Here is a 55,043-nt window from a genome sequence, read left to right on the forward strand (position 1 = left end):
AGCACACGAACAACGGCATGCTGTCACCGGTTGACTATGAAATGAAACAGCAGAAAATGAACAAGGCAGGCGTCTAGGAAGTTAGGGGCACCTCACACACCGCGCTGTAGCGCACCGGGCACTTCGCCAAACGCCATGGTCACAGCTTCGGACCCCAGACCTTCGAGGACATTGGCGGTCATGCGGCCAGAGGCGCGGACTTTCAATCCTTCGAGATCAGCGAGGCCAGCGATGGGCGCGTTGCAAAACACAATCTGTGCAGGGTAGGGTGCTGTGCCGATAACATGTGCATTAAATACGGATGCGAAAATGTCATCCATGATTGGCCGTGCAGCATCCAAAGCGGCTTTCGCTTCGTTGGCATCGCTGGCGACCAGCGGCACGTCCAGTCCTTCTAATGCTGCGCTGTCAGATACGGCATAGTCTGCGGCGGTCATGCCAATATGAAATACGCCTTGGGACATCATGCGGAACACGTCGCCGCCAGCAATGCCCATCTGGTCGTGAGTGGTAAGTGCCACCTCAAGTGTACCACCGCTGGCTTCTGGCAGGGCCGTTGTCCAAAATGGCGCTTCGTAGTTTTTGTGAAGCGGAAGGCCGCTCCAGCTACCGACAACGGAAAGGGTGTCTTGCGCGTGGGCTGCAGTGCCGAGCAAAAGCGCGGTGAGCGTGAATGTGATTTTGTTCATCGGAAGACCTCTGTTGGAAGTAGATGCTATTGCAACACCCTTGCAGCAAGGCTCAGGGGTGGGGGTGATTTTGTCAAATTCTATGTTTTGATATAACGCGATAACATATATCTATCACCTTGAACGGGGGATTCCATGAATTTTGACCAAGTTAAGACCTTTCTGACAGTCGCGCGGTTGGGTGCGGTACGCCGTGCCGCATCAGCTTTAAACCTGTCGCAACCAGCTGTTTCAAATAGAATTCTCGCGCTGGAAAAAGACTTGAACGTCACGCTGTTTGATCGCAGCGGTGGCGGCATGCAGCTTAGTCGTGCAGGTATACTGCTGGTCCCACATGCTGAAGTCTTAGAACAGACGATGAATAGAATTCGATCAGAGCTTATCTCGTCAGAGCTGTTCGAATCTGTTTTGCGCCTTGGTGTGATTGAGACAGCTGCAGAAAGCTGGCTTGCCGAATTCCTGACCCGCTTTCACCGCCTCTATCCGCGAGTTTTAGTCGAAGTGTCAGTCGATATCTCGGTAAACCTCCGCGAACAGATTTTGGAACGCTCGTTAGATCTCGCAGTCTTGATGGGACCAATTTCAGACTACACGGTCAGTAACGTGGCGCTACCGTCGGTCGAGATGGGATGGTTCAAGCAAGCGGGTACCGACGACCCTGATCTTGCGAAAACGCCGGTCATCACGTTTCACCGCAAGTCCCGTCCGTTCCAAGAAATCCACGCGCATCTAACGCGGCTCTACGGATCGGGCGTGCGCGTCTTTCCGTCCAGTGCGCTATCTACGGGGTTTGAGCTGGTCGGAGCTGGCATCGGTGCTGGTGCCTTTCCGCGACTGACGTCGCACAGAAGCATGGAAAGCGGGCGGGTCACATTGTTCGACCCAGGCTGGACGCCCAATTCGCTTACATTGTCCGCGTCATATCTGCGTGAATACGAGGGCACATTTATCGAGAAAGCCGTGCAATGTCTCAACGAAGTAGCGTGTACGTCTGACGGGAGCGCGCCCGATTGATCGTCCTTATTGATATCTTTTTGGCTTCGGTTCTGAAATTGCAGTGCACTGGACCTTTTGTGCTTTAGCGCTTCTGCAAATTTTGGCTTACCGGTCATTCCACCCCGACTACTTACGTTGCGGTCGCAGCCTTTTTGAAGTCATTCGTGCAGATTGCAGTATTTAATTTGGCTTGGATGGCCGTTACGCGGACCGAAATATCTAATCACACTTGGTCAAGTAGGTGTTCTCTAAGTCGCGCGAACGACGGCTTTTCGAGAAGCTCTCTTCGATAAACAATGTAATATCCAAAGCCTTCCCTTGCGATCGGTGCGCCAACGCGGACGATAGATCCAGATGCAACCAGATCGCCTTCTAACCCCTTAGTACCAATCCCAATGCCTTCGCCTGCACTCACCAAGTCAAGCATCGTTGGGTAACTGCGGATCGTGGAAAACTCCCCTGGGTCGGGAAGGGACTGACCTGTTAAGCCACACCAAACGGGCCAAGTGATCCAGCCTACATCATGAGGGTCGCCGTGATCAAAGATAAGGTGTGGGTCAAGTGTCGTTAATGGCGCATCGGGATCAAATTCCGGATGCCTATCTAAAAACCCGGGTGATGCTATGATCTGGCAATGCTCACTAAACAGAAGGTCCGCGCAATTTGTGCCAAAACTTCCTTTACCGTAGCGGATCGAAAAGTCGACAGACGGATCATCGAAGGCGCGATAATCATCGGCGGTCATGAAATTTACCGCGGCCTCGGAAGCCCGGCGCAGCGCACTAATCTTTGGCATCAACCACAGATGTGCAACGTCAAACGAGGCACCAACGATCAGCTCATTTTTGCCAATGCGTGTTACATCCCGAATGCCAAGTTCAAGGCGGTCCAAAAGGGGTGTCGCGAGATCTGACAAAAGGGTTCCCTCACGGGTCAATTGGATGACGCTGCCATTTCGCCGAAATAATGGTGAGCCAATCCAGTCCTCCAACCGCGCCACATGACGCGTAACGGCGGGTTGTGCGACAGACAATTCCTGCGCCGCACGGGTGAAATTTCTATGCCGTGCAGCGGCCTCAAAGGCGACGAACGCGTTGAGAGGGGGGAGTTTTCGCCGCACGATCAAGCCTCTTTTAGATAACAATAAGGTATGACAGCATTCCACTTTTATGGATTGCGGTAAAGCCAATTGGCCTGCATCTTGTGGCAAAGATTGCAGGAGTTTAACATTGGAAAAAGTCGCGTTCACCCAGATGAAAGATGGCACCAAAGAGGAATACGAGTTCCTGACAGCCCATGAGATCGATCACACCAAGCATACAGCAAAGCGGCTGATGGATGCATTAGTTGATTTGGACCAAAGTCTGTCGGGCTATAAGGTCACGCGATTGGGTCATTCACTGCAGTCCGCCACACGCGCTTGGCGCGCGGGTGCCGACATCGATTGGGTCGTCTCTGCTCTGTTGCATGACATTGGCGATATATACGCGCCTTATAACCATGATGAATATGCAGCGACGATCCTGCGCCCCTTTGTGCGCGAGCAATGCGCATGGTGCGTCCAGACGCATGGCGATTTCCAAATGCTCTATTATGGCCACCACGTAGGCGGCGACCCCAACAAACGGGATCGTTTCAAGGGCAGCCCATACTTCGACGACTGCGCAGCCTTTTGCGAAAATTGGGATCAGGCAAGCTTTGACCCAGACTATGATGACCTGCCGCTCAAATTTTTTGCGCCTATGGTAGAAGAGGTCTTTGCGCGCACACCTTACGACCCGGATGTCACCAAGGCTGGGGTGCGTGTCCCGTTGGAGAACGCCGCCTTGGCCGCTGAGCGCCAGTAAGTCTGATCTATGATCCGCTGACCGCTAAGAGAGCAGAACTAAGCCGTGGCAAGACCAAATTCGTTCAGCCCTTGAGGGAACGCCCATGCTGACTTTGTCTGGGGTGGGCTCTGCCTCTTAAATCGGAACCTATCGCTAATTAGCGCGTTGCATAGGGAGGAGGAGGCTAACAACCATGAAATTTTCACGCTCAAGCAGGTCGCGCGGCGATGGTTCACCCGATGTGACCGGTTTCTACGATGATGACACAGGTAGCATTCAGTATCTTGTTTCTGATCCGGACACAAAACGTGCAGCCCTCATAGATGTGCTTCTTGGCTTTAGTCCTGAAAGCGCTTCGGTTGACACAGCCTCTGCCGAAGCGATTTTGCGCTATGCGGAAAACGAAGGGCTCGAAATCGATTGGATCCTAGACACCCACCCACATGCCGACCATCTGATGGCTTCATCCTTTCTCAAGAAACGCTTGAATAAGCCGAATGGCATCGGCAATCGGGTCGTCGAAATTGCGGATTTATGGCGTGATTATTACAATTTACCTCATGCGTTTGATGCCCCTGCAGACTTTGATCATTTGTTCCAAGATGGTGACACCTTCAATATCGGTAATCTGCCGGTACGGGTGATGCTGTCCCCCGGACATACCCTTGGATCGATCACCTACATCATTGGGGATGATGCCGCGTTCGTACACGATACGTTTATGCAACCCGATGTCGGGACCTCCAGAGCCGATTTCCCAGGTGGCGCGGCCTCTGATCTCTACAGATCGCTACAAAATATCCTGAAATTGCCTGACAACACGCGTCTATTCGTAGGTCACGACTATGGCACGGAGTATCGTAAGCTGCCAGAGTGGGAGGCGACCGTTGGTGAGCAGCGCAAACATAATGGTCACATCGGCGGCGGCGTGCCCGAGGATGTGTTCATTGAGCAGCGCGAGGCGCGGGACAAGACACTGGCTCTGCCGGACCGGATGTTGCACGTCTTACAAATGAACCTTCGGGCGGGTCGTTTGCCCGACGCAGAAACCGGAGAAAAACGGTTTCTAAAAATTCCATTGAACGCGTTTTAAGGAGAAAATGATGAAAACCGAAAAAGTAGACAATGGTGTTCTTGAACACTGGTCACCAGAAGACGTGAAGGCTGCGTTTGATCGCAACGAAATAGTCTTGATCGACGTACGCACGCCTCAGGAATTCAGCTTGGAACGTATCAACGGAGCGTTGCTTGCCCCAATGCAGTCATTTGAACCAAGCCACATGCCCAGCCAGTCGGAAAAGCAAATCGTTTTCCACTGCGGTTCTGGCGTCAGATCCAGCAAGGTTGCCGTGAAATATCTGAATGCCGGCAATGAGCGCATTGCTCACATGGAAGGTGGCTTCGGTGCGTGGAAAAAATCAGGGTTAGAGTATACTGGCACAGACGTCTCTACTGGCGCGCCAAAATCCATGAAAGACTCTGCCAATTAGGAACGCACAAATAAGGACGTTAGGCAAAAACGATGAACGGTTGATCCCAAGCAGTTCTGGCTTGGCTACTATCGTAGCGCGGCGAGCCTGTTCTGGGATTACGCGCAAGAGACAGAGTTCGGTGCTCGCCTTCATGACATCCGCCACAAATTTGCGATTGAGCGCCTTAAAGAAGGTTGGTCGGTTTATCGCGTCCAGCGCTATATCGGGCACGGATCGGTAAAGACGACCGAACGCTATTACTTCCGATACCTGTCGCAAGAACAGCAGGTGATTGCCAACGCTGACGGCAATATAGGCCTTTGATACAATTCGGAACAGATTGATGAAAGCCCCGCCCGAAACGGCGGGGCTTCGTCGTTTTTGGAGGGTGCAAACGCTTGGCCTCCGTAAATAATCCTGCGTTGGAACGGCATAGTCGGCGCATGTAGTAAGGTGGAAACACGGCATAGTATGCCGAGTCTTCCTTGGGGCGGAGCGAAATACGGAATGCGGCTCCAGATCAAAAGTATCTTGAAATCAACTGTTTATGGCGGAGAGACAGGGATTCGAACCCTGGGAACGCTTGCACGCTCAACGGTTTTCGAGACCGCCCCGTTCGACCACTCCGGCACCTCTCCGCGTCTTAGTGGTGTGCGTCGTTTACTGATGCCGCGCGATGCGTGCAAGTCGGTTTCGGCGTCCTGACGCGCGGTTTTTTCTATTCGGGTTGGAAATCGACCTAAGCACACATATCTTATAGGAAATGACGCAAAAGGACCGATACATGCTGAACCGTTTGACCTTAGCCGCAGCGCTTTCGCTGACACCTGTGTTGGCCCACGCGAATGCGGCCAAAGAGGATATCGCAGCGTTATTTGCCGCCATGGACTTGCCAGAGATGGTGACGATCATGCGCGAAGAAGGGTTAGACTACGGCGAACAGATCGCCGAAGACTTGTTCCCGGATCGCGTTGGCTCTGACTGGCCCGATACCGTGTCGCGCATTTACGACTACGACGTAATGGTTGCAGGGCTTGAGACGCAATTGGGCGCGGCATTGGGCGACAGTGATGTGGCCAGCATGATCGCATTCTTTGAAGGGGACATCGGCCAGACCGTTGTTGGCCTAGAGATCGCGGCGCGTCGGGCGTTGATGGACGAGGGCGTGGAAGAGGCCAGTAAGGAATCCGCAGCCATAGCGCTCGCTGATGATAACCCGCGCATGGCGATGATCGACAAGTTCATTGAAACCAACGATTTAATCGAAACCAATGTCGTCGGTGCGATGAATTCCAACTATGCGTTTTACCTTGGCTTGCTGGACGGCGGGGCATTCGGCCAAGACTTAACCGAGGAACAAATCCTGACGGATGTCTGGAGCCAAGAACCGGAAATCCGCACCAACACTATCGAATGGGTCTATTCCTACCTGCTATTGGCGTATCAACCGCTAAGCGACGAAGAGCTTGAGACCTATATCACGTTTTCCCAAACCGACGCAGGCCAGGATTTGAACACCGCGTTGTTTGTGGCCTTTGACGACTTGTTCGACGAGATCAGTCGCGCGTTGGGTCTGGCATCATCGCTGAACATGGCGGGGCAGGACCTGTGATCCAACGGATTGCTGTGACGGCAGCACTTTGCGTGGCGGGCATGACAGCATCGGCAGAAGAAACGTTGCTGATGGCCTGCACATTCAAGGATGGCGCGACTGGCGTTTCGGTGACGTTTGACGACGGCATTGTGCACTACGCTTACGGGCCGTCCAAGCAGGAACCTGATCTGGCGCTATCCGAGCCTGCGGTTGATATTGACTACACCCCTTGGCCAGGTGTCAGCAGTTCGATTTGGGAGGCGATCGCTTTTACCAACGGTGACTTTCGCTACGAAGTCGGCATGAGTTTTGCCCGCGATCCAGAGAGTATTGAAGTGAACGGCGGCATCTCGATCAGCGAAAACGGGACGGAAATTGCATTTCTGCACTGTGATACGGGGTCGGGGTATTTTGTTTATGACGATCAAATCGAAAAGACGAAGCATGCAGCAGGGCTCTGTGTGGACCACGGGCGCGACCCAAAATGGGCGCCTTGCGAAGGCTGAACACTAATTCAATCCGCGTGTGATGGACGCCAACCACGCGGATGACGCATTTTGGAAATTATCGCCTGAATCCAAATACTTCTGCCTAAAATTTATGCATATCTCTCGGGCGCTAAGTCCTGAATGCTGCATTTGCACATCGCGCCTGCGCACCAACTCTGTGTCGCACCTGCAACCACTGATTGCGCAGATATGAACGCCCCGCAGCCGCCCCAATCCACAAATCCCCGTTTTCACTGAGAAAATGCCTATGCACCAAAAGTGTAGATCGAATGGCATTCCTGCGCTAGCGTTCAGGTATGGCCAGTCAAAATACAACCCAGCGGTACAGTTTGGGAGACTGGCAATCACCAACCGAGAGGGAAGATTTATGAAACTAGTGATCGGACTTGATGGGCAAAGTTCAGGGGAAAAGGCTCTTGAATTTGCGACCCAGCTCGCGGCCAACATGGAGACCTGCGAATTAATCGTGGTCTACGTGATCGAATGGTCGCCGTTCTCATTCCAGACAGCAGAGGAAAACGCGCAACGCCACAAGCGGCGCGAAGAGGAAATCTCGATTGCGACCGATCGGGTGCTGACCCCGGCAATCGACACACTGACCAAGGCGGGCCTGACGGCACGCGCAATCGTGCGCCATGGGGATGTGGCCGACACGATTGACGCGATTGCCCATAAGGAAGGTGCAAGCCAAATCATCATTGCACGTTCCAGTGCAGGTGGTTTTTCCAAGCGTATCTTTGGCAGCTCGACCGCAAACCTTGTGATGAACGCCCGCGTTCCTGTCACTGTTGTCGTATGAGGAATGGTATCATGAGTAACATTTACAGAGTTTTCTTCACAGTCGCAGCCTTCTTTGCGGCCGCAATTCCAGCCGCAGCCCAAGAAGCCGCCCAAGAGGTGGTGCTGACGATGGACGAAAAAGTGAACGCAGCTTTCTCAAGCGCGACAGGCTGGTTCGTGAACGGCATTTTCATGTCGATACCGGGCACAAATTTCCCGTGGATCGTGATGTGGCTGGTGATCGGTGCAACCGTCTTTACCATCTACTTTGCAGCCGTGCAGTTCCGCTTCTTTGGGCATGCGATTGCCTTGGTAAAGGGCGATTATTCCGATCCTGATGACGCAGGCGAGGTCAGCCACTTTCAGGCTCTTGCCACAGCGCTGTCAGGTACTGTCGGACTAGGGAACATCGCTGGTGTGGCTGTGGCCGTTGGTATCGGTGGCCCGGGTGCTACGTTCTGGATGATCCTTGCGGGTCTGCTGGGCATGGCGTCCAAGTTTACCGAATGTACGCTGGGCGTGAAATACCGCAACGAATACCCCGATGGTAGTGTGTCGGGTGGACCGATGTACTACATCGCCAAAGGCTTTAACGAACTCGGCCTACCGGGTGGTAAAATTCTGGCGGTCGTCTTTTCGATCTTCTGTATCCTTGGCGCATTGGGCGGCGGGAACATGTTCCAAGCGAACCAAGCACACGCACAGATCACCCAGATCACCGGCGACTTCCCAGGTTGGATCACGGGCATCATCTTTGCGACTATCGTGTTTGCAGTGATCGTCGGCGGCATCAAATCCATCGCGAAAGTCACCGAGAAAATCGTGCCTTTGATGGGCATTTTATACGTCGGTGCTGCGTTGATCGTTCTGATCGTGAACTACAATCTGATCGGTTGGGCCTTTGGTCAGATCTTTGCTGGTGCTTTCACAGGTCTTGGCGTTGCTGGCGGCATGGTGGGTGCCTTGATCCAAGGCTTCAAACGGGCTGCGTTCTCGAACGAAGCGGGCGTTGGGTCAGCGGCGATTGCGCACTCTGCGGTGAAAACCAAAGAACCGATCACCGAAGGCTTTGTGTCCTTGCTTGAACCCCTAATCGACACCGTTGTTGTGTGTACGATGACAGCCCTTGTGATCGTCATCTCACAGCAATTGATCATTGATCCGAACACAGGCAACTACGTGCTGAACGAAGCGGGCACAGCGATTGCGACAGTCGGTGATACATCCGGCGTGGCGCTGACATCGGCAGCATTCGGGTCAGCAATCAGTTGGTTCCCATATGTCTTGGCGATTGCAGTGATCCTGTTTGCGTTCTCGACAATGATTTCATGGTCATACTACGGCTTGAAAGCATGGACCTACCTGTTCGGCGAAGGCAAAACCAAAGAGCTGATCTTCAAGATCATCTTCTGCATCTTCATCGTCATCGGTGCAGCGGCTAGCCTCGGTCCAGTCATCGACTTCTCTGATGCTGCGATCTTTGCAATGGCGGTGGTCAACATCTTCTGCCTGTACTTCTTGATGAAGATCGTCCGCAGAGAGCTGGTCTCTTACAGTGCGCGCCTGAAATCCGGCGAAATCCAGAAATTCACCCACTAAGCGCTGCACATGATATATCACGACAAAGGCCGTCCCATGTGGGGCGGCCTTTTTGCTGCGCAGAGACGTCGCTTAGTTCGAGCCATACACCATCAACGCTGTCACCAAGGCACCGGGGTTCGCGTCGTATAGACCAATATCACCACGCAATTGGGTCAGACGGGCAGGGCGCTCTGCCAACGGAATACCTGCCGCTTCCATCGCTGTGCTGATCGCCGGACCGCCGCCTGAGTTGATTTCAGGGATGATCTGATCGAACGTCGATTTCACCGCCAGTTCGACCTGTCCACGCCGTTGCGTGTAAATCGCGTTCTCGGTCATCGACGTCAGAGCATTCACCGGCAAAAGCAACGGATTGCCGATGTGATTGGCGTCGCTACTGCAAGCTGCTATAAATATCAGGGAAATAAGTGAAATGCGCATGGTTTTGGCCTCGTTCAGGGCTTGACTTGAAACCCATCTGCGCACATAAGCCGCCATCTCAGCAAGTGACTTGCTGGGACTAATGCGAAAAACTGCCTATCAAGGCACGCAGTCCACAGGTACCTAACACCCGTTCAATCGGGGGCCTCAGAGACGCGAAAGACAAAGGAATACACTATGTTTGCGGTTCTTAAAACCGGTGGCAAACAGTACAAAGTTGCATCAGGCGACGTACTGCGTGTCGAAAAATTGGATGCTGCCGCTGGCGACACAATCCAATTCAACGAGATTCTCATGGTTGGTAACACTGTTGGCGCGCCTCTCGTGGCTGACGCTGGTGTTCAAGCCGAAGTTGTTGACCAAATCAAAGGCCCTAAGACGATTAACTTCGTTAAGCGCCGTCGTAAGCACTCTTCTGCACGTAAGAAGGGTCACCGTCAGCAGCTCACAGTTGTTCGCATCGGCGATATCCTTGAAAAAGGCGCTGAAAAGTCCGGCGTAAAAGCTGCGGTTTCCGGTGCTGGTAAAGTTGTCTGCGAAGGCATCATTGCTGGTAAAGGCGCCCCAACATCCAAAGCTGCCGAAGCTGCTGCAAAGCGCGCTTCGACACCTAAGGCTGCTAAAAAGGCTGACGCTGCACCTGCAAAAGCCGCACCAAAGAAAGCCGCCAAAGCTGAAACCGCACAGGTTGACGCCGAAGCAGCAAACGCTGGTACAAAACCTGCCAACCTGCTCAAAGAAGCACGCGGCGGTAAAGCTGACGATCTGAAGCGTATTTCAGGCGTTGGTCCAGCACTTGAGAAGAAGCTGCACGCAAACGGCATCTTCCATTTTGACCAAGTTGCGGCTTGGAATGCTGAAGAAATCGCCTATGTTGATGATCAATTGTCATTCAAAGGCCGTATCGAACGCGACGAATGGCTGAAGCAAGCCGCAGAATTCGCTAAAGAAGCGTAAGGAGAGACACCAATGGCACATAAAAAAGCAGGCGGTTCATCCCGTAACGGTCGCGACTCAGCTGGTCGCCGCCTTGGCGTGAAAAAGTACGGCGGCGAAGTCGTCATTCCAGGTAACATCATCATGCGCCAGCGTGGCACTAAGATGTGGCCAGGTATGGGTGTCGGCATGGGCAAAGATCACACGATCTTCGCAACCATCGAAGGCAACGTACAATTCCACAAAGGCCTCAAGGGCCGCACCTTTATTTCGGTTCTCCCAGTGGCGGAGGCCGCTGAGTAAACCGAAAGTTCCAAGGTTTAAAATTTGGAAGGGATCGGTAATAACCGGTCCCTTCTTTTTTTGTTCATACAAACGACACGATATATCCTTAGACCATATTTTTCTGATGTGAGGCCCTCGTTTTTTTGAGGGGAAGCACCGGTTTTTCGAGGAGGGAAAGCCATGATGCACAATACAATCGCAACGCCCGACAAGGCGGCGACCAACAAACAGATCACAATTGAGGCTGACCGCTTTGTGCTGCGTCCGTTACGCAGGTCTGATGTCGGGCTGGTTGCCATGTATGCGAGCGACGAACGTATTGCGCGCGGGACGCGGGCAATGCCGCATCCGCTACCACCCGGCACGGTTGAGGCCATGATTGACCGCGCCAGCGATGCTGAACGGACCGAAGATATCTGGATTCTCGATGGCACAGCAGGCGGCAACGCCGAGGCGCTGGGTTTGATCAGTCTCAACCACATCGACCGCGACCAATCCGAGATTTTCTACTGGATCGCACCTGCATTCTGGAACACGGGTCTGGCGACAGAAGCTGTGCGCGCATTGCTTGCCGCAAACCCACATAACGCCAAACAGATTTTCGCAGAAGCGTTCCAAGACAACCCAAGTTCGGCCCGCGTGCTGACAAACAACGGTTTCGACTATCTGGGCGACGCAGAAGCGTATTCAGTGGCCCGCAAAGCAACGGTGCCAACATGGACATATATGCTCAAACTGGTGTGACACCGCTACCCGTGATCCAAACGGCGCGGCTAGAGCTGCGCCCGATGGTCATGGCCGACGCGGATGCGGTGGCAGCACAACTGAACACGCTTGATGTGTCGCGTTGGCTGACCGTTGTACCTTACCCATACACGCGCGACGATGCCGTATGGTTCATTAACGAAATCGCGGCAGGTCGTGCCAAAGCGTGGGCGATCTACAAAGCCGACACGCTGATCGGCACAGTCGGCGGCGGCACATCCCACGGATATTGGCTAGGGCAGGCGTATTGGGGCCACGGCTACGCCACCGAAGCCGCCTTGGCCGCCTGCGCTTATCACTTCGACGCGACGGAAGACGCCGCAATCACCAGCGAATATTTCCTTGGCAACACGGCATCACAAAATGTGTTGCGCAAAATCGGGTTCCTACCGACAGACCTGCGCACCACGCGCTGCAAGGCCACGGGCGAAGACGTACAGGCGCAAGGCGTTATACTCACCCGCGATCGCTGGAAGGCGCTGCACAATGCTTGATCTAACCTACCATGAACCCTCTGCCGACGATCTGCCCGAGATGACAGCACTCGCGTCGAACTGGACCATCGTGCGCCAACTGGGCGGTTGGAAATGGCCGATGGACCCCGAACAGGTCGCGAAATACTGCAAACCCTTTGAAGCCAAAGGCTTTCTTTGGACTATCAAAGACGCAGGCGAATGGGCAGGGCGCATCGGTGTCACCGGCACAACGCTTGGCTACACTTTACCGCCAGCCGTCCACGGTCGCGGCATCGCCACCCAAGCCGTCTACGACGCAACCGCGCATTTCTTTGCAACAACAGACCACGCCGCACTTGATGCAACCACATGGATCGACAATCCCGGCTCGCACCGCGTGCTGCTGAAATCCGGCTTTACCCATTGGTATACAGGCTATGAACAGGCCCAAGCACGGCGTCATCCGATCCTATGTCGGCACTACCGTCTCACACGGACCCAATGGGACGCCTTGAGAGCCAGCGCAAAATAGCGTAAGCGCCTCTCAACACTGTTAGAAAGACCCCAATCCTATGAAGTTCCTCGATTTCGCCAAAGTCTACATCCGCTCGGGCAGCGGCGGCGGCGGCTGTGTTTCATTCCGTCGTGAGAAATTCATCGAATACGGTGGTCCTGATGGGGGCGACGGCGGCAACGGCGGCTCTGTGATCGCGGTAGCTGTGGAAAGCCTGAACACGTTGATCGATTTCCGCTACCAGCAGCACTTTTTCGCGAAGAATGGCCAGCACGGCATGGGCTCGCAACGGACGGGGGCTACGGGCGACGACATTATCTTGCGTGTGCCAGTCGGGACCGAATTGATCGACGAGGACGAAGAAACCGTTCTGTGCGACATGACCGAAGTCGGCCAGCGTTTCGTGATCGCCAAAGGCGGCAACGGCGGTTGGGGCAACCTGCACTTCAAATCATCGACAAACCAAGCCCCACGTCGCGCGAACCAAGGCCAAGACGGCATCGAGCGCACGATCTGGTTGCGCCTGAAATTGATCGCTGACGTTGGTCTTTTGGGCATGCCGAACGCAGGCAAATCCACATTCTTGGCCGCCACATCCAACGCACGGCCAAAGGTCGCGGACTATCCGTTTACCACGCTTGTCCCGAACTTGGGCGTCGTAGGGGTTGATAACGTTGAATTTGTTGTGGCCGACATTCCTGGCTTGATCAAAGGCGCATCCGAGGGACGCGGACTTGGCGACCTGTTCTTGGGTCACGTCGAACGCTGCTCGGTCTTGCTGCACCTTGTGGACGGGACATCGGGCGATCCGGTCGGCGACTACGAAACCATCATTGGCGAACTCGAAGCCTACGGCGGCGATCTGGCCAACAAGCCACGTGTCACCGTGATGAACAAAATCGACGCGCTCGACGACGAAGAACGGGCCTTCATCAAAGAAGAACTCGAAGCATCCGTCGGCGGCCCCGTGATGACAATGTCCGGCGTCAGCACCGAAAACGTGACCGACGTGTTGCGGGCGTTGCGCGACCAAATTGACGCTGACAAACTGCGCCACCGCATCGCGGAGGCGGTCGAAGAAGAAGATGACGAGGACGCGCCGTGGCAGCCTTAATCGACGCAAAACGGCTTGTCGTTAAAATCGGTTCGGCACTACTGGTAGACCGCGACACAGGCGCGTTTCGGGGCGACTGGTTGCAATCGCTTGTGGATGACGTGGCCGAAATTCGGGCGCGTGGCACAGACGTAGTGCTGGTGTCGTCCGGTTCCATCGCACTCGGGCGTGGCGTACTGAACCTGCCCGCAGGGACATTGCCGCTGGAACAGTCACAAGCCGCAGCCGCTGTCGGACAGATCAGATTGGCACGCTACTACGAAGAAGCGCTCGCCAAACACGGGCTGTCCGCCGCGCAGGTGCTTGTGACCCTTGAAGATTCCATGGACCGCCGCCGTTATTTAAACGCGCGTGCAACGATGGAAACGCTACTGTCGCTTGGCGTCACGCCCATCGTGAACGAAAACGACACGATTGCGACCGACGAAATCCGCTACGGCGACAACGACCGTTTAGCGGCGCAAATCGCGGTGACAATCGGCGCGGATCAACTGGTGCTGCTGTCCGATGTGGACGGTTTCTACACCGCCAATCCGCAAATCGACGTCACGGCAAGACGGCTCGACGTGATCGACCAGATCACGCCCGAGATCGAAGCGATGGCAGGCGACGCGGGTTCCGGCCTGTCCAAAGGCGGCATGAAAACCAAAGTCATGGCGGCGCGTGTCGCTGTTGACGCGGGCTGTGCCATGGCGATTACATTAGGTTCACCTTTGAACCCTTTGAAAACGCTCGAAAACGGTGCGCCATCCACATGGTTCACCGCGCAAACTGACCCGCAAGCCGCACGCAAACGCTGGATCGCTACGATGAAACCAGCGGCGCAAGTGGTGATCGATGCGGGCGCCTTGGATGCGTTAAACCGAGGCAAAAGTTTGCTACCTGCAGGCGTCACTGGCGTGCGCGGTAGCTTTGGCCGGGGCGACCCGGTGACGATAGAAAACGAGGCAGGTCAAGCACTTGGCGTGGGACTCTCACGTTACACAAGTGTCGAGGCGCTCCAAATCATGGGGCTTCGGACTGCCGAAATCGAAGACGTGCTTGGGTACAAGGGCCGCACGGCCCTGATCCATCGCGATGATATGGTATTGTGAGGAATATATGACCGAAATCAAAGAAATGATGCACGAAATTGGCGCAAATGCACGTGCCGCGGCTGCGATCCTTGCTGCGACACCGTCTGAGGCCAAGCAAAAAGCACTCGAAGCGGCAGCTGACGCTGTTTGGGCGCAACGGGCGCACATTATCGCCGAAAACGCCAAGGACATGGCGTTTGGCGCGAACAAGGGCCTCAGCCCTGCGATGATGGACCGCCTGATGCTCGACGAAGACCGCGTGCAAGGCATGGTTGACGGGTTGCGGGCAGTCGCAGCGCAGACCGATCCGGTCGGTGAGATCACCGAAGAATGGACGCGGCCAAACGGTCTGAACATCCGTCGCGTACGCACCCCCATCGGTGTGATCGGCGTGATCTACGAAAGCCGCCCAAACGTGACGGCCGACGCGGGTGCCTTGTGCCTGAAATCCGGCAACGCGGTGATCCTACGCGGCGGGTCCGAAAGCTTCCATTCCGCTACCGCGATCAACGATTGCTTGCAAGAAGGCCTGCGCGCCGCCGGCCTACCCGAAGCCGCGATCCAACTGGTGCCAACACGCGACCGCGAAGCGGTGCAGGCGATGTTGCAAGCCGTGGAACATATCGACGTGATCGTGCCACGCGGCGGCAAAGGCCTAGTTGGTCTCGTGCAAAAAGAAGCCCGCGTGCCAGTTTTCGCGCACCTCGAAGGCATCTGCCACGTCTACGTTGACGCATCCGCCGACCTCGAAAAAGCACGCGCCGTGCTGGTGAATTCCAAAACCCGCCGGACTGGGATTTGCGGATCTGCCGAAACCGTCCTGATCGATAAAGCATTTTTCGACGCGCAAGGCTCTGTTCTTGTTGATGATCTTGTCGCAGCAGGTGTGGAAGTCCGCGCCGGCGAAGGCTTGTCTGGGATCAAAGGCACAACACCTGCCAAGCCTGACGATTTCGGCCGCGAATTTCTCGATATGATCATCGCGGCGCGTATCGTGGACGGCGTTAACGGGGCGATTGAACACATCCGTGAATTTGGATCAAACCACACCGATGCGATTGTGTGCGAAGACGACGCAGTCGCAGAAACCTTCTTTACCCACCTCGACAGCGCAATCTTGATGCGCAACGCATCCACTCAATTCGCGGACGGTGCAGAGTTCGGCATGGGTGCCGAAATCGGGATCGCGACAGGTAAATTGCACGCGCGCGGCCCCGTTGGTGCGACACAGCTGACCAGCTTTAAATACCTCGTCACTGGCGACGGCACAGTCCGGACCTAACGGACAGTTACAACAATTTGGCCCTCCGCAACTGCGATATCCAGCGTGCGGCGGGCCTCTTGGACAACCGATGGCAACAATGCAAATTGCACCTGTGCGGGCGTATGTTCAAAACCAAGCCGTAAATTTGTCAAACTTTCCCAAAGCGGTTCGTCGTGAATTAATCGTTCACCATGCGCGGTGAGGGTCCAAACATCATCTTCCACCGCAATCGTCACATCACCGCCGCGTGGAAACGCCGTCTCGAAACACATCAACATCAAAAATGCGATACGCACATCGCGTCGCGCATGACCCGTTTCAGCCTGCCAGTAATACGTAAAACGACCGGTTTTCGCGGTGGCTGAAAGGATCGACAAAACTTCCGATCTCTCAATCATCTGATCCGTGGCAGCCGCGCCGAACGCCACGCGGAAAAACCTGATACGTGCATTCGCGTTTTCGACACTTTCGCTGATTAACGCAATTTCCGGCCCGACGTTGTTGGCAGTCAAACTGATCAACTCAACACCATTGCCGATTGCGCCAATAGGGCTGATAAGGTCGTGGCAAATCCGAGAACCGACAAGTGCAGCAATATCGTTGCGCATAAAAATGAACCTAACGTAAATGAGCGACGATGTCAGAAATGAACGCGATTCTTGAACCCGGCATGATTGTGCGCCTCGTCGATAAGCCTGAATGGGGCGACGGGCAGGTGCAGTCCAATATCGGCGGCAAAATCACGGTTAATTTCCGTGAAGAAGGTAAAGTTGTCATGAACGCCGCGCATGTCATTCTCGAAATCGTCACTTTCTAAATTTATATGCAACCTAAAGTAATCTGATTGCGGATGCTGTCAATGCAACCTTGTTTTGTTTAAACCAAAAATGTTGCTAGAAGGTTAACGCAATGAACTATGCCCGAAACGCCAGCATAATGCAGGTATCGCTATGAATATCGCATCTCAGCAACCACGTTTTTCCGTATCACTCGCGCAGTCGGATGAGGATATCGCAGCGGTTCAGCGGTTGCGTTACGATGTTTTTGCGGCCGAATTGGGGGCCTCTGGCGCTGGAATTGACCACGCAGATGGTCGCGAAAGCGATGTATTTGACGCCTTTGCAGATCACCTTATTTTGCGCGATATTACATTAAGTTACCCCAATCAAATCATTGGAACGTATCGACTTTTGTCGGATGATAATGCCCGTGCCGCTGGCGGATTTTACTCAGCCTCGGAATATGATCTGACCACATTAACCACGAGTGGTTTCAAGCTGCTTGAACTCAGTCGCTCCTGCATTCTACCAGCGTATCGTGGCGGGACGGCATTGCTGCGGTTGTGGCAAGGGTTGGCTGCCTATGTTGAAGATAATAAAATCGACTATCTATTTGGTGTCGCGTCATTTTCTGGTACCGACATCACCAAGCATCAGCAAGCGTTAACCCTGTTGCATGACCAACACCTCGCCCCCAAATCAGTCCGCACCATGGCGCAGGGAGACGGTGCTGTGCCGCTGCAACAAATGCCATTAACCACTATAGATCGCAGGTCAGCAATGATGGCTATGCCGCCGTTAATAAAGGCATATTTGCGAATGGGCGGCGTTGTCGGCGATGGGGCTTTTGTCGATCATGACTTTCAAACGATTGACGTATGTATGATCCTGGAAACCGCCCAATTATCCGCACGGCATCGCGCTTTTCTAGGGTCTAGTTAACGTGACAAAACCTTGGGATTTAGGAAATCACCCAGAACTGCCTAAAATCGGTGTGATTGGATGGTTTCATGTGGTGCGACGTGGGCTGCCGTTGGTCATCTTAATATTTAGCGGGCTGATTGTACTTCTATTGATCCGTCTAATCGAAGCGCCAATCTGGAAAACATGCCGGCCGATCACGCCCCACATCACGCAGTTCGTGTGTAGAAATGCGTTTTATATCTTGGGGATACGGCACGAAGTTCAAGGTGAAATTATGCGCGGGCCCGGTGCCATTGTCGCCAATCACGCATCGTGGCTGGACATTTTCGCGTTGAATGCGCGGAAACGTATTTACTTCGTTTCCAAGTCCGAAGTTGCCAATTGGCCCGGCATTGGTTGGCTTGCGCGGGCGACTGGCACTGTTTTCATCAAACGTGATCGCAAAGATGCCGCCAATCAGATCAACGTCTTCCAAACTAGATTAGAAGCGGGCCATAAGTTATTGTTTTTCCCCGAAGGTACGTCGACGGACGGTCTTCAGGTTCTCGCCTTCAAGCCCACGTTATTTGCCGCATTTTTTGCCGACGGCCTGCGTGAAACGATGCGCATCCAACCTGTGACGGTTAAATATCTGCCCGCAGATGGCGTCGATCCGCGCATTTATGGTTGGTGGGGCGATATGGATTTTGGGCCGCATATGCTTGCGACACTCGCGGCAAGTCATCAAGGTGCGGTCAGTGTGCGCTACCACGCACCTGTTCAGGTACGCGATTTCGCCAATCGAAAAGACCTTAGCTTCGCCGTGGAAGCCGCTGTTCGCGCTGGATTAAGCGACGATCGCTGAACGTAGATCGGCAAAGGCCGCGACTGGATCTTCTGCTGACCAGATCTCGTTTCCAATGCCAAAGAAATCGGTGTGCGGCGAGATTTTGGTGATCAACTCTTTGGTTAACGCACCTTCCGCGACCACTGGCACTTCGATCATCATCGACCACCATTCAAACAATTCGAGTTCCGCTTGTGACCCATCGCCCAGCGACGTTTGTCCGCACGGCCCAAAAGCCACGTAATCAACGCCCAACTCGCCAGCAGTCATGCCATCATGGCGCGAATTTCCGCAAAAACTGCCAACAATCGCGTCGTCGCCCAAATCTTTGCGCACTTTTTTAACGGATCGCGCACCATCAGTCAGGTGAACACCGTCTAGTCCCAAGCGATCAACCAGCTGAATATGCGTATCGATCACCAAAGCTACATCGCGGGTGTGGGTCAATTCGCGCAGCGCATCCGCTGTGCGTGCAATCAGATCTTCGTCTTTAGTTCCAAGGGCTAAGCGGACGCAGCTAATGTCAGCAGCATCAAGGCATGCAGCCAAGATATCAGGATATGTCATCAATTCGATCTCAGCCGGAGTGATCAAATACAGCTGGGGCAAGTCTACGTCGGCCATGGGAAAATTCCGTCTTTTGTCTGATGTTGCATCCCTTTAGCCTGATTTGTACGCCTTGGCTATGTGTGACGCACAGGTCTTAACCTTGTCTTGCCGCGCCGCGCGACGTATCACGCGGGCAATCTGCAAAGGACGCCGCAATGCCGCAAGAGACCTCACAACCCGCGTTTGTTCTGATCCGCCCGCAGATGGGCGAAAATATCGGGGCTGCGGCCCGTGCGATGTGGAATTTCGGGCTAGATCGGATGCGGATTACCGCGCCGCGTGACGGTTGGCCGAACCAAAAGGCCGTAGCAATGGCCAGCGGTGCGGGGCGTCTTTTGGACGAGGCGATCATGTGCGAAACAACGGCCGAAGCGGTCGCAGATTGCACATATGTTTACGCGACAACGGCTCGTCCGCGTGAGTTGACAAAGCCTGTTTTTACACCTGCTCACGCTATGAAAGACGCCGCGCAACGCATTGCAAATGGTGAAAAAATTGCAGTTCTGTTCGGGCCAGAACGGTCCGGTATGGAGAATGATGATATCGCCAAAGCAAATGCGATTATCTCAGTCCCGGTTAACCCTGATTTCGCATCGTTAAACCTTGGGCAATGTGTGTTACTGACCGCCTATGAATGGCGTCAGGCGACGGTTGAAACCACGCCCGCTACGGTTTCGATGGAAGGCGAATGGGCGTCGCAGGCCGAAATGGAAGCCCTCGCAACCCATTACGAAGACCGGATGACCGACGCTGGTTTCTTCTACCCGGAACACAAAGCGCCTAGCATGAAAATTAACCTTCGCAACCTGTGGTCGCGGATGCCACTGACCCGCGCAGACGTGCAAATGCTGCACGGCGTCATGCGACAAATGGTGCGCTGGAAAGAACGCGGGCCAGACGACAGATAGGCTTACAGACATCATTCAGATTGCGTACACAGGCTGTACGGACATATAAATAAGACCGGAGACCGTGATGGCGACCAAACCGCGCAGTATTTTCGAAGACGTGAACACAACCGAAAAACAAGCCGTCACAACAGGCGGAATCGACGCCAAAGGGCAGGGTGCGCGACGCGGAATCAGAGCGTGGCTCTGCGTGTTGTTCGCACTGGTCGTGTTAATGATTGCTGTCGGAGGGTTAACGCGGCTCACGGATTCCGGGCTGTCGATCACGGAGTGGAAACCGGTTTCGGGCGCGCTTCCGCCACTTAATGCTGCCGATTGGCAGGTCGAATTTGATAAATACCGCGCATTTCCAGAGTACCAAGAGCAAAACAAGGGCATGTCCCTGACTGAATTCCAGTTCATCTACTGGTGGGAATGGGGCCATCGCCAATTAGGCCGCTTTGTTGGCGTGGTTTGGGCGCTTGGATTCGTCGGTTTCGCAGTAACACGCAATATCCCCACAGGTTGGACCGGACGGCTTTTGTTCATCGGCGCATTGGGCGGACTGCAGGGCGTAATCGGCTGGTGGATGGTCTCAAGCGGCCTCGAAGACGGCATGCTCGACGTTGCATCCTACCGTTTAGCGACGCATTTGGGCCTCGCATTTGTGATCCTCGGTGTGATCGCATGGTACATCCTACGGTTGTCACGTCGATCATCGGACCTGTTGCAAGCGCGCAGGCTCGGAAATCCCGCATTGGCACGTTGGGCCGCGGTTTTGATCGGTGTGACGAGCATTCAAATCCTGCTTGGCGCATTGGTTGCAGGCATCGACGCGGGCCGTGCATTCCCCCAGTGGCCGTTGATGGCTGACGCCTTCTTACCGCCTGATCCGCTATCCTTAACGCCGATCTGGCGTAACTTTTTCGAGGACGCCGGATTGGTGCAATTCATGCACCGCATGACTGGATACGTGTTGTTCGCTCTTGGCATTTTCGTTTGGTCGCGCGCCCGTAAATCGGCCAATGCGCAGACCCGTTTTGGGTTCAACATGGTATTGGCGATGATGGTTCTGCAGATGCTGCTAGGCATCGTCACAGTGCTGTATTCCGCGCCTTGGCACGTGGCGATTGTTCACCAGTTTGGCGCGGTGGTTTTGTGGGTACTCGTAATGCGTGCGCGGTTCCTCGCAATTTATCCGCTGCCGCAATCTGTACGAGGTGCATCTAAATGACTGCTTATAAAGATTTAATGGCGTTTCAACGCGAGACTGAAGCATTGTCTGGCGTTGCAGGCATGCTCGGCTGGGACCAAGAAACAATGATGCCAGACGGTGCTGCCGATCAACGTGCAGAAGAGCACGGCGCGATGGCCAACATGCTCCATGCGCGACGCATCGACCCACGTATTGGCGACTGGCTGGCAACGGCTGATGCGCCCGATGATGTGGCGGCCGCGAACCTGCGGCAGATCAAACGGTCCTATGAGCGCACCATGAAAGTTCCCGCGACTTTGGCGACAGAGCTCGCCAAAACCACGTCGCTCGCGCATCGCACTTGGGCGAAATCACGGGCAGAAGAAGACGTCGCATCGTTCCTGCCCATCCTGCAGAAAGTCGTCGATTTGCGTCGTGAAGAAGCGGCGGCCGTGGCCGGTGACACCGATCCATATGACGCGTTACTGGACGATTACGAGCCGGGTGCGACCGGTGCCGAACTTGGTGCGATGTTCGACGCGCTTCGGCCACGGCTTGTGTCTCTGCGAGCGGCGATTTTGGACCAACCTGCGCCGGTTGTGTTAACCGGAACTTTTGACGAGGCGGGCCAACTCGCGTTGTCCGAAAAACTGGCCGCTGCGTTTGGCTACGACCTGACGCACGGGCGGATCGATAAGGCGCTGCATCCGTTTTCTAGCGGGTCTGGTCTGGATGTGCGGATCACAACACGGACTGAAGAACGTGATCCATTCAATTGTTTTTACTCGACAATCCACGAAGTTGGTCATGCATGTTACGAGCAGGGCATCGACCGCAAACATCTATTAACCCCGCTAGGTGCTGGTGTCTCGATGGGCGTTCACGAAAGCCAAAGCCGGATTTATGAGAACCAATTGGGCCGATCTGAAGCATTCACAAGCTGGCTATACGGACAAATGCGCGACGTGTTCAGCGACTTTGGTGTGGCTGATGAACGCGCGTTCTACGGTTGTGTTAACCACGTTTCGGACGGATTTATCCGAACCGAAGCCGACGAAGTGCAATACAACCTCCACGTGCTTTTACGCTTCGATTTGGAGCGCGCATTGATTGCGGGTGATCTGGCTGTGGGCGACCTTGAAGCCGCATGGAATGATCGGTTCTTGGCGGACTTCGGTTACGCTGTGGACAAGCCATCGAACGGCGTTTTGCAGGATGTGCACTGGTCCGAAGGTCTGTTTGGGTACTTTCCGACGTATACATTAGGCAATGTTTACGCGGGATGTTTGAATGCGGCGATGCGCAAGGCTGTGCCAACGGTCGATGCGGATTTGGCACAGGGCGATACTAGTGCCGCGACGGCGTGGTTGCGCGAAAATGTGCAACAATTCGGTGGATTGTACCAACCTACGGATTTAATCACCCGCGCAACGGGTGCCGCACCGACGGAAGCACCACTATTGGACTACCTTGAGGAAAAATTTCGCGGCATTTATAATCTCTAAACGCTAGGTTCACGACCAATTTGGCGGGCGCTTTTCAAGGAATGCTTGTATGCCCTCGTTGGTGTCGTCGTCCTGCATGTTCGTAACCATGACGTCACCCGTGAACGCATAGGCGTCTTGGGTCGTCATCTGGGATTGGGCGTAGAACGCGGCTTTGCCGTAACGCACTGCGGCGGGTAGTTTTTCGGCAATTTTGGCGGCAAGTTCACGTGTTGCCGAACCTAAATTTTCTGAGCTAGCGTAAGAATTTATCAGACCAAGTTGATGTGCTTCTTTGGCGTCTATGAACCGACCCGTCGTCAGCATTTCGAACGCCGATTTGGTTGGAATGTTACGGGTCAACGCGACCATTGGTGTCGCACAGAAAAGCCCGATGTTCACGCCGTTCACTCCGAATTTTGTATCCTCCGCAGCGACGGCCATGTCGCATGTCGCGACCAATTGGCAGCCTGCCGCAGTGGCGATCCCGTGGACTTGGGCGATCACGGGTTGGGGCAACGTCTGGATGCGCTGCATCAACGCGGCACAGCGGGTGAACAGGTCTTTGAAATAGGCCGCACCTTGATCCGGTGCGTTGCGGCCCGCTTGCATTTCTTTCAAATCGTGGCCTGCGCATAACGCCTTACCGCTGCCCGAAAGGATCACGACGCGGATTGTATCGTCTTTGGCAATTGTATCGAGTTCCGCATGCAAGGCTGCGATCATTGCGTCCGATAGCGCGTTGAGCCGCGTAGGCGCTGTCATTTCGATGTGGGCGATATGGTCTGCGACGTCGCGTGAGAGCAGTGTCATGGGCTTGCCTTTGCGCTGGTTTCAGAGAAGCTTAGGCGGTGAACGGGAGTGAGGAAAGACATGGTTAATACATTGCAGATGGATATTCCGGCGTTGAACGCATTTTTGGAACGCGATTTCGCGCAGGTGGCGGGCATGTTTGGCTTAGATTCGTTAACAGAGGACATTTTGACAGTCCGGTTACGGGTACAAGAAGAACACTTGCGACCGGGTAACACGGTGTCGGGTCCATCGATGTTCGCGCTCGCAGATGTGGCAATGTATTTAGCGGTTTTGGCACGGATCGGGCCTGTTGGATTGGCCGTAACGACCAATTGTAGCATCGATTTTATGCGCAAACCTGTGGCCGGTGTCGACCTGATTGCCGAGGCACGTGTCTTGAAAATGGGTCGCGTTCTCGCTGTGGGTGATGTGCTGATGTTCAGCGAAGGGCAGGCGGCGCCTGTTGCGCGTGCGTCGTTAACCTATTCAATCCCGCCAAAATAAAAAAAGGGGCCGGAAAATATCCGGCCCAGTCAGGAAGATCGTTAAAATAGGGCGTTAGCGTTGGTAAAAACGCTTGTTTGCTTCGCGTGCAGCCTCGTGTTTGGTGACACCGATGTCGGCCAATTCACACGGATCAAGGCGGGAAAGTGCGCGTCGGGTGCGTTTGTTCATGTCCCATTTGGTCGCCATCACCGCGACGGCCACAGCAACGCGGGCGAGCGTAGGAAGCTGGGCCTGACCGTTGAGTAGAGCAAGTTGCGCGGGCTGGATGGCATGGATTGACATGATGCGTCCCTTTCAAATTGTATTGACACATTGTATTATTGTTCGTATGTAATGGATATATTGTACCGATGTATAAGGTCGAGAGAATGATTGTATCCGATACAAGATGGCAGCCAGAGATATCTGGCGCTGGCCGTGCGAAGTATAAGGCGCTGGCCCAAGCGATCCGCGAAGGCATTGTATCGGGACAATTAACCGCCGGCGAACAACTACCGCCTGTACGCGAATTGGCCTACCGCATCGGTGTCACTCCGGGGACCGTTGCCCGCGCTTATGCGGTACTCACGGACGAAGGGCGTCTGACCGCTGGGGTCGGGCGCGGCACCTTTGTGACGGAACGCAAAGCCACCACGCAGTCGATTTGGGATACACCTGCGATGCTAGATCCGACGGCGGATTTACCAGACCGCGTGCATCTATTAAGCCCGAAAATGCCCGAAGCCGGGCAGGGTGCATTAATCCGCGATGCGCTTCAGGCGTTGTCGACGGACATGGTGCCAGAACACCTGCTGAACTACCCAAGCCGTGTGACGGACATTGCTGCGCGTCGTGCGTTTAAGGCGTCGATTGCCGACACCCCGATTGGCCCGTTTGATGAAGATGATGTGATTACGTCGCACGGCGGCCAAAGCGCAATTGTCATGATTTTACAAACAGTTCTGCACGGACCTTCACCTGTTATTGCGGTTGATGAACTCAGCTATGGCGGCTTTCGGTCGGCGGCGGTGATGTCGCGTGCGCAAGTGGTTGGTGTGCCGTGGGATGACGACGGACCGGACCCTGCTGTGCTCGAAGATTTGATCAAAACACAAGGCGTTCAGGTGTTTTGCACCTCTGCCGAAGTGTGCAATCCGACGGTGCGCACGACCTCGACGCCGCGCCGCAAACAGATCGCAGCGCTTGCCCAGCGATACGGCATCCACATCATCGACGACGACTGCTACCGCCTGATGCGGACCAAACATCTGGGACCAAGCTACCGCGCACTTGCGCCTGAATTGGGGTGGTATGTGACGTCGCCATCAAAGTCGCTGTCGGCTGCACTTCGGATCGGCTTTGCGGTGGCGCCTGTGGATTGGTCATCGAACCTTGCGCGGACCTCGACGTTCCATTCCTTTGGGGTCACACGGCTTGTAACCGATTTGTATGCATACATTATGGCGCGTGATGAATTGCCTGACGTGATTGACCGGATTAACGCGCGTATTGCCCAAGACGTGCGGGCCGCTGTGAGCATTTTGGACGGCCATACGGTAACATGGTCCGAACAAGTGCCGTTTCTTTGGCTAGAACTGCCGATCGGCTGGCGTGCTGGTGAATTTAAACAACGCGCCGAAAGCGCTGGCGTGTTAATCAAGTCTGCGGAAGATTTCGCGCTGCGTGATGGCCGCTCGAACCATGCTGTGCGGATTGCGATCAACGGTCAGGTGTCACATGACCATTTTGCGGCGGGGATTCAGACGTTGCGCGACATGCTCGACAATCCACCGGATGCGATTTCGGTGTAAATAAGTGGGGTATATTAATACCTTATTTTTAACCCGCTGAAATGTAACGTTTTTTAACGCATGTTTCCTCTTGTTTGCACGCGCAACCCCTTTATAAGCCAGACATCCGAATGACGGGCCTTAATAGCCCCCAAACCTTTTTGGTGAGATATGAAAACCTTTTCTGCGACTCCGGCAGATGTAGACAAGAAATGGATCTTGATTGACGCTGAAGGCGTTGTTCTTGGCCGTTTGGCGTCCATCATCGCCATGCGCTTGCGCGGCAAGCACAAAGCATCCTTCACGCCGTCCATGGACATGGGCGACAACGTGATCGTCATCAACGCTGAGAAAGTCCAGATGACTGGCAACAAGCGTGATGAAAAATACTACTGGCACACTGGCTTTGTCGGTGGGATCAAAGAACGCACCAAGGGCGAAATCCTTGAGGGTAAGCACCCTGAGCGCGTTTTGATGAAAGCCGTGCAACGTATGTTGCCAGGTGGTCCATTGTCCAAGCGTCAAATGACGCACCTGCGCGTTTTTGCTGGCACAGAGCACGGCATGGAAGCACAGAAGCCTGAAGTTCTCGACGTAAAAGCGATGAACAAAAAGAACACGAGGACCGCATAATGGCCGATCAGATCAACTCTCTCGAAGAGCTGGGCGCTGTTGCTGAAGGCGTCGTTGCTGAAGCACCTGCTGCTGTTGAAATCAACCGTGAGCCAGTTCGTGACGAACTGGGCCGCTCATATGCCACTGGCAAGCGTAAAGACGCTGTTGCTCGTGTATGGATCAAACCAGGTTCTGGTAAGGTCACTGTGAACGGCAAAGAAATGAACACATACTTCGCACGTCCAGTGCTGCAGATGATCTTGGCGCAGCCATTCTCTGTTGCTGGCGTTGCTGGCCAGTTCGACGTTGTCGCAACTGTCAAAGGTGGTGGTCTTTCCGGTCAAGCTGGTGCGGTCAAGCACGGTGTGTCTAAAGCGTTGCAGCTTTATGATCCGTCCTTGCGTCCTGCGCTGAAAGCCGCTGGCTTCCTCACACGCGATAGCCGCGTTGTTGAGCGTAAGAAATACGGTAAAGCGAAAGCACGTAAGAGCTTCCAGTTCTCCAAGCGTTAAGTTTTGGATTGCAGATATGGAAAAGGGCGTCCGGTTGGGCGCCCTTTTTGCTTGCGTGATGCGCGATTTTTCTCGAAAAATCGTACAAATTTTCGAGAAAATTTAGGGTAGCGCGGGCGGCTTAGTTCAGTGGAAACGCATAGCGGATCGACAAAGTCTCTAAGCCTGGATTGATAGCGCGCGTGTCACCATTTGACCGGTGGTCCCAAGATACGGTCAAGGTCGCGCCCTGCTCGAACGCATATCCGGCGCCAACAGCAGAGCGGAATTGAACTTCACCACCGATGTTTGGTCCGTCATCACGAAAATGCAAACCAGGGATAAACGACGCCTCAAGAAAGATAGGGCCTTCAATCAAGTCTTCACTGGTCCACTTAAAACCCGCACCGATCCACACATCATTCCGGTTTGTCATCGACGCCGCCACAGTTGGCTGAAACGGCCCATAAGCGTGATCGAAATCATACCCTAGATAAAATTCGCGGCCGATCTCTTCACGTTGAAATTGCAGCGACGCAGTCTGGATCGAGATGCGTTCGGCTGCGGCATGGCGCATCAAACATCCCGTTGCGCAGTCGGTTTGGTTCATATCGAAAAGGCTAGTGACGAGCCAGAAGAGTGCGACGGTGCCGTCCATAACGTTAGTCCTGTGTTTGCGGGGCTGTCGGAGCCTCCGGCGGGAGTTGTTTTTGCGAAATGAAGGTGGGGCGTGGCTTAGCAGTCCGGTGGTAGCAGTCCGAGGCCGCGTAGGTAGATGCCGATGCCTGTTTCTAGCAGGTCTTCGGGGGGAAAGGGACTTTTGGTGCCGGGCGATCCGCGCGAGAACAGTTCAACAACACCGTGTGACAGCGCCCAGATATGCGCCGAGAACATCTGCGGCGGTGGGCGGCGGTCTGCGGGGATGTGCTGGCTGAGGTCGGCGGCGGCTTTTTCAATGACGCCCAAGGCGCGTGTCGCGGAAGCGTTCAGGGCTGGATTGCGCTGGATCGAGATACCGGATTCGAACATCGCGACGTAATGGCCGGGGAATTTGTTGGCGAAGGCGAGATAAGCGCGGCCGGTTTTCAGAAACGCAGTTAATGCTGACGGCTGGCCACCATCGTAGGCGTGTTCCATCAGGTCGCCAAAAATGTCGTAGCCTTGATGGGCGGCTTCGGCGATCAGGTCTTCGCGGCCTGCAAAGTGGCGGTAGACGGCGGCGGGTGTGACACCTGCCTCGCGTGCAGCCTCGGAGAGCGAAAACCCTGTCGGTCCTTTGGCCTCGATCAGCGTGAGACAGCTTTTGACCAATGCCTCGCGTAGATTGCCGTGGTGGTAGCCTTGCTTAGCCATGCCACAGGTCCGGTCCACCGGCGATTTTTTCGTCGATCTCTGGCAGGTTTTTATCTGGATAATCAAGGCCCTGCAAGACGGACTTAATCGCGTTCACGCGGGCGCGTTTTTTGTCGTCAGAGCGCACAACTGTCCACGGCGCATATTCTGTATGGGTCCGCTCAAGCGTCTCGTCGATAGCCGTCGTATAGGCGTCCCATTTCGCAAGACCCGCCACGTCGATCCACGACAATTTCCATTGTTTCAGGGGATCGTTTTCACGGTCGAGAAAGCGTTTGAGCTGCGTTGCACGGCCCACATTAAGCCAGATTTTGAACAGTTTGATCCCGTCGTCGGCCAGCATTTTCTCGAAATCGCCAACTTGGTTAAACCAATGTGCGCGTTGCTCGGGCGTGCAAAAATCAAATACATGCTCGACGACAGCCCGATTATACCAGCTGCGGTCATAGAAAACCACTTCACCTTCGGTCGGCAAGTGACTGATATAGCGTTGAAAATACCATTGACCGGCTTCTGTTTCCGTGGGCTTTGGCAGGGCCACAACACGCGCGCTACGCGGGTTCAGGTTTTCGCGGAACCGCTTGATGGTGCCGCCTTTGCCAGCCGCGTCGCGGCCTTCAAACACGACCACAACCCGCTGGCCAGTTTCTTTGACCCAAGACTGCATTTTCACCAGTTGGATTTGCAGCGCGTCGATCTCGTCTTCGTAATCGTCCTTATCCCATGCTTTTTCATAGGGATAATCAGGATTGATGATCTGCTTTTTATTTGCGGATTCAATCAGGTCAACCACCTCTTTCGGGGCTTCGTTCTGAAAATAGGCACTGATCCCACCATCAAGCGGCTTGGACATGGTAAACTCCCTAAGAATTGCGCTTATTATGGCGATTTTAAGGGCTTAGCGCAATCCAGCCCGCGCAGCCGCACGGTTAATCGCATCAACTGCGGCTTGTGGGTCAGCATGGTGCGGCATGTGTCCGACGCCTTGCATGCTGGTCAGGCGCGCGCTGTCCACGATTTTGATGAACTCCGCAGGATGCACTTGCAGCGGCACGGTTTTATCTGCGGTGCCGTGAATGATCTCGATGGGCACGGTGATTTGCGGATAACGTGTCACCATATCAACGACATAGGGGCGCAGCGTGTTGACCTGACGCACATTGGCGCGGAACGTGGTTTGCCGCACGGCCAGCGGTGCGCCGATGTGTTCCGTGTAGCCTGCGGGGACCGGATCGGGGGAAAAAATGCCCTCGATTGCGCCTTCAACGGTGCTGATGGGCACAAAGGCCGCGATCAGCGGGATTGTCACAGCCCCGCCTAAGACACTGCCATTCAACGTATAATACGCACCAAGCCCGTCGGGCCACGGCATCAAAACGCCCGCAAAGGACACGATGCCGCTCGCGTTCACGGGCGCGTCTTCGGTCAGGCCGATGTCAGCCCATGCCATTGCGACGATCCCGCCAAAGCTGTGACCAGCCACAATCGGATCGGTGATACCAAGCTGCGTCGCGGCCTCGCGCAGCATCCGTGCTTGATCGGCGGGGGCATCGCCTGCGGTGGCAAACGGGCCTTTGGCAACTTGCGGCACGCGGTCGGTGTAGCCCAATCCCGGGCGGTCAAAGGCGGTGACAGTGTAATCATCAGCCAGCCGGTCCACCAAATCAAAGGTGAAATCGCGCAGGTTGCCGCCAGCCCCGTGCAGCAACACAACATGCGGGCCGCTGCCTTTTTGCACGTAATGCACGCGCCCGCCTGTCACCTCGACAAATTGCCCAACAGGGGGAAAAGCCGCCTCTGTCGCTTGGGTGCGCGAAGATGCGACACATCCGGCGAGCAAAGCCCCAAGGCCCAGCGCCAGTCCTGTGTATGATAATCCCTTAAGTGCCAATCTTATCAATGTCATAATGTGTTGTCTGATAGATCTCGTTGATCCAGTTCCCGTACAGCAAATGCGCGTGGCTGCGCCATTTGTTCAGCGGTGCTTGGGTCGGATCATCCCCCGGATAATAGTTTGTAGGCACATTGATCGGGGTGCCGTCGGCGACGTCGCGATCATATTCCTGTTTCAGCGTCCCACTGTCATATTCAAAGTGGTTAAATATATACAAAGCGCGATGTGCGGCGTCTTCAACCAAAGCGGGGCCAGAATCCGCACTGGTGATCAAAGTTTTTAGTCCCGACGCTGCGTCAATCTCGTCTTGGCGCATTTCGGTCCATCGGCTGACGGGGATCACGCAGTCGTCGGAAAAGCCGCGCAGGTAATGCGAGGTGTGATCGCAGACCGAATGGCGGAAACAGCCGAACGCCTTGTGATCCAGCAGATGCTTTTTCACACCGTGGAAGTAGTTAATCATCGCCATGCCGCCCCAGCAGACGCCAAAAGTGGAATGCACGTTGGTCTGGGTCCACTCCATGACTTCGCACAGCTCGTCCCAGTAGGTAACGTCAGCAAAATCAAGGTGTTCGATCGGCGCGCCCGTGATAATCAGACCGTCGAATTTCTGGTCTTTGACGTCTTGGAAGGGTTGGTAGAACTCTTCCATATGTTCAGCCGCGGTGTTTTTGGTCTGGTGTTCAGACATGCGGATCAAGGTCAGTTCGATCTGCAAAGGCGTCGCCCCGATCAACCGCGCGAACTGGTTCTCGGTCTGGATTTTCTTGGGCATCAGGTTCAGCAAAGCAATCCGCAGCGGGCGGATGTCCTGATGACCAGCGGTATCCTCGTCAAGCACCATGACGCCTTCGCGGGTGAGCACGTTAAAGGCGGGCAGGGCGGCAGGTAGTTTAATCGGCATAATGTTTCCTCACGGATGGATGGCAGAGATAGGCTTATGCCCTGCGCATCTCAAGGGCGTCGGCGATCATGTCGACAAAACCCTCCGTATTGTGAACCTGCGTGACCGCCTCTTGTGGCACGGTGATGCCCCATTTGTCGGCCATCGCTTTGTAGCGCGGCTGACGGTGGGCCAGCGCCTTGGCAAAGGCCCAGCGGATGAAATCATCTGGATCAACCTTGTCCGGCGACGCATTGAATTCGGTCAAATAAGCCTGCCACGTGTGCAGCAAGAACACCGGATCATAGGACATCGGTTTCGGTTCTTTATCAAAACGGCGGATCAGTTCGGCGGTATGCGCGTCAGTGCCTTCGATCCAGACCATCAGCGTCTTTTCAGACAGATCCGTCAGGATCGGATCATTGGGATCATCCGCATCGACCCATTCACAGATTGACCCGCCTGTATCGCAGATAAAGTGCGGATATTGGTACAGATCGTGGCTGCGCTGGATAAAGTGGCCCGTGTCATATAGTGCCGCGATTTCAGCGGTTTGGAACTGGTCTTGGCGGCGCGTATATTCATCCCACGGCAGACCGCCTTGCGCCTCGTCGCCGGGTTTGCCCAGATAGGACGACATCGGTTTGAGGTCGTCAAAAGAGATATTCGAGCCGATATAAATGCTGTCCGACCGCAGTAGATCGCGCAGGAACGGCACCTTCATCGCTTCGCGTTTGGCGTTATCGGCGATCAATTCGCCCATGTAGCGGGTGCCAATGCGGTAATCGATAGAATAGTGAAACCAGTCGCCCTGATCGCGTAACATGTTGGACAGATAGGTTTTTCCAAGCCCTGACATCGCAAAGATGAGGACGCGCTTTTGCGGGGCGTTACGCCATTCGGCTGCAGTATTGTAGATCATGGGCCGATGGATATGCGCGGATGCAGCAATGCGCTAGAGCAAATATGCGCGGCGGATCAGCCCGCTGCCATCTCGGCCACATGCGCCCGCCATTTGCGCCGTAGCCAGATCACGCAATACAGCACCAGCAGGCCTGCAAAGATCACGCCAAAGAAGTTGCTCAGCATGTCCGCGACCTGCGTCAGTTGTGACGCGAAGATATAGCCCAGCGACACATAGCCCAGCGTCCAGATCGCAGCGCCCACGACGGCCATTAGCGTGAACTTCACCCAATGCATACCGCCCGCGCCACACAGGTAGCTGATATAAGGGCAGGTCGGGCTGAGGATCGTGTGGCTGAGCAGCACCGCGATATGGCCCTTGCTGTGCAGCATATGTTCGCTTTTCTCTAAGACTGGCACCAGTCGCGGCTTGGTCCGCATCCACGTGATAATCCTGCGCCCATAGCGCGATGCGATCAGATACGCCAACTGATCGCCGATCAGAAACGCGACAAAGGATACGGCAAAGACCTGCCAGAGTGCCAGATCTTCGGAGGCCGCAAACGCCCCGGACGTCAGCACCATCATCGACGACGGCAGCGGAATCGCCAGACAGGCCAGCGAGACGACGCCAAACAACAACAGCAATCCGTAGTCGGGGATCAAGCCGATAATCAGGTCAGTCATCGCGGATGATCCATCCGGAATGCAGAGGCCGCATCACGCACAATCTTGGTTAACTCATCCAAGGACAGATCATTCAATTCCGAGATTTCCGCCATCGTCATGCCGCGCTGCGTCTCGGACGTCAGGCCCAGCACATCGGCCACCAAGCCGCGTGGCAGATCATAGGACATGACAACGTAGCGCGGGGTCATCCATGGTTTCAGCGCTTCATCCTGATTGATCGGATCGTGAAAATACAAAAATTCGGACAGAATACCAAACGTAAACCACAGCCCCGCCACACAAGCGATCACCAGCACAGCCAACACCCCAAGGTGCTGCCGCAGGAAACCCCAAATCTGGTGACGGTGTGTCATGGCGTGGTTATGATCGTAAACATATCCCTAAAGGCACAGGATTAACGGCCCACGTCAAGCATGACCCTGCCGCAAAACGACAAAGCGCCAGCCCCGAAAGGCTGGCGCTAGTCCGATGTTCACAGGCAAAGAACACGCCCACCGAAAATAACGTCGTTTGACTTACATCGCAGTCATAAAGGTGATGTCGCGCAGGTTGCCCTCAACGCCCATCAACTCCCATGTGTCCTGCACGGTGCCGTCTTCTAGGGACACAGTATGCAGCGCACCGGGTGTTGCCAGATAGGCGGTGTTGTTGCCATCAGCGTCGGTAGCAATGTCAAAGGCGTAGCTGTCTTGTGCGTCCACGCCCAATTTGCCAATTGCGCCCAATGTGCCGTCGTTTGGTGACGTCTGCTGGATCACAGCCACGATTGTCGCATCAATATCGAACATCGCGGTGGACTCGGGCTTGCCATAGGAATTGATGTAAGCGGCTGCGACGATATTCGGCTCTTCGCCACTGTGCATATCGGCGTCTTCATAAGCCAGCGATCCGTCTACTGTGACGGCACCGGATTCAATATCAACGCGGTGGTTTGTGGTGCCCGACATAAAGCGCAGTTTGTCCGCTTGCGGGTTAAAGTCCACGATCACGGATGCGCCGTCTGCGATGGGCAGTTCGGTATCCATCGTGGACAATACGGTGGCTTCGCCTGTGGCGGGGTCAATCTCTACGATTTCAAACGCAGGTGTCACGCCGATCAACTGACCTGTCGCTGGACGCAGGTCGATGCCCAAAAGGCGATCCACACCCGTCACATCCATTGTCGCCGTTGCTGTCGCAGAGCCGCTATCAATCATCACCAGCGTTTTATCGCCAGTCAGGCCCACAGCCATGAGGCTTGCATGGCCGTCTGCCTGAGCAATAGATCCCGCAGCAATCAGTGCAACAGTCGTCATCAGTGTCGAAGTCTTACGCATTTATTATACCCCTATTGGTTTCACATGACCCCCGATCTTGGTGGGGTCGTGTGAAGACACGTAGGGGCGCCTAAAAGAGTTTCAGCGGTGCGTAAATTTTTTCTTAAAATCTGAAAACGGCTTAATACCCGCGCCAAATCCAGCCGCCACCCAAGACGCGCGTGCCGTCCGGGTCGTAGAACACACAAGCTTGGCCCGGTGACACGCCTTCTTCAGCGACCAGCAGTTCGACCTCGGCTTCGGTATCCGAGATCGGGCGCAGAATGGCGTCGATAGGGGGCTTGGTCGAGCGAACTTTGACCGCGATTGTACGCTCGCCGCCGGCAAGCAAGCCGTCGTCGCCCAGCCAGTTGATCTCGCGCAAAGGCACCTTGCGGGTCGCGAGCAAGTCCTTGGACCCCACGATCACATGCTTTTTGTCCACATCAAGCCGCACAACATACAGTGGATCAGCCAGACCGCCGATGCCAAGCCCGCGCCGCTGACCAATCGTGTAGTGGATTACGCCGCGATGCTGGCCCAGGACATTGCCGTCCACATCGACAATATCACCGGGTTCTGCCGCACCGGGGCGCAGTTTCTCGATCACCGCCGCGTAATTGCCGTTTGGCACAAAGCAGATATCTTGGCTGTCCGGCTTGTCCGCCACGCTGAGCCCGTATTTCGCAGCCAGCGCGCGGGTCTGCTCCTTGGACGTGTGATGGCCCAATGGGAAGCGCAGATAGTCCAACTGCTCTTTCGTGGTCGAGAACAGGAAATAGCTTTGGTCCTTGGTCGGATCGCCAGCCGAATGTAATTCCGGACCCGAATCACCCACCATCCGCTGGATATAATGACCCGTCGCCATGCAATCGGCGTCCAAATCACGGGCTGTTTCCAATAAATCTTTGAATTTCACACGCTCATTACACCGAATACACGGCACAGGCGTCGCCCCCGCAAGATAACTATCCGCGAATTCATCAATCACAGCTTCTTGGAATTTGTTCTCGTAATCGAGCACGTAATGCGGAAAGCCCATTTCCTCGGCCACGCGCCGCGCATCGTGAATATCACGGCCCGCACAACACGCGCCCTTTTTCGCCAAAGCAGCGCCGTGGTCATAAAGCTGTAGCGTCACACCGACCACATCGTAGCCTTCTTCATGCAACTTTGCGGCGACAACTGAACTGTCCACACCACCGGACATAGCCACAACGACTCGGGTGTCGGCGGGTGACTTGGCAAATCCAAGAGAATTTATCGGCTGTTCCAAGGGCATATGACACCAACGTTTTAAGGGCTTTCAGGGCGTTTCCAACAAATTTGCTGTAATTGCAAGCAACTCTCTTTGGGGCGGCTTACCGAAACTTAAGTGGTCTACGTCATATGTGCATCACACAGTATATTGCAAAGGGAAGAGAGATGTTTTTGCGAAAGATTGATGGACCACGGTCCGTAACACTACCCGACGGGTCCGTAATGACCCGCGCAGACCTGCCGCCAGTGGACACCCGACGCTGGGTCGCATCGCGTAAAGCGGCCGTTATCAAGGCGGTTGGGGCGGGGCTATTAACGCGGCCAGAGGCGTTGGAAATGTATAGTCTATCGGACGAGGAATTCGCTGAATGGGAGAGCGCAGTTGCCGAACATGGCGAGGCCGCGTTGAAAACAACGGCTTTACAACGGTTCAGACAACCTTAAGTGGTGGCTTGAGTTTTTGATTATCGGTAACGCTGTGTTAACTATTATGGCGATAAGTTGTTGATACCAAGAAAAGCGGAGAAAAAAGATGCGCGTATTGCTGGTTGAAGATGACCCGACGACCTCAAAAAGCATCGAGTTGATGCTAACTCATGCCAATTTAAACGTTTATGCGACAGATCTCGGTGAAGAAGGGATCGATCTCGCAAAATTATATGATTACGATTTGATCCTTTTAGACCTGAATTTGCCTGACATGAATGGCCACGAGGTATTGCGACAGTTACGCATGAGCAGGATTGATACACCAATCCTGATCCTCACAGGTGACGATAGTACCGAAGGTAAAATCAAAGGATTTGGATTTGGTGCAGATGATTATCTAACCAAACCATTCCACCGAGAAGAACTGATCGCACGCATTCATGCGATCATCCGCAGATCAAAAGGTCATGCGCAGTCGATCATCAAAACCGGACGCATTTCGGTTAACCTTGATGCAAAGACTGTCGATGTGGGCGGCAACACCGTGCATCTGACGGGAAAAGAATATCAAATGCTGGAATTGTTGAGCCTGCGCAAAGGCACGACGCTGACCAAAGAGATGTTCTTGAACCACCTGTATGGCGGTATGGACGAACCAGAGTTGAAAATCATCGATGTGTTCATCTGCAAGCTCCGTAAAAAGCTGAGCAATGCTGCAAACGGCGAAAACAACATCGAAACGGTGTGGGGCCGTGGCTACGTGCTACGCGATCCTGAAATGGGCGTGAACGAAGAACGTCTCGCAATCGGCGCCTAAAGGCGCGGTTGTTTGCGAAGATTACTGTGGGCGACTGATCTGGCTCTAGACGCGCTAGGACGGTCGCCCTAAAACTTTGCTTAATCACCGCCCGTTGGTGATCGAATTGCAAAGGATCAAACAATGTCGCCAAAAGCTGCGGAAACTGACGTGCAAGATTTGCGAGCGATCCGTGCTGACGATGTTGCAGAAGATGCAGCACAAGAGATTTTGCAACGTTTAGCTGCAGTTCTGGTCACGGCCAATGATGCCTACCATACGCAAGATGCGCCCGACATTGACGACGCAACCTACGACGAGCTCAAACGCCTGAACCAAGCCATCGAGGCGCGGTTCCCAGCTTTGAAACTCGCGGACAGTCCCTCTGACAAGGTCGGCGCACCGGTGTCGGAAAAATTCGGCAAAATCACGCACGCGGTGCGGATGTTATCGCTTGGCAACGCATTCACGGACGACGACGTCGTGGATTTTGCAAAAGGCGTCAAAAAATTCCTCAGCATCCCGCATGATGAACCACTGTCATTCACCGCAGAGCCAAAAATCGACGGGTTGTCGCTGTCGCTGCGCTACGAAAACGGCAAACTGAAACAAGCCGCCACGCGCGGTGACGGGGCCGTGGGCGAAAACGTAACCGCAAATGCGCTGACAATTTCCGACGTACCGCACGAAATTTCAGGTGCGCCCGACGTGTTAGAAGTCCGTGGCGAAGTCTACATGAGCCACGCCGATTTCACCGCATTAAACGAACGGCAGTTGGAAAAAGGCGACAAACCCTTCGCAAACCCACGTAACGCGGCGGCCGGATCACTACGCCAACTGGATGCGAAAATAACGGCAAGCCGACCATTAAGGTTTTTCGCATACGCATGGGGCGACTTGTCCGCGCCATTAGCCGAAACCCAATCAGGGGCTATTGAGCGGTTGCAAAAACTCGGGTTCAGCACAAACCCATTGACGAAAATCTGCACATCGGCGCAAGACATGATCGCACATTATAGCGACATCGGCGTGCAACGCGGCGACCTTGGCTACGACATCGACGGCGTTGTTTACAAGGTCGATGACCTCGATTTACAACGACGCTTGGGCTTCAGATCCACAACCCCACGTTGGGCAATCGCACATAAATTCCCGGCCGAATTGGCATGGACGACCCTCGAATCCATCGACATTCAAGTCGGTCGCACAGGCGCATTATCACCCGTCGCACGCCTCGCACCCGTCACAGTCGGTGGCGTCGTCGTATCCAACGCGACACTTCATAACGAAGACTACATCAAAGGCATCGGCGGCAACGGCGAACCGATCCGTGACGGCCGCGACCTGCGGATCGGCGACTTGGTGCAAGTCTACCGCGCAGGCGACGTGATCCCGAAAATCAAGGATGTCGACCTGTCAAAACGGCCCGCGGACGCAGTGCCTTATGTCTATCCCGAAACATGCCCCGAATGCGGATCGCCCGCGGTGCGCGAAACGGGCGATGCTGTGCGCCGATGCACGGGTGGCTTAATCTGCCCCGCGCAAGCCGTTGAAAAACTGAAGCATTTTGTCAGTCGAGGCGCATTCGACATCGAAGGTCTCGGCGCGAAACAAGTCGAGATGTTCTACCACGACGATGCGCTGCCAATCGTTGAGCCCGCAGATATTTTCACGCTGCGCGCACGCAATGACGCGTCATTCACCAAGCTGGAAAACCGCGATGGCTTTGGCAAAACCAGCGTCAAGAATTTGCTGGATGCTATTGATGAAAAACGGAAAATCCCGCTTGGCAAACTGCTGTTCTCTCTCGGAATCAGACATGTCGGCGAATCCGGTGCACAACTTTTAGCGAACCACTACGGATCGTGGCAGGCGCTCGCCGCGGCAACCGACGCCGCACAAATCGGCGAAGGGGCTAACTGGGACGACCTTTTGGGCATCGACGGCGTCGGCGCCGTTATGGCCACGTCGTTTTTAGAGGCGTTTCAAAACACCGCCGAACGGGACTCCATTAACCGTCTGATCGATGAATTAGACGTGCAAGATACCATCGTGCGTGACACGTCGGACAGTCCGGTTGCGGGCAAAACGGTGGTGTTTTCCGGTACGCTAGAGAAAATGACCCGCGCCGAAGCCAAAGCACGCGCCGAAACGCTGGGCGCAAAGGTCTCGGGTTCGGTCAGCGCAAAAACTGACATCCTGATCGCAGGACCGGGGGCCGGATCAAAGGCCACAAAGGCGGCCGAGTTGGGTGTCAAAACGCTGGATGAAGACGGTTGGTTAACCCTGATCGGCGACGCATGAGCAGTCGGCCCGACGTTCTTTTCCCGCTTTTCGCAGGATTGCAGACGCTTGATGGCATCGGCCCGAAAACCGCGCTGACCTTACAAGACGCGGGCGTTGAAAAGCCGCGTGATGTATTGATGACGCTGCCGATCACCGGCGTCGATCGGCAATTGCGCGATAGCGTGCGTGATGTGATTGCCCCTGCGGTTGTCACCGTCGCGGTCACCATCGGCGCACATTATCCGCCAAAAACCCGCGGGCGCCCGTACCGCGTGCATGTGACCGATGCGCAGACCGAGTTCCAACTCGTGTTTTTCCATGCGCGTGGCGACTATTTGCAAAAGATTTTACCGACAGGGCAAAAGCGGATCGTGTCCGGCAAAGTCGAAATCTTCGACGGCATCGCGCAGATCGTGCATCCAGACCATATGGTGACGCCGGACGAGGCCACGACGTTCCCGGCGTTTGAACCGGTTTACCCGTTACATGCTGGAATCACGCAGAAATTGATGTGGAAAGCGACCCGTTCCGCGTTGGAAAAATTGCCTGATGTGGCTGAATGGATCGACAGCGGTTTGGTCAAACGTGAGGGCTGGCCTGCCTGGGCCGACGCGCTAAATGCAGCGCACACCCCGAACACGGCCCAAGACTTGTCGCCCGAACATCCTGCGCGTGCGCGGTTGGCCTATGACGAATTATTCGCGCATCAGATCACCTTGGCATTGGCCCGTGCGGTGGCGCGGCGCGGCAAGGGAATTGGGTCAAAAGGCACTGGAAGTTTGCAGCGTAAGGTGTTGTCTGCGTTACCTTATTCCCCGACAGGCGCACAAAGTCGCGCAATTGCTGAGATTGCTGCGGATATCGCGAAACCGCTCAAAATGAACCGCCTTTTGCAGGGCGATGTAGGGTCCGGCAAAACGCTAGTTGCGTTAATGGCGCTGCTGGTGATCGTCGAATCCGGCGGGCAGGGCGTGATGATGGCGCCCACGGAAATACTGGCGCGGCAGCACTTCGACGGCTTGCAACCGCTAGCCGCTGACGCGGGTGTGCGGCTCGAAATTCTGACTGGTCGCGACAAAGGTGCAGCGCGGCGCGAAAAGCTGCAAGCGCTGGCCGATGGCGACATCCAGATTTTAGTTGGCACACATGCGGTCTTTCAAAAAGACGTGCATTTTCATGATCTTCGCCTTGCGGTTATCGACGAGCAACATCGCTTTGGCGTTGCACAGCGCATGGAATTAGGGGCCAAAGGGCAGGCGGTCGACGTGTTGGTGATGACCGCGACGCCGATTCCCCGATCCTTGGCCTTGGCACAATATGGCGACATGGATGTGTCAGTGCTGGACGAAAAACCACCCGGTCGGACGCCCGTGCAAACAGCGTTAATATCGACGGGTCGCATGGGCGAAGTCGTTGAAAAACTGCGCAAAGCGGTCACCGACGGCAAACAGGCCTATTGGGTCTGCCCGCTGGTCGAGGAATCCGAAGTCATCGACATGACCGCCGCCGAAGAACGTTTTAAACGGCTGCGCGCTGCCTTGGGCGAGGGCGTTGTAGGGCTGGTTCACGGCCAAATGCCGCCCGCTGAAAAAGACGCGGCGATGGCGCGGTTCGTGGCGGGCGATACCAAAGTTTTGGTCGCAACCACGGTGATCGAGGTCGGGGTGAACGTGCCAAATGCGTCGATTATGATGATCGAACGGGCGGAAAGCTTCGGTCTCGCGCAGCTGCACCAGTTACGTGGACGGGTCGGGCGCGGGGCTGCGGCCTCGACGTGCTTGTTGTTGTTCCAAGAACCCATGTCCGAAACGGGACGGCGGCGACTGGAAATTTTGCGCGAAACCGAAGACGGGTTCCGCATCTCCGAAGAAGACCTGATGATGCGGGGCGCGGGCGACGTGATCGGCACGGCGCAATCGGGACTGCCACGGTTCCGGATCGCAGATCTCGAACGCCAAGCCGGATTGATGGAAATTGCGCAAAGCGACGCGCGAAAGCTGCTGTCTGATGATCCCACTTTGGAAACAGCGCGGGGCAAAGCCGTGCGTGTGTTACTTTGGTTAATGGAACAGGATAAAGCGATCCGTTTAATATCAGTGGGTTAACCGGTTTGTTCTAAAAAGTTCACGAATGTTCTCATAAAGTTCTTTACAGAAGGTTTCCAATATGGGAACAAAGTAGCAACAGAACAAACGAGCAACAGGAGCGTTCAGATGGCCAAAGATATCAAATCCGCACTGATCCGCAGCAGCGATACAATCATTTCTGACGCGCTTGGCGTTGCCGCTTTGTGTGTGATGCTTTTTGTCGGATTATCGCTGCCCGCGATGGTCTGACCTGCCTGGGTTACATGTCCAGTTCACGTAAATTGCCTGTCCCACCTCGCGTTTACTGACTTGCCCGTCCCGTCCTATTTTGGGGGCTTTGCCTCTCCCTAAAGGATTTAGAGCCGGACATGTGATCCACCTCCTGCCGCCGCCATCCTTGCCCGGATGTGCGGCGGTTTTTTTATGGAAAATCACTTAGGCGGGTGTTTTGGCAGCGTTAATCGCCTCAAGCGTGGCGTCAAAAGCCAGTAAAATCGATGCATGCCGATTTTTGTATTCTTTCGCAGGTTCTAAAACATCAAGTCCGTCGAACGGGGCCGCAGGAACAGGCCCGTTTTCCTTGAGCATTGCGTGCAACTCAGCGCGGCCATGTTCGATTTGTGCAGGTGTTAACCCCACAACCGCTGATCCGATCACGGACGCCGCCGCCTGACCCAATGCGCAGGCTTTGACGTCTTGGGCGTAGTCGCTCACGTGCCCATCGGTTAACACGACGTCAACAGTGACCGTGGACCCGCACAGAGGCGACCGTTTCTTGGCCGTTCCATCGGGCGATGCGATCCGCGTGGTGCGCGGCATGTCAGCGGCCAGCGCCAAAATGCGGCCCGAGTAAAGTTTGATCATGTCGTTTTCAGCTGTCACGGCATTTGCCCTTTCGCGTTGCCCCACATAGATAGGCCGAGTGACCGACATTGCAAAGGCCCTGACCATGATATTTGACCCCGAAACCCTGACGTATAATGACGCAGGTTTGATCCCCGTGATTGCGCAAGACGCTGAAACGCTTGAAGTTTTGATGATGGCGTGGATGAACACCGAAGCCGTCGCCAAGACATTAGCCACGCGAAAAGTCACCTATTGGTCGCGCTCGCGGCAGGCGTTCTGGATCAAAGGCGAGACATCGGGGCACACGCAAGCCTTGGTCGCGATGCGGGTCGATTGCGATCGGGACTGCCTTTTGGTGACAGTGCGGCAAATCGGGGCGGCTTGTCACACGGGACGGCGCACCTGTTTTTACACAGGCGTTGAAACGGGGTCTGAGATCGAATTGATGACGCCTGACGACTAAGCGACCCTCCGGGGGGAGTTGTTATTGGCGAAATGAAGCGGGTAGGCCGATCATGCGACGGATGTCGTTTTGCGTGGCACCCTCTGCGCGGTAGCTTGCAATGGATTTGGATTTATTGATCTTTGCCAAACGCTTACCGGATTCGTCCGTGATCAAATCATGGTGGATGTAGCGCGGTGTAGGCCAACCCATGAGGTGTTGCAGCACGATATGGATCGGGGTCAACGCTGCGACATCTGCGCCACGAATGATGTGGGTGACACCTTGCAGCGCGTCGTCGTGGGTACAGGTCAGGTGATAAGCCGGATCGCCAGTATCCCTGCGGCGCAGGATCGGCGCGCCGATGGTTTGGGGCAGGTTGTGCGTCTCTAAAGTGACGGTTTCATCCGTGTCGATGTAACTGAGCTGGCTGGGCAGGTGGTCTAACGCTTTGGTCAGGTTAAGCCGGATGGCGTCGCCTGATTGCGCCTGATCCATGGGTCGATTTGTGCAAGTGCCGGGGTAGATCGGCCCATCAGGGCCTGTGCCAGCGCCAGTTTCAAGGATTAAGCGCCGGTTGCAACTGCATGGAAAGACAAGGTTTTTGTCCGCAAGTGCTGCGATGACATTGGCGTAGTCAAACATGTGATCCGACTGACGGCGTGGCGCGGGCCAAGACAGGCCGAGCCACGCTAGATCGTCGTAAATTTGCGCCTCGAAATCCGGTTTGCAGCGGGTGCTGTCGAAATCTTCGATCCGTAGCAGGAACGTGCCGCCCGCCTTTTGCGCCGCTTCAAAGGCCAAGATCGCCGAGTAGGCGTGGCCTATGTGCAGCGGTCCGGTCGGCGAAGGGGCGAAGCGGGTGATCACGCGGCAGGCTGTTCCTGTTGCGACAGCCACGCTTGCCAGTCGATTTTCGCGCGATCTGTGTAGCCTTTGTAGCGTTCTTTGCGACCGCGACGACCACTTTTGACGCCTTCCAGCGGTGGAAACAGGCCAAAGTTCACGTTCATCGGTTGGAACGTTTTCGCATCAGCGCCGCCAGTAATATGCGTGACAAGTGCGCCCATCGCGGTGGTGTGCGGCACGGGATCTAGCGTCTGACCAGTCAATTCGGCCACAGCCATACGGCCCGCGAGAAGCCCCATTGCGGCACTTTCCACGTAGCCTTCAACGCCTGTGATCTGACCTGCAAAGCGCAGATTTGGCTGGGACCGCAGCCGCATTTCATGATCCAACAGCGTTGGTGAGTTGATAAAAGTGTTCCGGTGAATGCCGCCGAGACGCGCAAATTCGGCGTCCTCAAGTCCGGGAATCATTTGCAAAACAGTCTTTTGCGCGCCGTACTTCATCTTGGTCTGGAAACCGACGATGTTATACAATGTGCCAAGCGCGTTGTCGCGGCGTAGCTGCACAACGGCATGGGCTTTGGTTTCTGGATCGTGGCTGTTGGTTAACCCAACCGGTTTCATCGGACCCCAACGCAGGGTTTCGCGGCCACGTTCGGCCATGACCTCAATCGGTAAACAGCCGTCGAAATAGCCAGCGGTTTCGCCTTCTTTAAACTCGGTCTTTTCGGCCGCGAGCAACGCGTCGATGAACGCCTCGTATTGGTCTTTGGTCATCGGGCAGTTGAGGTAGGCGGTCTGCTCTTCAACCGTTTCGCCCTTGTCGTAGCGCGACTGCATCCATGCCACATCCATGTTGATGGATTCGTGGTAAATGATCGGCGCAATCGCATCGAAAAACGCCAGCGCCTCGGCACCAGTCTGCTTTTGAATCGCAGTCGCAAGGTTGCCGGATGTCAGTGGACCAGTGGCCACAATCCATAAACCGTCCGTCGGCAGTTCTGTAATTTCTTCATAAGAAACAGACACGTTAGGGTGCGCTTTTAATGCAGCAGTGACGCTTTCCGCAAAGGGATCACGGTCCACGGCCAAGGCACCACCCGCCGGGATTTTGTGCTTGTTGGCCATTTCCATGATTAACCCGCCAGCCGCGCGCATTTCCCAATGCAGCAGCCCAACGGCGTTCTGTTCACTATCGTCAGACCTGAAGGAATTCGAGCAAACCATCTCGCCCAGATTGCCAGTGCGATGGGCAAATGTCGCCACTTTGGGCCGCATTTCGTGGATAACCACGTTGATGCCAGCGTTTGCGGCCTGCCATGCAGCCTCGGAACCGGCCATGCCGCCGCCAATGATATTGAGTGTATGTGTCATGGTCCGCGATGTACCGCGAACCATGCTGTTTGCAAAGGGCTTAACGCCCGAAGTTAGCGTGCTTCAAACGTTGTGCCGCGTGCTGCACCAAACTGGATGCGTGCGCCGATACCAACGTAAGTTTCCGCGTCGGAACCGAAGTCAGTAAAGACTTCTGCTTGGCCGACTTGCGCGAAAATGTCTGCGCCGCCAGTGATGTTATATTCGACGCCCAATTCTTGGGTGGATACGGCGACGTCGTCGTCAGCTACGAAATCAAGATCAGAGAAGACCGAAAAGTTTGCGCCGATTGGTGTGTTGCTCGACAGGCCAAAAATCACGGCTGTTTCGCCGTCTACGTCGACCTGACCGATGTAGCCGCCGATGTCACCTTTCCACAGCTCAGTGCCGCCTTCAAAACCGAAAGACGTCTGTTCGTCGCCGTTCCCAGCAACAAACACGCCCAAAGATGATGTTTCATTCAGGTGGTAGATGCCGTGCAGTGTCGCACTTGTGTCGTCGCCTTCGAAATCGAGGTTCTGCACGTTTGCCGCGATGGAAAACGACCGGTTGAACGCCATTTCAGCGCCCAAGTGGTAGTTTGTGCCGTTGATGGAATCATCGTCAACGAATTGGTTGTATTCAAAGCCAAGCTCGCCGCCGGTAAATTGCTGCGCATAAAGCGGTGCCGCAGATAGGATCAGTGCTGCTGATGAGAGTAGGATTTTCATAATGTGCCTCAAGTTAGTCGAGCGTCATAACGCGCCCCTTGAGACTGTGGATAAGTCATCACCCGCGGTGTCGCAACGGTTTTGACACCGCGGGTGCTGAGTTGTTACGCGTCTGCATCACCTTCGGGGGTGACGTCGACGTCTTCGGCTTCTTCTTGCTCGGCAATCCACGCGACACTGACGACTTCTTCGCCTTTGGCCGTGCTAAACACCTTTACGCCGCCCGCAGACCGGGACCGGAAACTGATGCCTTCGATTGGCACGCGGATCGATTGGCCAGCAGAGGTGACGAGCATGATCTGATCGCCCATTTCCACAGGGAAACTGGACACGATTTCGCCGCCGCGCATTGCTTTGTCCATCGCAGTGACGCCCATGCCGCCACGTCCGCGAACCGGATAATCGTGTGAAGACGATAACTTACCGGACCCTTTTGATGTGATTGTCAGGATCAGGTTTTCAGCCGCAGACATTTCCGCATAACGTTCCTGAGTGATCGCACCCGCTGGTGTTTCCTCGTCTTCGACTTCTGCATCGTCGGCAAGTCCGGCCATAGCACGGCGCATTTTCAGGTAGGCTGCACGTTCGTCCGCTTCGGCGTCAAAGTGGCGGATAATCGACATCGACACGATTTTATCGTCGCCTTGCAATCGAATGCCGCGCACACCAACAGAATTCCGCGAGTTAAACACCCGCACATCCGTCGCAGGGAACCGGATCGCACGGCCTGAATTGGTGATCAGCATCACGTCATCAGTGTTGGATGCGATGCGCGCGTTGATCAGCGTTGTGTTTTCGTGTTCGCCTTCAAACTTCATCGCGATCTTGCCGTTCTTCATCACATTAGTGAAGTCTGACAAGGCGTTACGACGCACAGTTCCAGCAGAAGTCGCGAACACAACTTGCAGGTCGGCCCATTCTTCTTCGGGACGGTCAACTGGCATAATCGCGGCAATCGACACACCCGGCGGGATCGGCAGAATGTTAACGATAGCCTTACCTTTGGCGGTACGTGACCCCATTGGCAGACGCCATGTTTTCAATTTGTAAACCATACCGTCGGTCGTGAAGAACAACAGTTGCGTGTGGGTGTTGGCCACGAAAAGTGTGGTGACGACGTCTTCTTCTTTGGTTGCCATCGAAGACAGACCTTTACCGCCACGCCGTTGGGCACGGAAATCGGTAAGAACGGTGCGTTTGATGTAACCGCCAGACGTCACGGTCACGACCATGTCTTCTTTTTCGATCAGATCTTCGTCTTCCATGTCGCCGGACCAATCAACGATCTCTGTACGGCGCGGCACGGCATAGTTGTCACGAATTTCGGTCAGTTCGTCACGGATGATCTGCATGATCCGTTCGCGTGAACCAAGAATTTCTAAGTATTCCTTGATCTTTGCAGCGAGTTCTTCAAGTTCGTCCGTGACTTCTTTCACGCCAATTTGGGTCAAACGTTGCAGGCGCAATTCCAAAATTGCACGGGCCTGAGTCTCGGATAGGTTGTACGTTCCATCGTCATTGGCGGTGTGGGTCGGATCGTCGATCAGCGCGATATACTCAAGGATCGATTCCGCAGGCCAGCGACGGGTCATCAACTTGTGACGCGCCTCAGCCGCATCAGCAGACGACCGGATTGTGGCAACAATTTCGTCGATATTGGTGACGGCCACAGCCAGACCACATAGAATATGCGACCGCTCACGCGCTTTGCGCAGCATATAAGCGGTGCGGCGGGCGACAACGTCTTCGCGGAAATCGACAAAGTTGGTCAGGAAGCTGCGCAGCGTTAACTGTTCCGGCTTGCCGCCGTTCAACGCCAGCATGTTACAGCCAAAGTAGGTCTGCATCGGCGTGAACCGGAACAATTGGTTCAAAACCACCTCGGCTGTCGCGTCACGTTTTAGTTCAACAACGACCCGTACCCCGTTGCGATCGCTCTCATCTTGTACGTGGGCGATGCCTTCGATCTTCTTGTCGCGGGCCGCTTCTGCGATCCGGTCGATCATGTTCGATTTGTTCACTTGGTACGGAATTTCGTCGATAATAATCGCCCAGCGATCTTTGCGAATTTCCTCGATATGGGTTTTGGCACGGATAATCACCGAACCACGGCCTTCAAGATAGGCCTTACGCGCCCCGGAACGACCCAGCATGACGCCGCCCGTCGGAAAATCGGGGCCTGGCACGTATTCGATCAATTCTTCAATCGACAGATCAGGGCTATCAATCAGCGCAAGCGTCGCGTTGATAACTTCGCCAAGGTTATGCGGCGGGATATTCGTCGCCATACCAACGGCAATACCGCCAGCGCCGTTGACCAGCATGTTTGGATATTTTGCAGGCAGAACAGAGGGTTCTTTGTCTTTCCCGTCGTAGTTCAGCTGGAAATCAACGGTGTCCTTGTCGATATCATCCAGCAGCGACAGGGCGACCTTTTTCATCCGCACTTCGGTATAACGATAAGCCGCGGCGCGGTCGCCGTCCATCGAGCCAAAGTTGCCCTGACCGTCGAGCAGCACCAGCGACATCGAGAAATCCTGCGCCATACGCACAAGCGCGTCATAGATCGCGCTATCGCCGTGCGGGTGGTATTTACCCATGGTCTCAGCGACGGGCCGCGACGATTTCCGGTAGGGTTTATCGTGCGTGTTATTGGTCTCGTGCATCGCGTAAAGAATCCGGCGGTGAACGGGTTTTAAACCGTCTCGCAGGTCCGGAATCGCACGGCTGACGATGACCGACATCGCATAATCAAGGTACGAGGTTTTTAACTCATGCTCAATCGTGACAGAAGGGCCGCTATATGCGGACTTCTCAGTCATGTTTTCGTCAGCGTTTTCAGGGGTTTCCGGGGTATCGTTCACGTGGTCCGCCTAAGGTTTGGGATCTGCTACACTTTGTTGACCAGAATGTAACAGATACCAGATACGGTGTGCAATGCCCCGTGGGATTTATGCGGTTTTTGCAGGCTATTTCGCCCGTAAAACCATCCCAAATAGGTCGCGTGGATCGTCCGGATCGGCGATCATATCGAGTTCTTTGAAAAACGTCGTGCCTTTGATTTTTTCTTGCACGTAACGCAGGGCGGCAAAGTCTTCAATTGCGAATCCAACGCCGTCGAACAGCGTGATCTCTGCGGCGTCCTTGCGGCCCGCAGCGGTGCCGTTGATGACCTCCCACAGCTCTGTGAACGGGTGGTCTAGCGGCATTTGCTGCAATTCACCTTCAATGCGGGTCTGCGCGGGAAACTCAACGAACATCGACGCACGCGCTACGATATCGCGGTGCAGTTCGGTTTTGCCGGGGCAATCGCCGCCGATTGCGTTGATGTGAACGCCATTGCCGACCATGTTGTCGGTCAGGATCGTCTGCATTTCTTTGTCGGCGGTCGCGGTGGTGATGACGTCAGCGCCCTCGATAGCCTCTTCCGGCGAGCTACATTTGACGATGGTGATGCCCAATCCGGCCAAATTTGCCGCACATTTTTCGGTCGCAGCGGGGTCGATATCGTAGAGCCGCACGGTATCAATGCCGCACACAGCTTTTAACGCGATAGTCTGGAATTCCGACTGAGCACCGTTGCCGATCATCGCGAGAACCCTAGAGTTGGGCCGTGCAAGGTGCTTTGTCGCCATCGCGGATGTGGCCGCCGTGCGCAGCGCCGTCAGAACCGTCATTTCGGAAAACAACACAGGGTAGCCCGTGTTCACATCTGCCAAAAGTCCAAAGCCTGTAACGGTTTGCAAGCCTTCCTTCATGTTCTTCGGGTGGCCGTTCACATATTTGAAACCATATAATTCGCCGTCGGATGTTGGCATCAACTCGATCACGCCGACGTCGGAATGGGACGGCACGCGCGGCGCTTTGTCAAAAATCGGCCAGCGTTTGAAATCAGCTTCGATTTCAACAGCGAGCTCCTTAAGAAAGGTCTCTAACCCGACATGATGGACCAACCGCATCATGTTTTCGACGGATACAAACGGCACAAGCGCGAGGTGGGATGGGGTGATCATGATTTACGGCTCCGGGTTGGACGGTCAAACACGCGACGGCCCATCAGCGACGCCGTAAGATCAACCATCAAGTTGGCGGTCATGCCGCGATTATCGAGGAATGGATTCAGCTCAACCAGATCAAGAGAGCCGACTAAGCCACTGTCACACAACATTTCCATGATCAGATGGGCTTCGCGAACCGTCGCGCCACCGGGCACAGTTGTGCCAACACCGGGGGCCACGCTAGGGTCAAGGAAATCCACATCCAGCGACACATGCAACGCGCCGTTTGCCGCGACAACACGGTCAAGAAACGCGGAAAGCGGACCGCTGACGCCTTGTTCATCAATCGAGCGCATGTCGACTAGCGTCGTTTGACCTTCGGCAAGTGCCGCGCGTTCAGCAGGATCAACGGACCGTAGCCCGATCATGCAGATGTTTTCAGTCGGGACAGCGTTTTTCAGCGGCGGAAAGGCGTCAAAGCCCTCGCGTCCCGTAAAATAACCAACGGGCGTACCGTGCAAATTGCCGCTATCGGTGGTGTCGGGCGTGTGGAAATCGCTGTGCGCATCGAGCCATAAAACAAAGAACGGTTTACCTTGTTTCGCGTAGTGATTGGCCATGCCGGACACGGTGCCAGCGGCGAGCGCATGATCGCCGCCAAGGAATACCGGAATGCCCGTTTGTGCCGCATTTTCAGCGGCTTCTGACAAGGTCTTCGTCCAACCGACAGTGCGTTTTAGATCATGCACCAGCGGGTTGCGCGGCTCTGGCACCGCGATATCTGCAGGCGCGAGATTGCCCAGATCGTTAACACTGTGACCTAGGTCGGTAAGAGCCTCTGCGATACCGGCGGTGCGGTAGGCGTCTGGCCCCATAAGGCACCCCTGACGACGCTTGCCGCAATCGACGGGGGCACCGATGAGGATGCAATTCTGCTGTGTGATATTTTGTGTCATGGCTGCAGTGTGCGACAGCGTTTGGGCTTTATGAAGCGTACATTATGCGCTATTTGGGCTGTGAATGATCATATTGGGCAGTCAAAATGGACGATACGGATAAACGATTGGTTGCTTATCTGCGCCGCGATGGTCGTGCGGGCATATCCGAGATCGCAGCGGCGCTGAATATCACCCGAACAACGGCGCGTAACCGATTGGAACGATTGAAACAAAGCGGCGAGATCGTAGGGTTTACCGTGCTGACCCGCAGTGATGCCGCGACGCATCCGGTGCGTGGATTGATGATGCTTGAGGTTGTCGGGCGCGGCGCAGAAAAGGTGGCGCGCACGCTTACGATGATCCCGCAGGTGCAGGCCGTACATTCCACAAATGGCGTCTGGGACTTGATTGCAGAGATCGGAACAGAGACGCTAGAGCAATTCGATCAGGTTCTGACCGATATCCGCCGCAATGACGGGATTACCAAGTCGGAAACGAACTTGTTGCTTAGCACGCGGCGTTAGAAATCACATTAACGACGCGCTGCAACGATCCATAACCAAACAGCAATTATCGAAAACACTGCGTTCCACGATGCCATCGACAGGGTGAATAATTCCCAGCTGACTTGATCGCACATAATTAGGCGTGGCCCGTCGAGCGACAGCAAATCGGCACCACCGGACGCATCCAACCCGCTACCAGTGCAAGAGGACGGACCGTTCCACCATTTGCGCTCGACGCCAGTGTGGAAAATACCGATGCCAGCAGTGGCAGCCGCCGCAAGTGCGCCCAGATACCCCAAGATACGCGCAGGAATAATCAGCGCCAAAATCCCGATGCCAATCGCCGCCATATGCGGCCAGCGCTGCCAATAGCACATTTCGCAGGGTGGATATCCAAAGAATTCGAACACATAAGCGCCGCCCAATAGCGCCACAGAGACGCTTGCCGCAGTGATGATATGCAGTCGGTTCATTACAAAAATCCTACGAGGGCAAAGCCGCCGAGCAGCAGCACGCAAAAGAGTGTGAACATCAGGCCAAGCCTGCGTTCGATGAAGTCACGGATCGGCTCACCGAATTTCCACAACAGGGCGCCAACGATAAAGAACCGCAACGCCCGCGCAACAATCGCAGAGACAATAAAGATCGGCAATGACAGCGCGGTGACGCCTGACATGATTGTGATGACCTTGAACGGGAAGGGTGTAACGCCCGCGATCAGCACCGCCCACGCGCCATAGGCGTTGAACTGCTCGCTGAATTCGGCGACGGCGTCTGCTTTGCCGTAGAAGTCAAAGATCGGCTGCCCGATGGTTTCAAACAATGCGAAGCCGATGTAATAACCAAACAGCCCGCCCAGCACCGATGCGACCGTGGCAACACCTGCGATTAAGAACGCCTTGCGCGGTGCCGCGATAATCATCGGGATCATGATAATGTCAGGCGGGATCGGGAAAAACGATGATTCCACAAAAGCCACAAAGGCGAGCGCCCAGAGGGCATGTGGCGATTGGGCCAGTGACAAGGTCCACGCATAGAGCCGCTTTAACATCGTGTTCTCCGACAAAACTGCGCGGCTTAGGCCATGGAACCGGCATGGGGTCAAGCTTGTGTCGCGCATCATTATGCAGCAACATCATACGATATGTTATGTGGGGGCAGCTATGAAGTGGCAAGGTCGGCGTGGAAGCCAGAACATCGAAGATCGGCGCAGACGCCCAAGTCGCAAGGCGGCAGGGGCTGGTAGCATCGGGGGCTTTGGCCTGATCGCGGTGCTGGCGATTGGATATTTCTTGGGCGTGGATGTCACGCCGCTGTTGAATGGCGGGGCAGGTGGCATCACCACTGAGACCTCGACGCAGATCACAGCGGCAGACGAACAGGCGGCGCAGTTTGTCTCTGTCACGCTGGCGGATACCGAAGACGTCTGGACGGATATTTTCGCGAACCAGGTTGGCGAACGGTATAATCCACCAACGCTGGTGTTGTTCAAAGGCCAGACGCAATCGGCCTGCGGTGGTGCATCTGCTGCAACTGGTCCGTTTTATTGCCCGACAGAGCGTAAGGCGTTTCTGGACACCGATTTCTTTGTGACAATGGAACAGCGGCTCGGCGCGGGTGGCGACTTTGCCGCGGCCTATGTCGTAGCGCATGAGATCGCGCATCACGTGCAGAACGAACTCGATATCCTGCCACAAGTGAACCGGATGCGCGCGCAATCTGACGAAGCGACGTCGAACGCCTTGTCGGTGCGGGTTGAGCTGCAAGCGGATTGCTTCTCTGGGATCTGGGCGCGTGCCGCCCAAGAGAGATTCGGATCGCTTGAACGCGGTGATATTGCCGAGGCTATGAATGCCGCCGCACAGATTGGCGACGACACGCTTGCGCGCAACGCTGGTCGGGCCGTGCAGCCACACACCTTTACGCATGGCACCAGTGAGCAGCGACAGCGTTGGTTTCAACGCGGATATGACAGCGGAGACCTGACGATTTGCGATACTTTTTCCGTCGATCAACTTTAATTGCAAATCATGCCGTTAGGGTGATTGACGATCCCGCGGGAAACTCTTAGGAGGACGGCATTGGTACGCCGGTGTGGCGGAATGGTAGACGCAGGGGATTCAAAATCCCCCGACAGTAATGTTGTGCCGGTTCGAGTCCGGCCACCGGTACCAATTTTCTTAAAATCGCTAGGTTAAATTAACCGCTTATGCGGCCCCGACCACGGGGGCTGTTTGGCGTGCGTGATCTATTCAGGGCAGAATTGTGGCAATCTGATTCTCGGGTTGTTTCCAGATTCGCATATTTAGGCCAAATTTGCCCTGATTGGGTGTCTCGCTGGACTATGTAGTGGCCAATCTTCACTATTTTGACACAATTGATTAACGCTGGGTCAGGCATGCTTAATTGGCTTGATTTTGGAAACAATCAAATATTGATGCACAGCTGATCATTTCAGATTTTAAGCAATTCGTTTATTAACAAAGTGTTAACGTTTTACGCCGCGCCCATTGTTTTCATTGAGGAAACAATGGGCGCACACTGGATTGTTGTTTACCTTTGGCGAAGCGTGAAATTTGGCCAGCTTTGCCTGAACTGTGGCGTTTTTGAGTGATTTTTCCCTTTTTGAGTCGCAGTCTCATGCTGTAAGACCAAAGAGAGCCTCGTGTTGGGGTGCGGGTTTTGGGGAATCCGACATGCGACCTACGTCAGTTGTCGTCATGTGAAAGTGATATTGTGTCTGTGACGTTGCCTAAGTGGTAATGATTACGATTTTGATTTCCGGCTTGAGCAATCTCGGTCGGAAGGGTGAATGGAGCGAACGAATGCCAAATCTGATTTTTCTGGGTAACTTTAGTCACATTAAAGCCGATCCAACCGAGCGTAACTGGAATGCAGAAAACGCAAATGATTTGGTAGGCATCAGCGCCGACTCGACGCAAATGAGCATCGTCAACGCTGCGGCATATGATTATAAAAACGACGGCGTCATCGTTGATGATGATTATGGCACATGCGACTATATCAAGTACAATGTCGGCAACGGCAGCGTGTCCACTTTTACTGACGCATCTATGACGGCCAACGTGAAGCTCACCCTGTCCGATGGCTCGGTCAAGTCAGTCGAAGTTGTGATGATCCAGCAGCAGAACGGCGATCTGTTCATCTCTGATCTGCAAAACTGTGGCACGCTCGACAACCTGTCCATCGCCAACGTCGAAATCACGGGAATCACAAACAGCAATTCCTCTGGTTGGCACGTGAACCAATCCGTCGATAACACCGTGATTGCACCGATCGAAGACCAACTCGACGGCACGGTTTCCGGCACATCTGGTGATGATGTGATTACGGTGAACTACACGGGTGATCCGGATGGTGACCGTATTGATGCGGGTGATGCTGTTTTGCCGGGTGCGGGGGCTGACGATGATTTGGTCGAGGCTGGCGCTGGCGATGACATTGTGCGGGCTGGTGAAGGCGACGATGTTATTTATGGTGATTCCGGTGATGATAGCCTGTTTGGCGAAGCTGGTGACGACACGGTGTTCGGTGGTTCTGGCGACGATTTGGTCCAAGGCGGCGCGGGCGACGACGTGTTGTACGGCGACGGCGGCGACACTGATGGCACCACAGAATTTGCGCTCGACTGGGATCAGATCGGATCGGACGGCAGCCAGACGCTGACTGTTGACGGCCAGTCTGTCAAAGTCAGCGTGTCCACGCCTAAGAATTCCAACGGTCACGAGTGGACTGTCGAAAACGGTATGCTCAAGAACTGGGACGTGGTCAGAGATTCGACTGCGGATATCAGCTTTGATACCGAAGTCTCCAACGTGAAGTTCACCTTGTTAGACGTTGATCGCCTTGATGAAATCACGATCATGGCGAAGGATGCGGATGGCAACCTCGTTGAGGTCGATTTCGAAGTTACTGGCGTGCATTCGGTGAATGGCAACACGGTGACGGGCACGCAAACCAACGCGCCTGGTCCGGCGGCCAACAACAGCGCGCAAGATATCGACGTGACGATCCAAGGTCCGATCCAGCAGTTGTGGATCGTATTGGATGACGGCCCGGAGCGGGCTTATTCCGGCACGGTTGCCGTGTCTGACATCACGTTTGAAATCCCGTCTGTTGATGATGGTGTGGACGGCAACGACACGATAATGGGCGGCGAGGGCGACGACCTGATCTACGGTAACGGCGGCGATGATGTGATCACCGGTGGTACGGGCGATGACGTGATTTACGGCGACAATGGCGGTAACGCGCCTGTGGGTGACGCGGGCCGTGAAAGCTTTGACTGGACTGGTATTTCCGA

62 protein-coding genes and 2 tRNA genes (1 of these 64 running past the window's edge) are annotated in these 55,043 nt (G+C 54.9%); 37 read left to right on the plus strand and 27 right to left on the minus strand.

Going from position 1 to position 55,043, the window contains the following annotated elements; translation table 11 throughout:
* Positions 1-92: 92 nt before the first annotated feature.
* Positions 93-689, minus strand: coding sequence for a TRAP transporter substrate-binding protein DctP (gene dctP, locus FHS72_RS16980; RefSeq protein ID WP_183530935.1), 597 nt, complete (start codon positions 687-689; stop codon positions 93-95).
* A gap of 135 nt (positions 690-824) precedes the next feature.
* Between dctP and FHS72_RS16985 the strand changes: the two genes are divergently transcribed.
* Positions 825-1,703 (plus strand): LysR family transcriptional regulator, encoded by an 879-nt coding sequence (locus FHS72_RS16985; RefSeq protein WP_183530936.1) that lies wholly within the window; start codon positions 825-827, stop codon positions 1,701-1,703.
* Between the two features lie 205 nt (positions 1,704-1,908).
* Here FHS72_RS16985 and FHS72_RS16990 read toward each other — a convergent pair whose 3' ends face one another.
* On the minus strand, positions 1,909-2,805 hold the full coding sequence (locus FHS72_RS16990) for a LysR family transcriptional regulator (protein ID WP_183530937.1): 897 nt from the start codon (positions 2,803-2,805) through the stop codon (positions 1,909-1,911).
* Positions 2,806-2,938: 133 nt separating this feature from the next.
* On the opposite strand from FHS72_RS16990, the gene FHS72_RS16995 reads away from it, so the two are divergent.
* From FHS72_RS16995 to FHS72_RS18680, 4 genes are all read left to right on the plus strand, one after another.
* Entirely contained in the window at positions 2,939-3,532 is a 594-nt protein-coding gene (locus FHS72_RS16995) for an HD domain-containing protein (RefSeq protein WP_221235463.1), read from the plus strand.
* Between the two features lie 175 nt (positions 3,533-3,707).
* Positions 3,708-4,607 (plus strand): MBL fold metallo-hydrolase, encoded by a 900-nt coding sequence (locus FHS72_RS17000; RefSeq protein WP_183530939.1) that lies wholly within the window; start codon positions 3,708-3,710, stop codon positions 4,605-4,607.
* Positions 4,608-4,617: 10 nt separating this feature from the next.
* Positions 4,618-5,004, plus strand: coding sequence for a rhodanese-like domain-containing protein (locus FHS72_RS17005; protein ID WP_183530940.1), 387 nt, complete (start codon positions 4,618-4,620; stop codon positions 5,002-5,004).
* Positions 5,005-5,091: 87 nt separating this feature from the next.
* Positions 5,092-5,310 carry a tyrosine-type recombinase/integrase gene (locus FHS72_RS18680; protein WP_183530992.1) on the plus strand — a complete coding sequence of 73 codons (219 nt, stop codon included), beginning with the start codon at positions 5,092-5,094 and terminating at the stop codon, positions 5,308-5,310.
* 224 nt (positions 5,311-5,534) lie between these two features.
* Here FHS72_RS18680 and FHS72_RS17015 read toward each other — a convergent pair.
* Positions 5,535-5,624, minus strand: a tRNA-Ser gene (locus tag FHS72_RS17015).
* Positions 5,625-5,770: 146 nt separating this feature from the next.
* Between FHS72_RS17015 and FHS72_RS17020 the strand changes: the two genes are divergently transcribed.
* The 4 genes from FHS72_RS17020 (at position 5,771) to FHS72_RS17035 (ending at position 9,468) form a co-directional block, all read left to right on the plus strand.
* Positions 5,771-6,598 carry a DUF2059 domain-containing protein gene (locus FHS72_RS17020; protein ID WP_183530941.1) on the plus strand — a complete coding sequence of 276 codons (828 nt, stop codon included), beginning with the start codon at positions 5,771-5,773 and terminating at the stop codon, positions 6,596-6,598.
* Positions 6,595-7,086, plus strand: coding sequence for a hypothetical protein (locus tag FHS72_RS17025; protein ID WP_183530942.1), 492 nt, complete (start codon positions 6,595-6,597; stop codon positions 7,084-7,086). Before FHS72_RS17020 ends, FHS72_RS17025 begins: the two co-directional genes overlap by 4 nt.
* Positions 7,087-7,456: 370 nt before the next feature.
* Positions 7,457-7,888: a universal stress protein gene (locus tag FHS72_RS17030; protein ID WP_183530943.1), complete on the plus strand. Its 432-nt coding sequence runs from the start codon at positions 7,457-7,459 to the stop codon at positions 7,886-7,888.
* A gap of 11 nt (positions 7,889-7,899) precedes the next feature.
* Positions 7,900-9,468 (plus strand): alanine/glycine:cation symporter family protein, encoded by a 1,569-nt coding sequence (locus FHS72_RS17035; RefSeq protein ID WP_183530944.1) that lies wholly within the window; start codon positions 7,900-7,902, stop codon positions 9,466-9,468.
* Between the two features lie 72 nt (positions 9,469-9,540).
* Here FHS72_RS17035 and FHS72_RS17040 read toward each other — a convergent pair whose 3' ends face one another.
* The gene (locus tag FHS72_RS17040) at positions 9,541-9,891 is read right to left on the minus strand and encodes a hypothetical protein (protein WP_183530945.1); all 351 of its coding nucleotides are present in this window, start codon (positions 9,889-9,891) and stop codon (positions 9,541-9,543) included.
* Positions 9,892-10,068: 177 nt separating this feature from the next.
* Between FHS72_RS17040 and FHS72_RS17045 the strand changes: the two genes are divergently transcribed.
* The 8 genes from FHS72_RS17045 (at position 10,069) to FHS72_RS17080 (ending at position 16,318) form a co-directional block, all read left to right on the plus strand.
* Positions 10,069-10,848, plus strand: a complete 780-nt coding sequence (locus FHS72_RS17045) for a 50S ribosomal protein L21 (RefSeq protein ID WP_183530946.1) — start codon at positions 10,069-10,071, stop codon at positions 10,846-10,848.
* Positions 10,849-10,860: 12 nt separating this feature from the next.
* Positions 10,861-11,130 (plus strand): 50S ribosomal protein L27, encoded by a 270-nt coding sequence (gene rpmA / locus FHS72_RS17050; RefSeq protein ID WP_183530947.1) that lies wholly within the window; start codon positions 10,861-10,863, stop codon positions 11,128-11,130.
* Between the two features lie 162 nt (positions 11,131-11,292).
* Positions 11,293-11,856: a GNAT family N-acetyltransferase gene (locus FHS72_RS17055; protein ID WP_246414847.1), complete on the plus strand. Its 564-nt coding sequence runs from the start codon at positions 11,293-11,295 to the stop codon at positions 11,854-11,856.
* Positions 11,829-12,371: a GNAT family N-acetyltransferase gene (locus FHS72_RS17060; protein WP_183530948.1), complete on the plus strand. Its 543-nt coding sequence runs from the start codon at positions 11,829-11,831 to the stop codon at positions 12,369-12,371. The genes FHS72_RS17055 and FHS72_RS17060 overlap by 28 nt, the downstream gene beginning before the upstream one ends.
* Positions 12,364-12,864 carry a GNAT family N-acetyltransferase gene (locus FHS72_RS17065; protein ID WP_183530949.1) on the plus strand — a complete coding sequence of 167 codons (501 nt, stop codon included), beginning with the start codon at positions 12,364-12,366 and terminating at the stop codon, positions 12,862-12,864. Before FHS72_RS17060 ends, FHS72_RS17065 begins: the two co-directional genes overlap by 8 nt.
* A gap of 40 nt (positions 12,865-12,904) precedes the next feature.
* The gene (gene obgE / locus FHS72_RS17070) at positions 12,905-13,960 is read left to right on the plus strand and encodes a GTPase ObgE (protein ID WP_183530950.1); all 1,056 of its coding nucleotides are present in this window, start codon (positions 12,905-12,907) and stop codon (positions 13,958-13,960) included.
* A complete protein-coding gene (gene proB, locus FHS72_RS17075; protein WP_183530951.1) occupies positions 13,948-15,054 on the plus strand; it encodes a glutamate 5-kinase in 1,107 nt (368 codons plus the stop codon). Before obgE ends, proB begins: the two co-directional genes overlap by 13 nt.
* A gap of 7 nt (positions 15,055-15,061) precedes the next feature.
* Positions 15,062-16,318, plus strand: a complete 1,257-nt coding sequence (locus tag FHS72_RS17080; RefSeq protein ID WP_183530952.1) for a glutamate-5-semialdehyde dehydrogenase — start codon at positions 15,062-15,064, stop codon at positions 16,316-16,318.
* Here FHS72_RS17080 and FHS72_RS17085 read toward each other — a convergent pair.
* Positions 16,315-16,908, minus strand: coding sequence for a histidine phosphotransferase family protein (locus FHS72_RS17085; RefSeq protein WP_183530953.1), 594 nt, complete (start codon positions 16,906-16,908; stop codon positions 16,315-16,317). The two genes, FHS72_RS17080 and FHS72_RS17085, sit on opposite strands and share 4 nt — an antisense overlap.
* Positions 16,909-16,937: 29 nt before the next feature.
* Here FHS72_RS17085 and FHS72_RS17090 point away from each other — a divergent pair, with 29 nt between their 5' ends.
* The 3 genes from FHS72_RS17090 (at position 16,938) to olsA (ending at position 18,847) form a co-directional block, all read left to right on the plus strand.
* Positions 16,938-17,117: a DUF3553 domain-containing protein gene (locus FHS72_RS17090; RefSeq protein WP_183530954.1), complete on the plus strand. Its 180-nt coding sequence runs from the start codon at positions 16,938-16,940 to the stop codon at positions 17,115-17,117.
* Between the two features lie 133 nt (positions 17,118-17,250).
* The gene (locus tag FHS72_RS17095) at positions 17,251-18,021 is read left to right on the plus strand and encodes a GNAT family N-acetyltransferase (RefSeq protein ID WP_183530955.1); all 771 of its coding nucleotides are present in this window, start codon (positions 17,251-17,253) and stop codon (positions 18,019-18,021) included.
* Between the two features lies 1 nt (position 18,022).
* Complete coding sequence (gene olsA, locus FHS72_RS17100; protein WP_183530956.1) at positions 18,023-18,847, plus strand: lyso-ornithine lipid O-acyltransferase; 825 nt, start codon at positions 18,023-18,025, stop codon at positions 18,845-18,847.
* On the opposite strand, the gene FHS72_RS17105 is transcribed toward olsA, so the two are convergent.
* Positions 18,830-19,453: a thiamine phosphate synthase gene (locus tag FHS72_RS17105; RefSeq protein WP_183530957.1), complete on the minus strand. Its 624-nt coding sequence runs from the start codon at positions 19,451-19,453 to the stop codon at positions 18,830-18,832. The genes olsA and FHS72_RS17105 overlap by 18 nt on opposite strands.
* Positions 19,454-19,593: 140 nt before the next feature.
* On the opposite strand from FHS72_RS17105, the gene FHS72_RS17110 reads away from it, so the two are divergent.
* The 3 genes from FHS72_RS17110 to FHS72_RS17120 all read left to right on the plus strand — a co-directional run bounded on the left by FHS72_RS17110 (position 19,594) and on the right by FHS72_RS17120 (position 23,025).
* On the plus strand, positions 19,594-20,346 hold the full coding sequence (locus FHS72_RS17110) for an RNA methyltransferase (RefSeq protein ID WP_183530958.1): 753 nt from the start codon (positions 19,594-19,596) through the stop codon (positions 20,344-20,346).
* Between the two features lie 67 nt (positions 20,347-20,413).
* A complete protein-coding gene (gene ctaA, locus FHS72_RS17115) occupies positions 20,414-21,559 on the plus strand; it encodes a heme A synthase (protein ID WP_183530959.1) in 1,146 nt (381 codons plus the stop codon).
* The gene (locus FHS72_RS17120; RefSeq protein ID WP_183530960.1) at positions 21,556-23,025 is read left to right on the plus strand and encodes a carboxypeptidase M32; all 1,470 of its coding nucleotides are present in this window, start codon (positions 21,556-21,558) and stop codon (positions 23,023-23,025) included. The genes ctaA and FHS72_RS17120 overlap by 4 nt, the downstream gene beginning before the upstream one ends.
* A gap of 9 nt (positions 23,026-23,034) precedes the next feature.
* On the opposite strand, the gene FHS72_RS17125 is transcribed toward FHS72_RS17120, so the two are convergent.
* Complete coding sequence (locus FHS72_RS17125) at positions 23,035-23,817, minus strand: enoyl-CoA hydratase (protein WP_183530961.1); 783 nt, start codon at positions 23,815-23,817, stop codon at positions 23,035-23,037.
* Between the two features lie 60 nt (positions 23,818-23,877).
* Here FHS72_RS17125 and FHS72_RS17130 point away from each other — a divergent pair, with 60 nt between their 5' ends.
* A complete protein-coding gene (locus FHS72_RS17130) occupies positions 23,878-24,303 on the plus strand; it encodes a PaaI family thioesterase (protein WP_183530962.1) in 426 nt (141 codons plus the stop codon).
* Between the two features lie 54 nt (positions 24,304-24,357).
* Here the strand turns inward: FHS72_RS17130 and FHS72_RS17135 are convergent, their stop codons facing one another.
* Positions 24,358-24,588 carry a DUF1127 domain-containing protein gene (locus FHS72_RS17135; RefSeq protein WP_183530963.1) on the minus strand — a complete coding sequence of 77 codons (231 nt, stop codon included), beginning with the start codon at positions 24,586-24,588 and terminating at the stop codon, positions 24,358-24,360.
* Positions 24,589-24,674: 86 nt separating this feature from the next.
* On the opposite strand from FHS72_RS17135, the gene FHS72_RS17140 reads away from it, so the two are divergent.
* The 3 genes from FHS72_RS17140 (at position 24,675) to rpsI (ending at position 27,202) form a co-directional block, all read left to right on the plus strand.
* The gene (locus FHS72_RS17140) at positions 24,675-26,096 is read left to right on the plus strand and encodes an aminotransferase-like domain-containing protein (RefSeq protein ID WP_183530964.1); all 1,422 of its coding nucleotides are present in this window, start codon (positions 24,675-24,677) and stop codon (positions 26,094-26,096) included.
* A 150-nt stretch (positions 26,097-26,246) separates the two neighbouring features.
* Positions 26,247-26,708 (plus strand): 50S ribosomal protein L13, encoded by a 462-nt coding sequence (gene rplM / locus FHS72_RS17145; RefSeq protein ID WP_183530965.1) that lies wholly within the window; start codon positions 26,247-26,249, stop codon positions 26,706-26,708.
* Positions 26,708-27,202, plus strand: a complete 495-nt coding sequence (rpsI, locus tag FHS72_RS17150) for a 30S ribosomal protein S9 (protein ID WP_183530966.1) — start codon at positions 26,708-26,710, stop codon at positions 27,200-27,202. The genes rplM and rpsI overlap by 1 nt, the downstream gene beginning before the upstream one ends.
* A gap of 121 nt (positions 27,203-27,323) precedes the next feature.
* On the opposite strand, the gene FHS72_RS17155 is transcribed toward rpsI, so the two are convergent.
* From FHS72_RS17155 to mnmA, 10 genes are all read right to left on the minus strand, one after another.
* Positions 27,324-27,839: an acyloxyacyl hydrolase gene (locus tag FHS72_RS17155; protein ID WP_183530967.1), complete on the minus strand. Its 516-nt coding sequence runs from the start codon at positions 27,837-27,839 to the stop codon at positions 27,324-27,326.
* Between the two features lie 77 nt (positions 27,840-27,916).
* The gene (locus FHS72_RS17160; RefSeq protein ID WP_183530968.1) at positions 27,917-28,534 is read right to left on the minus strand and encodes a TetR/AcrR family transcriptional regulator; all 618 of its coding nucleotides are present in this window, start codon (positions 28,532-28,534) and stop codon (positions 27,917-27,919) included.
* On the minus strand, positions 28,527-29,387 hold the full coding sequence (gene ppk2 / locus FHS72_RS17165) for a polyphosphate kinase 2 (RefSeq protein WP_183530969.1): 861 nt from the start codon (positions 29,385-29,387) through the stop codon (positions 28,527-28,529). Before ppk2 ends, FHS72_RS17160 begins: the two co-directional genes overlap by 8 nt.
* A 45-nt stretch (positions 29,388-29,432) precedes the next feature.
* Entirely contained in the window at positions 29,433-30,440 is a 1,008-nt protein-coding gene (locus FHS72_RS17170) for an alpha/beta fold hydrolase (RefSeq protein ID WP_246414848.1), read from the minus strand.
* Positions 30,415-31,332 (minus strand): homoserine O-acetyltransferase MetA, encoded by a 918-nt coding sequence (gene metA, locus FHS72_RS17175; protein WP_183530970.1) that lies wholly within the window; start codon positions 31,330-31,332, stop codon positions 30,415-30,417. The genes FHS72_RS17170 and metA overlap by 26 nt, the downstream gene beginning before the upstream one ends.
* Before the next feature lie 34 nt (positions 31,333-31,366).
* A complete protein-coding gene (locus FHS72_RS17180) occupies positions 31,367-32,233 on the minus strand; it encodes an ATPase (protein ID WP_183530971.1) in 867 nt (288 codons plus the stop codon).
* Positions 32,234-32,289: 56 nt separating this feature from the next.
* Positions 32,290-32,901 carry a DedA family protein gene (locus FHS72_RS17185; RefSeq protein ID WP_183530972.1) on the minus strand — a complete coding sequence of 204 codons (612 nt, stop codon included), beginning with the start codon at positions 32,899-32,901 and terminating at the stop codon, positions 32,290-32,292.
* On the minus strand, positions 32,898-33,257 hold the full coding sequence (locus FHS72_RS17190) for a hypothetical protein (RefSeq protein WP_183530973.1): 360 nt from the start codon (positions 33,255-33,257) through the stop codon (positions 32,898-32,900). Before FHS72_RS17190 ends, FHS72_RS17185 begins: the two co-directional genes overlap by 4 nt.
* A 162-nt stretch (positions 33,258-33,419) precedes the next feature.
* Positions 33,420-34,220 (minus strand): DUF4394 domain-containing protein, encoded by an 801-nt coding sequence (locus FHS72_RS17195; protein WP_183530974.1) that lies wholly within the window; start codon positions 34,218-34,220, stop codon positions 33,420-33,422.
* Between the two features lie 121 nt (positions 34,221-34,341).
* The gene (gene mnmA, locus FHS72_RS17200) at positions 34,342-35,481 is read right to left on the minus strand and encodes a tRNA 2-thiouridine(34) synthase MnmA (RefSeq protein WP_183530975.1); all 1,140 of its coding nucleotides are present in this window, start codon (positions 35,479-35,481) and stop codon (positions 34,342-34,344) included.
* A gap of 143 nt (positions 35,482-35,624) precedes the next feature.
* Here mnmA and sciP point away from each other — a divergent pair, with 143 nt between their 5' ends.
* From sciP to FHS72_RS18585, 5 genes are all read left to right on the plus strand, one after another.
* The gene (sciP, locus tag FHS72_RS17205; protein WP_183530976.1) at positions 35,625-35,903 is read left to right on the plus strand and encodes a CtrA inhibitor SciP; all 279 of its coding nucleotides are present in this window, start codon (positions 35,625-35,627) and stop codon (positions 35,901-35,903) included.
* A gap of 88 nt (positions 35,904-35,991) precedes the next feature.
* Entirely contained in the window at positions 35,992-36,705 is a 714-nt protein-coding gene (gene ctrA, locus FHS72_RS17210) for a response regulator transcription factor CtrA (RefSeq protein WP_183530977.1), read from the plus strand.
* Positions 36,706-36,828: 123 nt separating this feature from the next.
* On the plus strand, positions 36,829-38,988 hold the full coding sequence (gene ligA, locus FHS72_RS17215) for an NAD-dependent DNA ligase LigA (protein WP_183530978.1): 2,160 nt from the start codon (positions 36,829-36,831) through the stop codon (positions 38,986-38,988).
* Complete coding sequence (recG, locus tag FHS72_RS17220) at positions 38,985-41,075, plus strand: ATP-dependent DNA helicase RecG (RefSeq protein WP_183530979.1); 2,091 nt, start codon at positions 38,985-38,987, stop codon at positions 41,073-41,075. Before ligA ends, recG begins: the two co-directional genes overlap by 4 nt.
* Before the next feature lie 108 nt (positions 41,076-41,183).
* The gene (locus FHS72_RS18585) at positions 41,184-41,306 is read left to right on the plus strand and encodes a hypothetical protein (protein ID WP_281378350.1); all 123 of its coding nucleotides are present in this window, start codon (positions 41,184-41,186) and stop codon (positions 41,304-41,306) included.
* 186 nt (positions 41,307-41,492) lie between these two features.
* Here FHS72_RS18585 and FHS72_RS17225 read toward each other — a convergent pair whose 3' ends face one another.
* The gene (locus FHS72_RS17225) at positions 41,493-41,939 is read right to left on the minus strand and encodes an iron-sulfur cluster assembly scaffold protein (protein WP_183530980.1); all 447 of its coding nucleotides are present in this window, start codon (positions 41,937-41,939) and stop codon (positions 41,493-41,495) included.
* Positions 41,940-42,006: 67 nt separating this feature from the next.
* On the opposite strand from FHS72_RS17225, the gene hisI reads away from it, so the two are divergent.
* A complete protein-coding gene (gene hisI / locus FHS72_RS17230; RefSeq protein ID WP_183530981.1) occupies positions 42,007-42,366 on the plus strand; it encodes a phosphoribosyl-AMP cyclohydrolase in 360 nt (119 codons plus the stop codon).
* 21 nt (positions 42,367-42,387) lie between these two features.
* Here the strand turns inward: hisI and gluQRS are convergent, their stop codons facing one another.
* The 6 genes from gluQRS to rocF all read right to left on the minus strand — a co-directional run bounded on the left by gluQRS (position 42,388) and on the right by rocF (position 50,231).
* A complete protein-coding gene (gene gluQRS, locus FHS72_RS17235; RefSeq protein WP_343042714.1) occupies positions 42,388-43,245 on the minus strand; it encodes a tRNA glutamyl-Q(34) synthetase GluQRS in 858 nt (285 codons plus the stop codon).
* Complete coding sequence (gene trmFO / locus FHS72_RS17240; protein WP_183530983.1) at positions 43,212-44,567, minus strand: methylenetetrahydrofolate--tRNA-(uracil(54)-C(5))-methyltransferase (FADH(2)-oxidizing) TrmFO; 1,356 nt, start codon at positions 44,565-44,567, stop codon at positions 43,212-43,214. Before trmFO ends, gluQRS begins: the two co-directional genes overlap by 34 nt.
* Positions 44,568-44,620: 53 nt before the next feature.
* Positions 44,621-45,277 carry a hypothetical protein gene (locus FHS72_RS17245; RefSeq protein WP_183530984.1) on the minus strand — a complete coding sequence of 219 codons (657 nt, stop codon included), beginning with the start codon at positions 45,275-45,277 and terminating at the stop codon, positions 44,621-44,623.
* Positions 45,278-45,381: 104 nt separating this feature from the next.
* The gene (gene gyrA, locus FHS72_RS17250) at positions 45,382-48,141 is read right to left on the minus strand and encodes a DNA gyrase subunit A (RefSeq protein ID WP_183530985.1); all 2,760 of its coding nucleotides are present in this window, start codon (positions 48,139-48,141) and stop codon (positions 45,382-45,384) included.
* A 105-nt stretch (positions 48,142-48,246) separates the two neighbouring features.
* Positions 48,247-49,290, minus strand: coding sequence for an ornithine cyclodeaminase (locus FHS72_RS17255; protein ID WP_183530986.1), 1,044 nt, complete (start codon positions 49,288-49,290; stop codon positions 48,247-48,249).
* Positions 49,287-50,231: an arginase gene (gene rocF / locus FHS72_RS17260; protein ID WP_221235462.1), complete on the minus strand. Its 945-nt coding sequence runs from the start codon at positions 50,229-50,231 to the stop codon at positions 49,287-49,289. The genes FHS72_RS17255 and rocF overlap by 4 nt, the downstream gene beginning before the upstream one ends.
* Before the next feature lie 86 nt (positions 50,232-50,317).
* Here rocF and FHS72_RS17265 point away from each other — a divergent pair, with 86 nt between their 5' ends.
* Positions 50,318-50,737, plus strand: coding sequence for an Lrp/AsnC family transcriptional regulator (locus tag FHS72_RS17265; protein ID WP_183530987.1), 420 nt, complete (start codon positions 50,318-50,320; stop codon positions 50,735-50,737).
* An 8-nt stretch (positions 50,738-50,745) separates the two neighbouring features.
* Here FHS72_RS17265 and FHS72_RS17270 read toward each other — a convergent pair whose 3' ends face one another.
* Both FHS72_RS17270 and FHS72_RS17275 read right to left on the minus strand, forming a co-directional pair.
* Complete coding sequence (locus FHS72_RS17270) at positions 50,746-51,192, minus strand: disulfide bond formation protein B (RefSeq protein WP_183530988.1); 447 nt, start codon at positions 51,190-51,192, stop codon at positions 50,746-50,748.
* Positions 51,192-51,770 carry a YqaA family protein gene (locus FHS72_RS17275; RefSeq protein ID WP_183530989.1) on the minus strand — a complete coding sequence of 193 codons (579 nt, stop codon included), beginning with the start codon at positions 51,768-51,770 and terminating at the stop codon, positions 51,192-51,194. The genes FHS72_RS17270 and FHS72_RS17275 overlap by 1 nt, the downstream gene beginning before the upstream one ends.
* 112 nt (positions 51,771-51,882) lie before the next feature.
* Here FHS72_RS17275 and ypfJ point away from each other — a divergent pair, with 112 nt between their 5' ends.
* The 3 genes from ypfJ to FHS72_RS17290 form a co-directional block, all read left to right on the plus strand.
* A complete protein-coding gene (gene ypfJ, locus FHS72_RS17280) occupies positions 51,883-52,740 on the plus strand; it encodes a KPN_02809 family neutral zinc metallopeptidase (protein ID WP_183530990.1) in 858 nt (285 codons plus the stop codon).
* Positions 52,741-52,807: 67 nt separating this feature from the next.
* Positions 52,808-52,893: transfer RNA gene (locus FHS72_RS17285), tRNA-Leu, on the plus strand.
* 651 nt (positions 52,894-53,544) lie between these two features.
* Positions 53,545-55,043 carry the 5' portion of a calcium-binding protein gene (locus tag FHS72_RS17290; RefSeq protein ID WP_183530991.1) on the plus strand. Its footprint extends 118 nt past the window's final position, so only the first 1,499 of its 1,617 coding nucleotides appear in the window; it begins with the start codon at positions 53,545-53,547; its stop codon lies beyond the right edge, outside the window.

The organism is Yoonia ponticola, from assembly GCF_014199395.1.
GTDB lineage: Bacteria > Pseudomonadota > Alphaproteobacteria > Rhodobacterales > Rhodobacteraceae > Yoonia > Yoonia ponticola.

What these genes read in the sequence shown, in the direction of transcription:
- dctP (WP_183530935.1), bottom strand. Translation starts at nt 689, where the DNA reads ATGAACAAAATCACATTCACGCTCACCGCGCTTTTGCTCGGCACTGCA.
- FHS72_RS16985 (WP_183530936.1), top strand. Translation starts at nt 825, where the DNA reads ATGAATTTTGACCAAGTTAAGACCTTTCTGACAGTCGCGCGGTTGGGT.
- FHS72_RS16995 (WP_221235463.1), top strand. Translation starts at nt 2,939, where the DNA reads ATGAAAGATGGCACCAAAGAGGAATACGAGTTCCTGACAGCCCATGAG.
- FHS72_RS17000 (WP_183530939.1), top strand. Translation starts at nt 3,708, where the DNA reads ATGAAATTTTCACGCTCAAGCAGGTCGCGCGGCGATGGTTCACCCGAT.
- FHS72_RS17005 (WP_183530940.1), top strand. Translation starts at nt 4,618, where the DNA reads ATGAAAACCGAAAAAGTAGACAATGGTGTTCTTGAACACTGGTCACCA.
- FHS72_RS17020 (WP_183530941.1), top strand. Translation starts at nt 5,771, where the DNA reads ATGCTGAACCGTTTGACCTTAGCCGCAGCGCTTTCGCTGACACCTGTG.
- FHS72_RS17030 (WP_183530943.1), top strand. Translation starts at nt 7,457, where the DNA reads ATGAAACTAGTGATCGGACTTGATGGGCAAAGTTCAGGGGAAAAGGCT.
- FHS72_RS17035 (WP_183530944.1), top strand. Translation starts at nt 7,900, where the DNA reads ATGAGTAACATTTACAGAGTTTTCTTCACAGTCGCAGCCTTCTTTGCG.
- FHS72_RS17040 (WP_183530945.1), bottom strand. Translation starts at nt 9,891, where the DNA reads ATGCGCATTTCACTTATTTCCCTGATATTTATAGCAGCTTGCAGTAGC.
- FHS72_RS17045 (WP_183530946.1), top strand. Translation starts at nt 10,069, where the DNA reads ATGTTTGCGGTTCTTAAAACCGGTGGCAAACAGTACAAAGTTGCATCA.
- rpmA (WP_183530947.1), top strand. Translation starts at nt 10,861, where the DNA reads ATGGCACATAAAAAAGCAGGCGGTTCATCCCGTAACGGTCGCGACTCA.
- FHS72_RS17055 (WP_246414847.1), top strand. Translation starts at nt 11,293, where the DNA reads ATGATGCACAATACAATCGCAACGCCCGACAAGGCGGCGACCAACAAA.
- FHS72_RS17060 (WP_183530948.1), top strand. Translation starts at nt 11,829, where the DNA reads ATGGACATATATGCTCAAACTGGTGTGACACCGCTACCCGTGATCCAA.
- FHS72_RS17065 (WP_183530949.1), top strand. Translation starts at nt 12,364, where the DNA reads ATGCTTGATCTAACCTACCATGAACCCTCTGCCGACGATCTGCCCGAG.
- obgE (WP_183530950.1), top strand. Translation starts at nt 12,905, where the DNA reads ATGAAGTTCCTCGATTTCGCCAAAGTCTACATCCGCTCGGGCAGCGGC.
- FHS72_RS17080 (WP_183530952.1), top strand. Translation starts at nt 15,062, where the DNA reads ATGACCGAAATCAAAGAAATGATGCACGAAATTGGCGCAAATGCACGT.
- FHS72_RS17085 (WP_183530953.1), bottom strand. Translation starts at nt 16,908, where the DNA reads ATGCGCAACGATATTGCTGCACTTGTCGGTTCTCGGATTTGCCACGAC.
- FHS72_RS17090 (WP_183530954.1), top strand. Translation starts at nt 16,938, where the DNA reads ATGTCAGAAATGAACGCGATTCTTGAACCCGGCATGATTGTGCGCCTC.
- FHS72_RS17095 (WP_183530955.1), top strand. Translation starts at nt 17,251, where the DNA reads ATGAATATCGCATCTCAGCAACCACGTTTTTCCGTATCACTCGCGCAG.
- FHS72_RS17105 (WP_183530957.1), bottom strand. Translation starts at nt 19,453, where the DNA reads ATGGCCGACGTAGACTTGCCCCAGCTGTATTTGATCACTCCGGCTGAG.
- FHS72_RS17110 (WP_183530958.1), top strand. Translation starts at nt 19,594, where the DNA reads ATGCCGCAAGAGACCTCACAACCCGCGTTTGTTCTGATCCGCCCGCAG.
- ctaA (WP_183530959.1), top strand. Translation starts at nt 20,414, where the DNA reads ATGGCGACCAAACCGCGCAGTATTTTCGAAGACGTGAACACAACCGAA.
- FHS72_RS17120 (WP_183530960.1), top strand. Translation starts at nt 21,556, where the DNA reads ATGACTGCTTATAAAGATTTAATGGCGTTTCAACGCGAGACTGAAGCA.
- FHS72_RS17125 (WP_183530961.1), bottom strand. Translation starts at nt 23,817, where the DNA reads ATGACACTGCTCTCACGCGACGTCGCAGACCATATCGCCCACATCGAA.
- FHS72_RS17130 (WP_183530962.1), top strand. Translation starts at nt 23,878, where the DNA reads ATGGTTAATACATTGCAGATGGATATTCCGGCGTTGAACGCATTTTTG.
- FHS72_RS17135 (WP_183530963.1), bottom strand. Translation starts at nt 24,588, where the DNA reads ATGTCAATCCATGCCATCCAGCCCGCGCAACTTGCTCTACTCAACGGT.
- FHS72_RS17140 (WP_183530964.1), top strand. Translation starts at nt 24,675, where the DNA reads ATGATTGTATCCGATACAAGATGGCAGCCAGAGATATCTGGCGCTGGC.
- rplM (WP_183530965.1), top strand. Translation starts at nt 26,247, where the DNA reads ATGAAAACCTTTTCTGCGACTCCGGCAGATGTAGACAAGAAATGGATC.
- rpsI (WP_183530966.1), top strand. Translation starts at nt 26,708, where the DNA reads ATGGCCGATCAGATCAACTCTCTCGAAGAGCTGGGCGCTGTTGCTGAA.
- FHS72_RS17155 (WP_183530967.1), bottom strand. Translation starts at nt 27,839, where the DNA reads ATGGACGGCACCGTCGCACTCTTCTGGCTCGTCACTAGCCTTTTCGAT.
- FHS72_RS17160 (WP_183530968.1), bottom strand. Translation starts at nt 28,534, where the DNA reads ATGGCTAAGCAAGGCTACCACCACGGCAATCTACGCGAGGCATTGGTC.
- ppk2 (WP_183530969.1), bottom strand. Translation starts at nt 29,387, where the DNA reads ATGTCCAAGCCGCTTGATGGTGGGATCAGTGCCTATTTTCAGAACGAA.
- FHS72_RS17170 (WP_246414848.1), bottom strand. Translation starts at nt 30,440, where the DNA reads ATGACATTGATAAGATTGGCACTTAAGGGATTATCATACACAGGACTG.
- metA (WP_183530970.1), bottom strand. Translation starts at nt 31,332, where the DNA reads ATGCCGATTAAACTACCTGCCGCCCTGCCCGCCTTTAACGTGCTCACC.
- FHS72_RS17180 (WP_183530971.1), bottom strand. Translation starts at nt 32,233, where the DNA reads ATGATCTACAATACTGCAGCCGAATGGCGTAACGCCCCGCAAAAGCGC.
- FHS72_RS17185 (WP_183530972.1), bottom strand. Translation starts at nt 32,901, where the DNA reads ATGACTGACCTGATTATCGGCTTGATCCCCGACTACGGATTGCTGTTG.
- FHS72_RS17190 (WP_183530973.1), bottom strand. Translation starts at nt 33,257, where the DNA reads ATGACACACCGTCACCAGATTTGGGGTTTCCTGCGGCAGCACCTTGGG.
- FHS72_RS17195 (WP_183530974.1), bottom strand. Translation starts at nt 34,220, where the DNA reads ATGCGTAAGACTTCGACACTGATGACGACTGTTGCACTGATTGCTGCG.
- mnmA (WP_183530975.1), bottom strand. Translation starts at nt 35,481, where the DNA reads ATGCCCTTGGAACAGCCGATAAATTCTCTTGGATTTGCCAAGTCACCC.
- sciP (WP_183530976.1), top strand. Translation starts at nt 35,625, where the DNA reads ATGTTTTTGCGAAAGATTGATGGACCACGGTCCGTAACACTACCCGAC.
- ctrA (WP_183530977.1), top strand. Translation starts at nt 35,992, where the DNA reads ATGCGCGTATTGCTGGTTGAAGATGACCCGACGACCTCAAAAAGCATC.
- ligA (WP_183530978.1), top strand. Translation starts at nt 36,829, where the DNA reads ATGTCGCCAAAAGCTGCGGAAACTGACGTGCAAGATTTGCGAGCGATC.
- recG (WP_183530979.1), top strand. Translation starts at nt 38,985, where the DNA reads ATGAGCAGTCGGCCCGACGTTCTTTTCCCGCTTTTCGCAGGATTGCAG.
- FHS72_RS18585 (WP_281378350.1), top strand. Translation starts at nt 41,184, where the DNA reads ATGGCCAAAGATATCAAATCCGCACTGATCCGCAGCAGCGATACAATC.
- hisI (WP_183530981.1), top strand. Translation starts at nt 42,007, where the DNA reads ATGATATTTGACCCCGAAACCCTGACGTATAATGACGCAGGTTTGATC.
- trmFO (WP_183530983.1), bottom strand. Translation starts at nt 44,567, where the DNA reads ATGACACATACACTCAATATCATTGGCGGCGGCATGGCCGGTTCCGAG.
- FHS72_RS17245 (WP_183530984.1), bottom strand. Translation starts at nt 45,277, where the DNA reads ATGAAAATCCTACTCTCATCAGCAGCACTGATCCTATCTGCGGCACCG.
- FHS72_RS17255 (WP_183530986.1), bottom strand. Translation starts at nt 49,290, where the DNA reads ATGATCACCCCATCCCACCTCGCGCTTGTGCCGTTTGTATCCGTCGAA.
- rocF (WP_221235462.1), bottom strand. Translation starts at nt 50,231, where the DNA reads ATGACACAAAATATCACACAGCAGAATTGCATCCTCATCGGTGCCCCC.
- FHS72_RS17265 (WP_183530987.1), top strand. Translation starts at nt 50,318, where the DNA reads ATGGACGATACGGATAAACGATTGGTTGCTTATCTGCGCCGCGATGGT.
- FHS72_RS17270 (WP_183530988.1), bottom strand. Translation starts at nt 51,192, where the DNA reads ATGAACCGACTGCATATCATCACTGCGGCAAGCGTCTCTGTGGCGCTA.
- FHS72_RS17275 (WP_183530989.1), bottom strand. Translation starts at nt 51,770, where the DNA reads ATGTTAAAGCGGCTCTATGCGTGGACCTTGTCACTGGCCCAATCGCCA.
- ypfJ (WP_183530990.1), top strand. Translation starts at nt 51,883, where the DNA reads ATGAAGTGGCAAGGTCGGCGTGGAAGCCAGAACATCGAAGATCGGCGC.